Source organism: Acinetobacter sp. HA, assembly GCF_000264725.1.
GTDB lineage: Bacteria > Pseudomonadota > Gammaproteobacteria > Pseudomonadales > Moraxellaceae > Acinetobacter > Acinetobacter schindleri.
The window spans coordinates 1-57,671 of record NZ_AJXD01000003.1; the positions used below are offsets into that span (position 1 = coordinate 1).

The following is a 57,671-nucleotide window of genomic DNA, read 5'->3' on the forward strand; positions in this document are numbered from 1 at the left end:
AAAACTGGCAACTGGTGAATATATTGGCTGTTTCGGCCTGACTGAACCGGATCACGGTTCAGATCCGGGCAGCATGATTACTCGTGCCAAGAAAGTTGATGGCGGTTACCGCTTAACTGGCGCAAAAATGTGGATTACCAATAGTCCAATTGCCGATGTATTTGTTGTTTGGGCGAAAGAAGTCTCTGCTGAAGGTAATGTCGGTGATATTCGTGGCTTTATCCTGGAAAAAGGCTGGGAAGGTTTATCTGCACCAGCGATTCACGGCAAAGTGGGTTTGCGTGCTTCGATCACCGGCGAAATCGTGATGGATAATGTATTTGTTCCAGAAGAAAATGCGTTTCCGGAAATTCGTGGCTTACGTGGACCATTTACCTGTCTGAACAGTGCACGTTATGGCATTGCCTGGGGTGCGATGGGCGCAGCTGAATTCTGCTGGCATACTGCGCATCAATACACCATGGACCGTAAACAGTTTGGTCGCCCATTGGCAGCCAACCAGCTAATTCAGAAAAAACTGGCGGATATGCAAACTGAAATCGCGCTTGGCTTACAGGTCGCTTTACGTTTTGGCCGTATGAAAGATGAAGGGATTGCTTCGGTAGAAGGAACTTCACTGATCAAACGAAATAACTGTGGTAAAGCCCTGGATATTGCTCGTGTTGCGCGTGACATGATGGGCGGTAACGGCATCTCTGATGAATTTGGTGTGGCACGTCATCTGGTCAACCTGGAAGTGGTGAATACCTATGAAGGTACCCATGATGTACACGCACTGATTCTCGGTCGTGCCCAAACAGGTATCGCAGCTTTTTCTAATTAATTTATTTTCTAAATTCGGGATGCTCAGGATTGAGCATCCTTAGGGCTTTTGTCCCTAAAAACCGGTCAATAACTTAAATAAAGGATTCATCGTGAAGCTTTCTTGTCATTCTCAGTATTAATAAGCAGAAGTTCATAAGATGTAAGCAGAAAAAGAATAAAGAACGCTGCTGTAAACCTGAAGACAGAGGAATGTCGATGACTCATTTGGGAAAATGAGGTAATACATGAACAACGAAAATCAAAATAGTCTCCATCAGGACGCCGTTGCCTTGGGGATAAAGCTACCGAATAATGTCGGCACAGCTCATCGCATTCATGCCCATACCTGGAAACTGGCATTTATCTTCGCATTCGTCTCTCTGGTGATTGACGGTGTAGACATCATGCTGCTGTCATTTAGCTTGACCAGTCTCAAAGCAGAATTTGGCCTGACTTCGTTTCAGGCCGGAATGCTGGGGAGTGCCTCTTTGGCCGGAATGGCACTTGGCGGGATTACCGGTGGATGGGCCTGCGACAAGTTTGGACGGGTAAAAACCATCGCTTGGTCAGTCGTGTTTTTCTCAATTATGACCTGTATCTTGGGTTTCACTCAAAGCTATGAGCAATTCATGGTACTTCGCTTTATTGGTGCATTCGGCCTGGGTTCACTGTACATGGCCTGTAATACCTTGATGGCAGAATATGTACCGACCAAATACCGCACTACAGTATTGGGTACCTTACAGACGGGTCAAACTGTCGGTTATATCGTGGCGACTTTGATGGCAGGTGCGATTATTCCAGACTATGGCTGGCGCATGCTGTTCTACGTGACAATCATTCCCGCCGCTTTTGCATTGCTATTTATGCGTTTTGTGCCAGAGCCAGCATCCTGGCAGGAAGCGAAAATCGAGCAGGCGAAACGTAAAGCGCTGAAACTGGAAAATCCAGAAACAACAGTTACTGCTCAACAACCATCAGAAAGCATTTATAAGCGTATTTTTGGCCATCAGTCGCATCGCCGTATGTTCCTGTTATGGATGACAACTGCCGCATTTCTGCAGTTCGGTTATTACGGTGTCAATAACTGGATGCCGACCTATTTGGAAACCGAACTCAATATGAATTTCAAAGCCTTGACTGGCTATATGGTCGGTGCTTATACCGCCATGATTCTGGGCAAGATTATTGCCGGTTATGCAGCGGATAAATTTGGACGTCGTATTACCTTTGTATTTGGTACGGTCAGTACAGCGGCTTTCCTGCCAATCATCATTTTCTATAACACTCCAACCAATATTGCCTACTTATTGATTACTTTCGGTTTCCTTTACGGAATTCCATACGGTGTCAATGCAACTTATATGGCTGAAACCTTCTCAACTGATGTACGCGGTACGGCAATTGGTGGAGCCTATAACATGGGCCGTCTAGGTGCTGCGATTGCACCGGCAACTATCGGTTTTATTGCCGCAGGTGGTTCGTTCACCATGGCATTTATCGTGATGGGAACTGCTTACTTTATTGCCGGGGTGATTCCAGGACTGTTTATTCGTGAACGTCAATATGATCCACAACAGTCCAGCCTGGTGAAGCCGGCTGAAGCAGAACATGGCGATTCAGTTGGATCGGTGACTGCGAAGAAACCAACTCGTCCAGCGACTGCAAGTCAGTAATCATCAACATTATAAAGGTTGGGTTTCCTAGCCAATGAAAAAAGGATTGAGCATGAGTGCATTAAAAGGAATACGCGTACTGGATTTAAGCCGAGTGCTGGCAGGACCATGGTGTGGACAAATTCTGGCAGATCTGGGTGCTGAAGTGATTAAGATCGAGCGTCCAGGTGTGGGGGATGATACCCGCATGTGGGGACCGCCGTGGATGAAAACGCCATCTGGTGAAAATACCCGTGAGGCAGGCTATTTTCAGTGTGCCAATCGTAATAAATATTCGGTCACTGTCGATATTGCCTCTGAACCAGGACAGGAACTCATCCGGGATATTGCCAAAACTGCGGATGTGGTGATTGAAAACTATAAAGTGGGTGCATTAGCACGCTATGGGCTGGATTATGAACGCTTAAAGGCCATTAATCCGAAGCTGGTGTATTGTTCGATTACTGGCTTTGGTCAGAACGGGCCTCGTGCCGAAGAGCCGGGTTATGACTTTATTATTCAAGGTATGTCAGGTCTGATGAGCATTACCGGTGAAGCAGATGATGTCCCGGGTGGTGGAGCACAGAAGGTCGGTGTAGCGGTTGTGGATATTCAAACCGGGCTGTATGCGACCATTGCCATTCAGGCTGCGCTGTTGGCTCGTCATCATACAGGTAAAGGTCAATATATCGATATGTCTTTGCTGGATGTACAGGTAGCCGCTTTGGCCAATCAGGGGATGAACTATCTTACTTCAGGCACGGCACCAAAACGAATGGGAAATCATCATCCCAATATTGTGCCTTATCAAACCTTTAAAGCCAAAGATAAGGAATTTATTATCGCCTGTGGCAATGATAAGCAATTCCGGGATTTATGCATGGCAATTGAGTTATCTGAACTTTTGCAGGATGAAAAATTCCAGCGCAATCAGGATCGGGTGAAACATCGTGATGAACTGATTCCCTTATTGTCAGAATATTTTCTTGCAAAGAATGCCAAAGAGTGGGTTGATGCCATTCACGCGGTCAAAGTCCCCGTCGGTGTGATTAACTCGATTGAAGATGCTTTGAATGAGCCCCAAGTTGCTGCACGGGAAATGCTGGTGGATTTACCGCATCCTTTAAACGCCCAGTTTAAAATGATTGGTTCACCGATCAAGCTATCGGATACACCTGTACAATATCGTCATGCACCGCCAAAACTGGGACAACATACCCAGCAGATTCTGTCCCAGTTCCGTAGTCCCGAAGAAATTGCCGCGCTCAATGCGCAGGGTATTATTGATCATGTTGTATCTGCGGCTTCCTAAACTGTTAATTTTTTTTTACTTAAACCGAAGCCAGTCTTCGGTTTTTTTAATCACTTAAGAAAATAGAAAGCCACATAACTGAATGGTCATCAGCAGCATCACGCGTTAAGATAACGGCATTGTGTTGTTGGAAGGCATTATGAAAATTGTCGCAGATGAAAATCTGGCATTTACCGATTATTTCTTTGCAGAATTTGCCGAGATTCAGCATTGTGCAGGGCGTACACTGACTGCGGCAGATGTGCAGGATGCAGATGCCTTACTGGTGCGTTCAGTGACCAAAGTCAATTCACAGCTACTAGAAGGCAGCCCGGTCAGGTTTGTTGGTAGTGCCACGATTGGTACGGATCATCTGGATATTGCTGCACTTGAACAGCAGGGAATTGCCTGGAGCAATGCTGCCGGTTGTAATGCCCAAGCCGTAGCTGAGTACGTGATTACTGCCTTATTAAAACTTCGTCCAGCACTCCTGGATGCTGGCCCCAATTTTACCTTGGGAATTATTGGGCTAGGCAACGTGGGTACGCGACTGGCTTATATGGCAGATCTGCTAGGCTGGCGTGTGATCGGTTGTGATCCTTTTGTACAACGAGACCATATTGAACAGGTTGATCTACAAAGCTTATTGGCGCAATCCGATGCGATCAGTATTCATGTTCCTTTGACCAAACAGGGTGAGCATCCGACTTATCATATGATCAATGCAGATGCCTTTGCCCAAATGAAGCCTGAAACTATCCTGATCAATTCAGCACGTGGACCAGTCGTTGAAGAAGCAGCATTAATCGCTGATATCCAGGCAACTCGGCGTCAGGTGGTACTGGACGTATTTGAACATGAACCGTTGATTTCAGCTGAAGTGCTGGATCTGGCCAGCTTGGTAACGCCACATATTGCCGGTTATAGTCTGGAAGGTAAGGCGCGTGGTACTCAAATGATCTATGAGGCTTTCTGTCGTCATTTTGGCTATGAAATTAATAAGCAGTTTGAAAGCCAGTTACCAGAATGTGTGCCATATTTCGCAGAGAAGGATTTAAAAGCAGCTCTCAAGCAGCACCTGAGTGAAATCTATGATATCCAACGTGACGATGCCAATCTGCGTGCTTGCTTAAAAGACGCTAAAGTCGATCAACAGGCTTTTGACCATTTACGTAAGACCTATCCGTTACGTCGTGAATGGGCGGCACATGGAGGGTCGAAAGCATGACGATTGCTTATCAACCGAGCTGTGATGTAAATGCGATGCGCGCACGTGCTCATTTATATGCACAGCTGCGTCAGTTCTTTGCGGAACGTGATGTGCTGGAAGTAGAAACCCCGATTTTGTCTCAAGCGGGTGTGACCGATGTGCATCTGGCATCTGTGCAAGCACAACGTCATGTACTGGGTAAGCTCAATACCCATTATCTGCAAACTTCTCCTGAATTTGCGATGAAACGCCTGCTGGCAAGTGGTAGTGGCCCGATTTACCAGATCTGCAAAGTGTTTCGTGATGATGAGCATGGGCGTAAACATAACAGCGAATTCACCATGCTGGAATGGTATCGTCCGGGCTTTAGCCTGAAAGACCTGATGTTTGAAGTTTCAGATCTGTTGAATGTAGTATTAAAAGCCCGTTTTGGCGAAGTTCGTCCAACAGTACTGAGCTATAAGCATGCCTTTATGGATCGACTGGATCTGAATCCCTTAAAGGCAACTTTAAAAGAGTTAAAAGACTGCTGCCGTCGCGTTGGTTTAAATCTGGATCTGGGGCAGGATCGTCTGGCTTATATTGACCTGTTGTTCTCGCATATGGTGGAACCGAGCTTGGGATTTGACACAGCGGTATTTCTGACCGATTTCCCGCCTGAACTTGCTTCATTAGCAAAAACCAAACTCGATGAAGATGGTGAACTGGTTGCAGCACGTTTCGAACTTTATATAGAAGGTCTGGAACTGGCGAATGCCTATGATGAGCTGATTGATGCGGAAGTGTTACGCTCACGCTTTGAAGCAGATAATGCAGAGCGTAGCTCACTCGGTTTACATGTCATGCCGATTGATGAGTATCTGTTGGCTGCTTTACCGAATATGCCGGAATGTTCCGGGATCGCACTTGGGGTGGATCGTCTGTTGATGATCGCCACCAATCAGATGAAGCTTGAAAAGGTAATTACTTTCCCGGCAGATATTTCCTGATCCTCTTCCTGATCTAATCAGCCTGTTATCTGAGCAGGCTGATTAAGCCAGATATTTCCGAAAAATCGATACTGTAAGCATCAAAAACCAGATTCTTATAAAAAGCATGTGCAGTTAAACGTTCCTCACGATTGCCGCTATTTACTTGTATCAATTTTAAAAGACGTTGTTTAGCTAACTCTTCAATCGCTGCAATGAGCCTTTTCCCACACCTTGCCCGCGATGAGCCTGATCAACTACAAAAGACTGAATTCGCAAATATCCCCCATCAAATTTCCAAGTGTCTTTCTGAATTAAACCTGTATAGCCTATGACCTGTTATTCATGTTCAACGACCAGCGTCAAATCATTCGAATCCTGATGAATGCGTTGCCAGCGCTGCTGAATATTTTCTACTGTGGTGGAATAGCCAAGTTGTGTAGTAAGTGCATGGATTGCATGCAAGTCCTGTTCAAGTTGCAAAGGACGAATCAGAGAATTCATAAGTTTTTATCAGACAGAAGCGAAAGAGAGATAACCCGATTCTAGGTGGAAGATGAGGTCAATGAATTCTAATAATTTTGAATATGAATATAAGTGCGCAGAATAAAAGTATTTTAGATATCAATATATACAAAGAAGAAAGCTCCCGAAGGAGCTTTGTTAAATTAAGGCAGTATGGCGTTCTTTCAGCTCGGCTAAGGCATGGATACGACGTTCAATCAGCATCTCGCCAATATCAGGACCTTGAATATCTGCGGGTAAATCCTGAGCCTTGATACCACGAACCACTTGCATGGCTTCCCGCACATATTGCGCTTGTGGATAGGCACGGTCTTCCAGACCTAAACGGCCACGAGAATCACATTCACAGGCTTGCACAAAAGCTTCTACACGTTCCGGGCGACGTAATACATCCAGACGCTGCAATAACCGCCATAAAGTACCTGGTTTCAGATTAAGTGCCTGATGGCATTTTAAATGTTCTTTACAGACTGCAATTGCCAGTTGTTTGGTATAAGTTGGTACTTTGAAACGCTCGCATAATTCAGTTACGGGCTGTACACCACGCTCTTCGTGCATGATATGACGTGGCAATTCCTCGGTAGGCGTTAAGGCTTTACCTAAGTCATGCACCAGAACAGCAAAACGTACATCCAAATCATAGTTCTGGCGACAAGCCTGTTGTAGCGACATCATGGTGTGAATGCCGCAGTCAATTTCCGGATGATATTCCGGACGTTGCGGGACGCCGAACAGGGCATCAATTTCTGGGAACAGTACTTTTAATGCACCACAGCTGCGTAATACTTCAAAATAAATATCCGCATGTGATTCCATCAGGGCACGGGATGTTTCTTTCCAGACCCGTTCAGGCGTTAGCGTATTTAATTCACCTGATTCAGTAAGTTGACGCATTAAATCGAGTGTTTCCGTGGCAACATGGAAGCCCATTGCATGATAACGCGCAGCAAAGCGCGCGACACGTAATACACGGAGAGGATCTTCAATAAAAGCATCAGAAACATGACGTAAAACGCGGTCAGCAAGATCCTGTTGACCATTATAGGGATCATGCACATGACCGGCTTCATCCATGGCCATGGCATTGATGGTCAGGTCGCGACGGATCAAGTCCTGTTCAAGCGTTACGCTGGTATCGGTATGGAATTCAAAACCATGATAACCAGTGCCGGATTTACGTTCGGTACGTGCTAATGCATATTCTTCTTTTGTTTCAGGATGCAAAAATACAGGAAAATCCTTCCCAACCGGTTGATAGCCCAGATTGAGCATTTGATTGGGGCTTGCACCCACTACTACATAATCTTTTTCGTGATAGGGGTGTCCGAGCAAATGATCTCGAACTGCGCCGCCTACTAAATAAACTTGCATGAAAAAACCTCTATTCTTAGAAGCATCATGCTACAGAATAGAGGTTTTCTCAAGTCAAGAAACTCGGCGTTCGCCGCGTTTGCTTACAGGGCGTCTTGTTCCGCTTGCTGGATTTCTGCAACAGTCAAAGCAGTCATATTCACGACGCGGCGTGTAGTCGCTGTCGGCGTTAAAATATGAACTGGTTTCGCTGCACCCAGCAGAATCGGGCCAATGGTCACATTGTTACCAGAAGTTGCTTTTAACAGGTTAAACGAAATGTTCGCTGCATCCAAGTTTGGCATGATCAACAGGTTCGCAGCACCTTTGAAGCGTGAGTTCGGATAAGCAAACTGGCGGATATTTTCATCCAGTGCCGCATCGCCATGCATTTCACCTTCAACTTCCAGTTCAGGCGCAATCTCAGACAGAATGTCGTAGACCTTACGCATTTTCTGTGCACTGGCATCGTTCTGGTCAGAACCGAAGCTAGAGTGAGACAATAGCGCAATACGTGGTGTCATACCGAAACGACGTACTTCTTCAGCAGCAAGAATGGTCATCTCAGCAAGCTGTTCAGCAGTTGGATTACGGTTGATATAGGTATCTGCAATAAACAGGTTACGCTCTTCAAGCATCAAGGCATTCAAAGTAAAGAAGGTATTGTGACCGTCTTTTTTACCAATGATATTGCTGACGAAGTCCAAGTGGATATCGTAGCTTGAGTACGTACCACATAACATACCGTCTGCAAGGCCGTGTTTGACAAGCATAGATGCGATAAGTGTTGAGCGACGACGAGCTTCACGTTGTGCGTATTCTGGTGTTACCCCTTTACGCTGCATAATGCTGTAGTAGTCATCGGCAAATTTCTCGTAGTCTGGGTTCTTTTCTTGGTCAACGATGGTGATGTTCACCCCGTTTTCTAAGCGTAAGCCCAATTTTTTGATATTTGCTTCAATTACTGCTGTACGGCCCACCAAGATTGGCTTCGCCATGCCTTCATCCACTGCAATTTGTACAGCACGAAGTACACGAAGATCTTCACCTTCCGCATATGCAATACGCTTAGGATCTGATTTTGCTTGAGCAAAAATCGGTTTCATCATAAATGCTGAGTTATAAACAAACTCAGACAAACGTTGATGATACACAGAGAAGTCTTGAATTGGACGTGTTGCTACGCCAGAATCCATCGCTGCTCTAGCAACTGCTGGCGCAATCTCTAAAATCAAACGTTGATCCAGTGGGCGAGGAATTAAGTAATCACGACCAAATGATGCTGATTTTTCACCATAAGATGCAGCATCTGCTTCGACATGTGCCATACGCGCAATCGCGTGTACACAGGCAATCTTCATTTCTTCGTTAATGGTGGTTGCACCAACGTCGAGTGCGCCACGGAAGATGTATGGGAAGCAAAGAGCGTTATTCACCTGGTTCGGATAGTCTGAACGGCCAGTTGCCATGATCACGTCTGAACGTGCTTCATGGGCATGTTCTGGCAAAATTTCCGGATCCGGGTTAGCCAAGGCAAAGATGATTGGATCTTTGGCCATTTTCTTGACCATGTCTTGAGTCAGAATGCCTGCAGCAGACAGACCCAAGAACATATCTGCGCCGTCCATCACGTCAGCAAGCTGAGTACCTTCGATGTCTTGTACATACGCTTTTTTCGATTCATCTAAGCCTTCACGTTTTGTAGTCAATAAACCACGTGAGTCAGCAACGATGATATTCTCTTTCTTCGCGCCTAGTGCACAAAGAAGGTTCAAGCAAGACAATGCAGCAGCGCCTGCACCAGATGCTACGATCTTGATTTCTTCAATTTTTTTACCATTGATAATTAAAGCATTGAGTAATGCTGAACCTACAATGATTGATGTACCGTGTTGGTCATCGTGGAACACCGGAATGTTCATGCGTTCACGAAGTTTCTGTTCAATATAGAAACATTCTGGTGCTTTAATATCTTCGAGGTTAATACCACCAAAAGTCGGTTCTAATGCTGCAACGATGTCGACAATTTTGTCTGGATCATTTTCTGCGATTTCGATATCGAATACGTCGACGCCAGCAAATTTCTTGAACAGGACGCCTTTACCTTCCATAACCGGTTTAGATGCTAAAGGACCAATGTTACCCAGGCCAAGAACCGCTGTACCATTACTTACTACCGCAACAAGGTTACCACGTGCTGTATACAGTGCTGCTTTAGATGGGTCTTTTTCAATTTCCAAACACGGCGCTGCAACACCTGGAGAGTAAGCTAGTGCTAAATCATGTTGGTTAACGAGTTGTTTGCTTGGAGTGACGCTGATTTTGCCGGGGGTAGGAAATTCGTGGTAGTACAGTGCCTGTTGTTTTAAAGATTGTTCGTCCATTAGTCTCTCGATCTATCAATAATTACCCAATTGCAGGTAACATAACCGCGGAATACAGGAGAATATATCACTAGTTGTGCGCTTAGCCCAGCCAAACGCACCCGTTTTTTGAAGAAATAATTGGTCTTAGGTCTGGATTTATACCTGATAGGTATAAGTCTCAGGTGTCATATTTTGTTCAAGAAATTCGGTCGCTTGCTGTTCAGGAAGCGGCTTGGAAAACAGATAGCCCTGTGCAATATCACAACCGAGTTGACGCAGGAAATCTAGCTGCTGCTCTGTCTCAATACCTTCAGCTACTACTTTCATTCCCATGGCTTTGCCCATTGCAACCATTGCACTGACAATAGCATCCTGTTTGGATTCACCAATTTTGGATACAAAACTGCGGTCAATCTTTAAAATATCGATTGGGAACTCTGCCAGATAAGACAGGGACGAATAGCCCGTACCAAAGTCATCCAGGGAAATGTTGATATCACGTTCCTTGATCTGATTCAGCACATTCATTACAGTTTCAGAATTTTCTACCAATGAAGATTCGGTAATTTCCAGTTCCAGATTCGAACCAGAAATACAGTTCAGTTTGATCGCTTCATCCAGATCATCCAGTAACTGGCCGCGGCGGAGTTGCTGCGCCACAATATTCACTGAAATACAGATATTATGGAAACCCTGGTCATTCCATTTACGGATCTGCTTTGCCGTTTGCTGTATCACCAGTTGACCGATTTCCGAAATCATACTGGTCTGTTCTGCCAATGGAATAAACATCCCCGGTGGAATAATGCCTTTCTCCGGATGATTCCAGCGGATTAAGGCTTCAAAACCGTAGATCTTCTGGTCATTAAGATTGATCTTCGGCTGATAATAGACGATCAGTTCACCATTCTGGATGGCTTTACGCAGATCGCGTTCAATGAAAATTCCTTGTTCCAGCAGGGCAGTATTTTCACTTGAATAAAAGTGAATGGTATTCCCACCGAGATTCTTAGCTTCACTCAGTGCCTGTTCGGCACAGTTATTGAGATAATCCAGTTGACGGCCATGATCAGGATAAAAAGCTACCCCCATTGAAAGCGTAATTTCATAGTCCTGACCAAAGATATTGAATGGCTGACTAAAGGCTTTCGCAATATGCTCACAATGTTCCTGCACGGAAGGGCGAATATGCGAGATTTCATACAAAATGGCAAAGTCATCGCCATTCAAATGCGCAACAAACATGGCTTCAGCATTGGTTAAGCGTAAGCGCTGTGCCACCTGACGTAATAACTCATCACCACCGTTGTTGCTCAGATATTCATTCAGCGGACGGAAACGGTCGATATTGATTCGAATCACCGCCATCTGCTTGATGGAATCTTTTTGTGTCACCAGGTACTGGTGCAGCTGATAGTTATAATAGAAACGATTTGGTAAGTCGGTCAGGGTGTCATAATTTTCCAGATAAGACAGACGCTGTTCCTGAAGCTTACGTTCAGTCAGGTCTGACACAATCCCGATATAGTGGGTGATACGGCCTTCATCATCCATAATGGCATTGATATGCAGCCATAGTGGCATCTCTTTGCCGGACAAGAATTTTTCATTAAGTTCGCCATCAAAAGAACCAATCTTCATGACCTGCTTGATGATATTGGCATGTACACTGCGCTGCTGAGATTTGGTATTTACCGTAATATCAAACAGGTGCTTGCCCAGAATTTGCTGACGTTCAAAACCAGAAAGTTGCTCGAAAAAAGGATTCACTTCGATATAGCTCAGCTCTTGATTAAGTATAAAGATACCTTCAGCCGCTTGCTCTAATACGCTGGCTGCAAGTTTTAATCCTTCCTGAGAATTACGTTCCTGCTGAATATCACGGCGAATACCGACCATGCGTACGGGTTTATTGGTTTTTGGATCACGGCTGATGACACGCCCGATATCATGAACCCAGCCCCATACCCCTTGGGTATTCTGGATGCGGTAGGTGGCTTCATAGCGCTCTACCTGACCGCGTAAGTGTTGTTTCATCATATCTTTGAAATGACGAAGATCATCCGGATGGATCAGATGATGTAGTTGTGCCTGATGCTGACCAGAACTGCGCTGGATTTTTTCTTGTGTATGTGTCGTCAGGGTAATGGTTCGATCTTTAATGTTCCAGTCCCACGGGCGGATGCCCGCAATTTCATGCGCAAGTTCCAGATTCTGATGCTGGTCCTGTAAGGCAAGATTAATCTGCTCGATATCATAAGTACGTTCCCGCACTTTTTGTTCCAGCAGCTGATTATTGAGCTGTAACTGAAGTTCGATATCTTTGGATTTATTCACTTCAGTTTGTAACTGTTTACACAGTTCATCAGTCCAGGTAACTTGCTGTTCAGCATTTGTTACTAACAGATTATTCTCTGCATATAGACGTGAAGTACGTTGATGAATACGGTAAGTACTATTGGCACACAGCAAAATTACAATGACAGAAAAGTTCAATGCCAGACTGAAAAACGGATTAAGTGAAGAGGATTCCGTAATCTGCAGAAAGAAGAATGGGACCAGGGACGGCAAGAATATCAGGCAGAAATAACTCAGTTTTTGCGTGAGATAGGTGAGACCAAAAGCTTGAGTCACCATAATCAGCAAGCCAGTCAGGGTCAATGCTTCAATCAGTTCAAAAGATGGATTTACACGCGGCAAATGAACATACAGGGTAAAAATCCCGGTTGAAATACAGATACCTACCAGTAGACACTGGATTTGTAGCCAGCGGTGAGCAGTTTCCAGCTTAAACTCATTCGGTTTAAAGTAGACGGTACTAATCAGCCAGCACATGCAGACCACCATCTCGGTAAGAATAAACCAGAGATTCAGGTAGTTGTCTGCCGGATGATAATGTAACTGGTAGATACAGAAGATATAAAGACATACCAGCAGGATACTAATTAAAAAGTATCGACTGTGACGAATCGTATTCACGATTTGTGCACTGTTTAGCTGCTGCTGAATATAATCATCCTGATTATGAATCATGATTAAGATGCCTTTAATCTACGTAAGGGTGGTACTGCATTGTTTTTATTAAGCCCCTTAAATAAGTAACTTTTATCATTTAATAGGTCATTCATTTTTATCTTATTAAGACTAAAGTGCCAATATATAAAAATCAATCAAAAGCCCCACAAATTTTTACAAATACGATAAAGTAAAATTGATCATTGAGAAAAATTAAAATTTGTAGTTCAAAATAGATAAAGCTACGACAGGCGCAGTTTCGGTACGCAGAACACGTTCACCAATACACCAGTTCACAAATCCATGAGTATTGGCAGCAGAGATTTCAGCTTCACTGAGTCCGCCCTCTGGACCAATGAGTAACGCCAAGTCTGGTGTTGCATTGTAAAGAACATCCACTTCATCTTTGTTTGGAGCCAACACGAGCTTGGTTTGAGGAAGTTCACTTTGCAACCAGTTTTCTAGTGACATCGGAGGGAGAATTTTTGGAACAATATTCAAACCACATTGTTCGCAGGCTGCCGTAGCAATAGCTTGCCAGTGATCGAGCTTTTTTTGGTCACGATCGTACTTGAGGCGCATTTCGCAGCGCTCAGAGGTTAAAAGCTGAATTTCTGAGACACCAAGTTCAACCGCTTTTTGAATGGCATAATCCATACGGTCGCCCTTACTCATGACCTGCCCAAGTAAAGCTGTGAATTTTGGCATGCGGTTGCTTGGGTTAAAGCTATTGACCTGTACAGTAGCTGACTTTTTGGCAACTTCTACAAGTTCAACTTCATATTCACCACCTTGTCCATTGAACAGGGTAGCTTTTTCACCGACTTGAGCACGTAATACCTTCACCCAATGATGAAAAACGGTTTCAGTTAACTCAACCGTGGAATCAACATTTAAGTCTGCTTCAATAAAAAAACGTGGCATTTAAGGATTACTCTCAAGTGGAACAAAACAAGACGGTATTTTTTTACGCCCCCTCTGTATTGCTCCCAAAGGGATAAATTAAGGAGGGAAAATACCGCCTCAAAACTTATGCAAGACCTAAGTCTTTTACAAGTTGACGTGTAGGGTCAGTGGTGTTCATGGTGTAGAAGTGCAGGCTTGGTGCACCGCCAGCAATCAGGCGTTCGCAAAGTTTAACGATCACTTCATGACCAAATGCTTTGATGGATGCAGTATCGTCACCATAAGTTGCCAATTGCTTGCGAATCCAGCGTGGAATCTCTGCACCTGTACCATCGGCAAAGCGGATTAAATTGCTGGCATTGGTAATTGGCATAATGCCCGGTGCGACAGGAATATTCACACCTTCTTTTTGGATACGTTCTACAAAGTAGAAGTACGCATCTGGATTAAAGAAGAACTGTGTAAGTGCAGCATTGGCACCAGCATGAGCTTTTTCACAGAAACGTTTGATATCAGCGTCAAAGTTGTCTGCTTGTGGATGCATTTCAGGGTAGGCTGCCACTTCAATATGGAAATGATCACCTGAATGTTCACGGATAAAACGAACCAAATCTTGCGCGTATGGTAGTTCACCTAAACCGACTTGACCTGATGGTAAATCACCACGCAGTGCCACAATACGGTTGATACCCTGAGATTTATATAAATCCAGTAATTCTGCAATACGTTCCTTGCTATCACCAATACATGAAAGGTGAGGGGCAACCGGTGTACCTTTGCCATTGAAGTCATTAATGGTCGATAAGGTACGTTCACGAGTTGAACCACCCGCACCATAGGTCACCGAGAAAAATTCTGGATTTAAAAGCTGAAGCTCTTGGTGTACGGTCTTGAGTTTTTCTGCACCGGCATCAGTTTTGGTTGGGAAGAACTCGAATGAAATCGGAATCTGTTTCGACATGGTTAAATCCTATTTTTATAAATACTTTTTATTCACCCTCTCCCTGACCTCTCCCAAAGGGAGAGGAGTATTCATTACTGAATAACGCAGAGTCTTGGCTCAAATTACTTAAATTTCACAAGTAAAACTCGTAATGTAAATGATTTGAGAGTTCACCCTCTCCCTATGGGAGAGGGATGGGGTGAGGGCTAATTAATATTTATAAGCATCCGATTTAAATGGACCTTCAACAGCTACACCAAGGTAATCCGCTTGTTCTTGCGTTAACTGCGTTAACACACCACCAAAGCCTGCAACCATGGCTGCCGCAACTTCTTCATCTAATTTCTTAGGAAGAAGTTCAACGCGAATCGCTGCTTGTTTTTGCTCTTCAGGTAGATCAGCAAATTTCTCAGCGAATAAATGCATTTGACCCAATACTTGGTTAGCAAAAGAACCGTCCATTACACGTGATGGGTGACCTGTTGCATTACCAAGGTTCACCAGACGACCTTCAGAAAGAAGGATCAGGTAATCATTTTCGTTTTCTGAACGATATACTTGGTGTACTTGAGGTTTCACTTCAACCCACTTGTAACCACGTAAGTAGTTGGTATCGATTTCAGTGTCAAAGTGACCGATGTTACATACCACAGCACCTGCTTTTAATGTATCAAGCATTGCAGCATCACATACGTGGTAGTTACCCGTCGTTGTTACGATCAAGTCAGTGTTTAAAAGAAGGTCAGCATTTACGTCTTCTTTCTTGCCTGTTTGCACGCCATTTTTGTATGGAGATACAACTTCGTAACCGTCCATACATGCTTGCATTGCACAGATTGGATCAATTTCAGAAACACGTACGATCATGCCTTCTTGACGAAGTGATTGAGCAGAACCTTTACCTACGTCACCGTAACCAATGACCAGTGCACGACGGCCAGATAATAGCATATCTGTTGCACGTTTAATGGCATCGTTCAGTGAGTGACGGCAACCGTATTTGTTGTCATTCTTAGATTTAGTTACTGAATCATTTACATTGATTGCAGGCACTTTAAGTGAACCGTCTTTCCACATTTCAAGCAGACGTTGAACACCAGTTGTTGTTTCTTCAGTAATACCGTGGATTTTCGCTAATACTTCTGGGTATTTTTCATGAACAAGTGCAGTTAAGTCACCGCCATCGTCCAGAATCATATTGGCATCCCAAGGTGTGCCGTTTACATTGATTTGTTGTTCAAGACACCACATGTATTCTTCTTCAGTTTCGCCTTTCCAGGCAAATACTGGAACACCAGACGCAGCAATGGCAGCAGCAGCGTGGTCTTGAGTTGAGAAGATGTTACAAGATGTCCAACGAACTTCAGCACCCAGTTCTACCAAAGTTTCGATAAGAACAGCTGTTTGGATTGTCATGTGGATACAACCCAAAATTTTAGCGCCAGCAAGTGGTTTAGCAACAGAGTAACGCTTACGCAGACCCATTAGGGCTGGCATTTCAGCTTCTGCAAGTTTGATTTCTTTACGGCCGTAGTCAGCCAGTGAAATATCGGCAACTTTATAATCTGTAAATGAAGCATTAACCGCGTTCATCACGATCTCCTTATAAAAAACAATAATTGATCATTCAGTTCGCGGATGCCGTTGTTGGTCTGTCTGGAAAAAGAGGGACCGATCGTCGAGCCTGGCGCTTTTACATTTCGTACCTGTAAAACGTCGCAGCATCCCTCGACTAGCCGGGTATTGTACTTGGAAATTAATTTGGTTCCAATCTGAAATTGTTTAATATCTGACTAATAAGAAAATTTGCAAAATATTTTGAAAAATAAATATTCTTTTAAAAGTTTAAATCAATTTAATTCTTATAAAAAAGCCCATCATCTGATGGGCTTCTTCTTTATTCTATTTCCTGCTCAGCTTCGTCTGCTTTTTGTGTCCAGTAATCTGCCTGTATGTCATCCGCTACAACACCAAGACCATTGGCATAAATAAAGGCAAGGTCACGCATGGCCTGGACTTCACCCCATTCAGCTGCCTGTTTCACTAGTGCAATGGATTTTTCGATATCTTTTTCAACCACATCACCACGACGATAAAAACTGGCAAGTTCTAAAGTTGCTGCTGGGTGTTTTTCGAAATTGGCTTTGCTGAGCCAGTAATAAGCTAACTCAAAGTGAGCTTTAGAATCTTCCGGGTCTTCCTCCGCAATTTCTTTGGCATAAACCGTATAACCTTCACCGAGCCAGTACATGGCTTCAACCAGACCGCCGTTCGCTGCTTTTAGTGCCCATTCTTCAGCCAGGATAATGTCATCTTCATGCTCGCTGTGCATATATAGTTCGGCAAGTTCAAATTGTGCTTCGGCATTGCCTGCCAATGCGCGGTTTGCCAGAGTGGCAGGGGGAGAAACACGCTCGGTCATGTCAAAATCTCAAAAATCTTTGCATGTAGATTAAAAGGTTCAAAATAAAAAAGCCAATCCGAAGACTGGCTTTTTTATAAAAGGAATTAAATTGAGCTTAAAATACGTAAATTAGTCCAGAAATGAATGCAATGAGCACAAAGCCAATACTGATTATTTTAATTTTTGATTCAAAGTAAGTCAGGCTCAGGCCAACTGCTAATGCTGCAAAAGTCAGACTACCTAGCCAATAGCTGACCATATTGCTGATCGTACCGCTAAACAGGCAAAAAATTAGCGCAATGATCAGCAGTCCCCAGCCAGCAAGCGTGGCTAGTCGGGTTTTGCCAACATCCAGTTCTTTGCCAAATATCTGTTTTTGATGTTTAGACATTGAAGCCGCCAGGGCAATAAAGCCCAGTACAGATACAGACCAGATGAATAAGAAGAACATCATACTTCAGTCTCCACAGCTGTAGTCTTGGCTTTTTTAGCAGGCAGATCTTGGTAATTTTTCACTTTCTTAAAGGCCAGCCAGAACACAACAGCTAGTAGCCACATAGCCAGATCAAAGCTCGCAATGACCCATTGACCATTCGCTATAGTATTCCAAATTGGCTGTCCACCAGTCAGGACATTTATGACCGGAAGCAGGGCAAATAAAGCAGTTGCCAGTGCCAGCAGCTCTAACCAGGCCTGACGATGCATCCGGATCATGGCATAGAAGAAAGTCAGCACCCATACTATAAAAAAGGTACGGATTTCCCAATTGGCACGCATTTCCAGTTCCACCGGAATAAAACGATTGGCATAGAAGTAAGCAGCACAGGCAATAGGCAGACCGATAATTGCTGCGATATTGGTCACTTCCACCGTACGATAACCAAAAGATTTATAGCCCTGTTTCTGCTGTTGCGGTGCGCGTTTTACACACCATAGAATCAGACCAGTAGCGATCATCAATGTGCCGACAATACCGGACAGGAACAGTAACCAGCGTAGGACGAGATCCACACCGCGTGCTTCATGCAGTGAAGTCAGCACGTTATAGATGCCATTCGAGACTGAAGGTGTTTTTAGTTCGGTTTGATCCGGTTTGAGCGCACCGGTTACGCCGTTGAATTCCAGACTTGGGTACACGCTACGATAGGCAACACTAACACCATTCAGAGCACGTAATTCGATTTCAGCTTTGCTGGTATTTGGCCGAATAATGGTGATGGTACCAACCGGATTGTTATTCCATTCTTTTTCCGCAGCTGCCAAAACCGGTGCCAGATCGGTTAAAGGCGCTGGACGGGCAGAGGGGTTTTCGTCACGAGATCGACGTGTTTCACCACGACCTGCCATTTCACCTCGTTCGCCACGTTCTTCACCAGCCCCATGAGGACGACGTTCTTCAGCTTCAGTACGGCCTTCACCACGACCAGTCATTTCGCCGCCACGTTCGCTACGACCTGCACGAGATTCAGCTTCCTGACTATTATCCTGAACTAAAGTTTTACGCTGATCTTGGAGGAAAGCACCACGATTTTCATAAATCTGGTTTACTCCCCAAGGCATGATGGTAAATAACAGCAGCAATAAGCCACTGCATGTAATCATAATATGGAAAGGAAGTGCAAATACCGCGGTTGCATTGTGTGCATCTAGCCATGAACGTTGCCCTTTACCTAGGCGGAAGGTAAAGAAATCCTTAAAGATTTTCTTATGGGTAATAATCCCGCTGATAATCCCAACCATCATCAGTAAAGTCGCAATCCCGACAATCCAGCGTGCCCACATACGTGGCATGCCATATAAATCAAAATGAAAACGGTACAGGAAACCACCACCACGGGTTTCGCGTGCTTCTAGTACTTCACCGGTTGCACTGTCCAAAGTAATTCGTGTGCCGCCGCGGCGTGCACGAGGATCTTCACCAGCGCCACGGATATTGAGCGTGGTATAGTTCTGACGAGCATGCGGCAGCTGAATGGCCCAGCTACCCGCATCAGGATGATTTTTCTGTAAATAGGCGAGTGCCACTCGGGTCTGTTCAATCTGGGTGGCTTGCGGAACAGACTGGTGCAACTCTGGTTTCATCCAGATAGTAATTTCATTCTGGAAAAAACTTAATGTACCTGTCAGAAAAATCGCATAAAGCAGCCAGCCCAAGATTAAACTGGCCCAAGTATGCAACCATGACATTGACTGGCGTGGACCTTCCTGTTTTGCATCTGGTCTCATCTTATTTCCCTAAAAACTGGTAAGCGATATAGAACAACCCAGCTGGAACCAAAATGCCCAGCGTCGCTTTTAGGGTTTTATTGACCATAAATACCCAGATGAAAGCCCCTGTCTGTAAAAGAAAAGCGATCATAGTGGCGGATATGGCAGCACTACTTTGATAATCACTGAAGTACTGAGCAATGACCATGGCTGCAAAAGTGGCTAAAGCATATCCGCCTAAAGCAGCAAGTATGAAACGGTAGAAAATCATAAAGCGATAAGCCGTGAGTTTGGGCTGCACTTTCTTTTTAGATCGGATGACTGGATTGGGGACAGCTAATTTTTCAGTAGCTGTAAGATCCATATGAGGACTGCTGGTCATTGAAAATACTGTCTATTTATTTGTGGGAATTTTATTGATGCGAATGATAACAATTATTGTTTATATTTTAAATAACTATTTTTAAAGATCTTTTAAATAATTAAAATGAAGTGTAAGTTTAAGCAGTGTAAATAGGGGAATAAAAGATTTTGAAGCACAGCATGGGAACCCAATACTGAAAATAAAACAGCGGCTCGAAGGCCGCTGTTTTATTAAAAATACTTAAGTCTTAGCTTTCTTGCTGGATACCCGCAACCTGCCAGTCCTGGTTAGAACCTGCAGGTTTTACAAAGTGCCAAACTTCAGCAAATGGCTGTGGCAGACTGTTCAGGTCTTCACTTACTGTACCGGTAAAGCGTACGCTCACTACGTATTGACCATTTTCATTTGATGAATCTACAACCATGGCATTCAGGTTAGAGAACTCAGCAACATCCTGATCCTGATTCGCCATAATGTCGTTATACATAGACTGATACAGGTCAGGGGTCAGATAACGCTGAATTTCTGAAATGTTGCTCGCCGTATTCATAGACTGAATATGGTTAAAACGCTGACGCGCAACACGCAAGAAGGCAGCAGGTTCAGTACCATCAGGCAGCTGACTACCGCTTTGAGTATAAGCAGTACCAAACGGCGCGTTATTTACCGGAGCAGAACCAAATGGGGCATTATTGCCAGGTGTTTGACCACCGACATTCTGACCAAAGATATTGGTACTATCACCACCGCGAGGTGCAGCAGGTGCTTGACCAAATGGTGCTGACGAACCAGCACCACTGTTTGGAGCGAATGGATTGCTAGAAGTTACTTTTTTTTTGCGCCCATTTTACGGAAAATGAAGAAGGCAACAGCTGCAGCAAGTAAGATCCAGATCCAGCCTGGGATACCACCTTGTTCTTCTTCTTGAACAGCTTCAACTTGTGCTTGAGATGCCGCGTTGTCATCTGCCAAAGCATTCGCTGCGACGGCACCAATTGCAGCACCCGCTACACCCGCAGCAACCATACCACCCACACCAGGGCCAGATTTTTGCTGAGTTGCTGCACCTGCAGTCGGAGCCTGTTGTACAGGAGCTGCCTGACGGGGTTGCTGATAAGTCTGAGTCGGCGCAGCAGAACGTTGCATACCATGGCTTTTACCACCACCGGCACGTTTTGCTTCAGCAGCTAGAGGCGCAACCAGTAGTGCTGCAGTCAAGAAACCCGCGATCAAACCGCGCTGTCGAACTTCCATTCAGTTTTCCTATGTAAAAAATATATTTGAACACTCTATTTATATAGGCTTTACATGGAATTTCAATCAAAAAACTGTATTTTTTTACCGAAATTCCAAACTGAGTGCTACAAATTGAATCCTACAGTTCATCACTTAAAGTCATGGCTTCACTGAGGGCTTCATGCAGACGGGCAACCGCAATAAAGCGTACGCCCGGAATTTCTTTCTGCGGGGCATTGGCACGCGGCAGGATAATATATTTAAAACCATGCTTGATGGCTTCTTTGAGACGTTCCTGACCATTGGGTACCGGACGGATTTCTCCTGATAGACCAACTTCACCAAACACAGCCAGTTGCTGCGGCAGAGCTTTACCACGGATACTCGATGCACAGGCAAGTAGAACTGCCAGATCAGAACCCGTTTCGGTAATCTTTAAACCACCGACGATATTGACATAGACATCCTGACCAGAGGTTTGTACGCCGCCATGACGATGCATTACGGCTAACAGCATATTCAGACGGTTTTGTTCCAGACCTAACGCTACACGACGCGGTTGACCATGCGCATCATCGACCAGTGCCTGAACTTCAACCAGCAATGGACGTGTACCTTCGCGGCTGATCATCACAATTGAACCGGGTATGGCTTCATCATAACGACTCAGAAAAATGGCAGACGGGTTAGAGACTTCACGCAAGCCCTTATCGGTCATGCCGAATACCCCCAGCTCATTCACCGCACCAAATCGGTTTTTTACTGCACGGATCATACGGTAACGCGAATCCGACTGACCTTCAAAATATAGAACACAGTCCACCATATGTTCCAGCACACGCGGACCTGCGAGTGCACCTTCTTTGGTGACGTGACCGACAATAAACAGGGCAGTTCCGCTATTTTTGGCAAAACGGGTCAGGAGCGCTGCTGATTCACGAATCTGTGATACGCCACCCGGTGCAGACTGCAAGGTTTCAGTATAAAGCGTTTGAATCGAGTCAAGGATTGCAACCGCTGGTCGTTCCTGTGCCAGTACTTCACAAATGCGTTCCACACAGGTTTCTGCCATGACTTTAAGATGTTCAGTTGGCAAGTCCAGACGCTGAGCGCGTAATGCCACCTGAGATAAAGATTCTTCACCTGTCACATAGAGTGCTGAACTGTTACCCGCGGCCATATGTGTGGCAGTTTGTAGCAGAATAGTCGATTTACCAATCCCTGGATCACCACCAATCAACACAACGGAACCTGTCACCAGACCACCACCCAGAACCCGGTCGAATTCTCCAATTCCGGTCGGCATGCGACTTTCATGTGAAACGGAAACTTTATTAAGCGTGGTAATCGCAGCGGCCTGACCAGCATAGCCGCCAATTTTAGGCTGGGCACGATGAGTCACCGCAGGTGCAATGTTGACTTCCAGCAAGCTGTTCCACTCACCACATTCAGCGCACTGACCAGACCATTTAGGATGGTCTGCACCACATTGCTCACAACGATAGACACTTTTTGCTTTAGCCATAGTTTCCGAAAAACAAGATTGGGAATAGGGCTACAGCATAGCGGTGAATGCCACTGAAAACCAAGATCTTCGCCTGAAAAATTCGCTGTTTTACGTCAGCGTGTGACGTATCTGCATCTGCTACTCTACATGAGCATCAAATACACCCTATAATGACCTTAATCATCACGGGAACAGGAAGCCGGACATGCTACAACATATTGATGCAATCGCACGTGAAAAAGACCGTGATGTATTATTTGTACATTTTGAAAATTATGAACATGAAAATGCAGATGCTGACTCCTATCACCTGCGCCAGAATCTGATGGAGTGGCTGGAGCAACGCCAAATTGCTTTTGCACCATGTATGGGGATTGAACAACCCGGTGTGATTGAAAGCTATTCAGGTGATCTTTATATCGATGTGCCATTTGATGAAGCCAACCCAATCTATCAAATGCTGAGTGACCATCTGGAAGATAGCGAAGGGGAAATGAAAATTCCTGGCGTACTATTTTTTGTCTTATCTTTGGAAACTGCGCTTGAGATTGAAGCAGATCGTGAGGAATTTCTGAATCTTAATCAAAATCATGATGACGATGAATTTTCAGGTCGTCTGAACTGATTTCGTTTAGAACACTGGGACCGTAAAAAAAGCCACTTTTACAGTGGCTTTTTTCTTTAGGGCTTTGGATTATATTAATAAAGCTCACCAGACTTGCGTCGGGCAATAAAGTCTTTCGATTCTTTGGCAATCACACCTGAAAGCAGTAACAAGCCGATCAAGTTTGGAATCGCCATCAGACCGTTGAAAGTATCGGCAAACAGCCAGACCAGATCTAGTGTAGCTATACAGCCAATGAATACGGTCGCAATGTAAATAATGCGGTAAGGCAGAACAAACTTTTCACCGAGCAGGTAAGTCGCACATTTTTCGCCGTAGTAGCTCCAGCCCAGAATAGTGGAGTAGGCAAAGAAGATAATGCCGAAAGTCACGACCCAACCACCAACGCCCGGTAACAGTTTGTCGAATACACCGATGGTCAGTACCGCACCAGTTTGACCACCAAAATCATTGCCCGCCATGATAAAGCCCATCACCAGCACAATACCGGTAATCGAACAGACAATAATGGTATCAATAAAAGTACCTGTCATCGATACCAGACCCTGACGAGCCGGGTGATCCGTTTTTGCTGCAGCGGCGGCAATCGGTGCTGAACCCATACCGGCTTCATTCGAGAATACACCACGTGCCACACCGTAGCGAATCGCTGCACCAATAGCGCCACCAACTGCTGCTTCACCGGTGAATGCATAGGTAAAGATCATTTTCAGGGCAGGACCAACCAGCTCCAGATTGTTAAAAATAATGATCAGACCGCCCGCGACATAACCAATCGCCATGATCGGTACAATAAAGGAAGAAGCTCTGGCAATGGATTTAATCCCGCCCAGAATCACCAGTGCAGAAAAGGCTGTGATGATCACGCCTGTAATCCAGGTTTCCAGACCAAAACCATTTTCAACGGCCAGTGCTACAGTATTAGACTGTACCGAGCTGCCGATCCCGAAAGAGGCAACAGCACCAAAAAATGCGAAAATTAAGGCTAGCCATTTCCATTTCAGGCCGCGTTCGATGTAATACATCGGACCGCCAGACATTTCACCTTTCTCATTTTTTACCCGGTATTTTACCGCCAGAACGCCTTCGCCATATTTGGTCGCCATACCGAACAGGGCAGTCATCCACATCCAGAAAACTGCACCTGGGCCACCCAAGACACAGGCAGTTGCCACGCCTGCAATATTACCGGTACCAATGGTGGCAGAAAGGGCGGTCATGAGTGAGCTAAACTGGGAAATATCGCCTTCGTGGGAAGGGTGTTTGCCAAAAACCTGTTTAAAGGCCAGTGGCAACATACGGAATTGCCAGAAAAGTAATCGGAAAGTAAGGAATACACCAGTACCGACAATCAGTACCAGCATATATGGACCCCAGACCCAACCACTGAGGGTTTCCATGATGCTTTGTAAATTTTGCATAAAGTTCTTCTTATTCGTCCTGAGTATCAGTTTAAAGTTCACTTAATTTTAATCAAGCAAATGACATGCCAGACGTGCTCATCCTCAGCACTATTCACGACATTTTTATAGGTTTATTTTTTACACAGTTTCGGAACTTTTACAACAAATATGCAGGAAATTTATCCGGAGCTTCTACGACTAAAGAGAACCTATTCGTTATATAAGAAAAATAAATTAACTTTTAAGATTAAGTGGAAAATACAAATGATGCGAATTTTCTTTTTGTATTCCCCCTTTTTTGCGTTAATTTGTCGCGATTAGACATCGAAGTTGAAAAATAATGTCAGGTCATCATACTGGTTCGCCGTCCGAAAACGGCGAGCTGCAGCGTAGTTTATCCAATCGACACCTGCAGCTGATTGCGATTGGAGGTGCTATTGGTACCGGCCTGTTTATGGGCTCAGGTAAAACCATTAGTCTGGCAGGGCCTTCGATTCTGGTGATCTATATGATCATCGGTTTCATGGTATTTCTCGTGATGCGTGCATTGGGCGAGTTATTACTGTCAAATTTACAATATAAGTCATTTATCGACTTCTCTACGGATCTGATCGGACCATGGGCGGGCTATTTTGTCGGCTGGACCTACTGGTTATGCTGGATTACGATCGGAATTGCCGACCTGTCTGCGATTATTTATTATTTACAGTTTTTTAATAATGGTCTCCCATTTACCCCGGGCGAAGGGGTATTAATCAGTATCGCCTCTATTGTCTTTATCATGGGGCTGAATCTGGCCACCGTGAAGCTCTTTGGTGAAATGGAATTCTGGTTCGCCCTGATCAAAATTATTGCGATTGTAGTACTGATTGCGGTTGGTCTGTGGATGATTTTCACCGGCTTTACCAATGATGCCGGTACGGTTGCATCCTTTGCGCACATTTGGGATCATGGTGGTTTGTTCCCGACGGGTGCTATGGGTTTCTTGGCTGGTTTCCAGATTGCAATTTTCGCCTTTGTGGGTGTTGAGCTTGTAGGCACCACGGCTGCGGAAACCAAAGACCCGGAGCGTAACCTGCCAAAAGCGGTGAACTCGATTCCGATCCGTATCATTATTTTCTATGTACTTGCTCTAGTCATTGTAATGTCTGTGACGCCATGGGATCAGATTAATCCAAGTGTTTCTCCGTTCGTGAATCTGTTTAGCCAAGCCGGTATTGCAGCTGCTGCGATCATCATGAATCTGGTGGTGCTGTCATCCGTAATGTCTTCGATGAACAGCGGTGTGTTTTCGACCAGCCGTATGCTATTCGGTCTGTCGCGTGAAGAACAGGCACCGAAAGCTTTCGGTCGTTTGAACCCTCGTGCTGTACCTGCCAATGCCCTGTATTTCTCTGCAGTCTGCTTATTATTAGGCGCGGCATTACAGTATTTTGTACCGAATACTGTTGAAGCCTTTACATTGGCGACAACATTATCAACCATCCTGTTTATCTGTGTATGGCTGATGATTATCTGGAGTTACATGATTTATTACCGTACCCGTCCAGAGCTACATGCCAAATCAGTATTCAAGCTACCAGGTGGCTTGGTGACTTGCTGGATCGTGATTATTTTCTTTGTCGGCATGATTGGTGTGCTGGCATTAGAAGATGATACTCGCCGTGCCTTGATGGTCAGTCCGATTTGGTTTGTTCTACTGATTTTGGGCTATTTAGGCTTCTATAAACAGAAACATAAATAATCCATATCAATAAAAACGTCAGCGATCTGCTGGCGTTTTTTTTTGTCTAAAGATACTCTCTAGCGTTTAACGCTTTGGTCATGGCGAATGATCGCGTTATACTTCATCGAAACTATTCAATTAGGTGGTCAGATGCGCCAAGTCATTTGCTACATCAGTATCTTAGCAGCAGGTCTTGCTCTTGCAGGTTGTGGTCAGTCAGGTGCCTTGCACTTGCCAAATGATCCGGATTACGACAAGCGTGCCAAGTATCTGCTCTATAAAAATACCGAAGCTGAGTCTAAAACTTCCGATGAAGAACGAGATGCCCCTGTGCAACAACAGTTTGCTGCGCCCGAAACATCAGATTCAACCATTACACCTTAACGCTTTCAACGAAAGGATACCTTCATGAGTTTCACCCGTATTAATGGGGTATTGCATGCCGAGCAATGTTCACTGCAACAGCTGGCAGAGCAATTTGGCACACCACTCTATGTTTATTCAAAAGCGACTTTTGAAAAGCATTATCTGGACATGGATCGTGCATTTGACTTTATTGATCACCAAATCTGTTTTGCCGTGAAGTCAAACTCCAATCTTGCGGTATTGAATGTATTGGCAAAACAAGGGGCAGGTTTTGACATCGTCACGGGCGGAGAGCTGGCACGTGTACTGAAAGCGGGTGGTGAACCTTCTAAAATCGTATTTTCGGGTCTAGGTAAATCAGAAGCAGACATCAAGAAAGCGCTAGAAGTTGGTATTGCCTGCTTTAACGTAGAATCTTATGCCGAGCTGGATCGTATTCAGAAAGTTGCGGCAGAACTGGGTTTAAAAGCACCGATCTCACTGCGTGTGAATCCAGATGTAGATGCGAAAACTCATCCCTACATTTCAACGGGTCTGAAAGAAAATAAATTCGGCATTCCATCGGATAGCGTATTTGAAACTTATCAGTATGCAGCATCTTTAGCCAACTTGGATGTCGTTGGAATTGACTGCCATATCGGTTCACAGCTGACTGAAACCCAGCCTTTTGTAGATGCGCTGGATCGTGTCATCGTGATGGTCGACCAGTTAAAAGAGATGGGGATCCACCTTAAACACATCGATATCGGTGGTGGTTTAGGGGTGACTTATAAAGATGAGACACCGCCATCTGTTCAAGAATATGCCAATGCGTTGCGTCCGGCTTTAGAAAAGCTGGGCCTGAAAGTCTATATGGAACCGGGCCGTAGTATTTCTGCCAATGCAGGTGTGCTACTGACCAAAGTGGATCTGCTGAAGCCGACCAGCCACCGCAATTTCGCGATCATTGATGCAGCGATGAATGACCTGATTCGTCCAGCTTTGTATGAAGCATGGATGGACATTCAGTCTGTGACACCGCGTAATGATGTCGAGACGAAAGAATGGGATGTGGTGGGTGCAATCTGTGAAACTGGCGATTTCCTCGGTAAAGAGCGTGAGCTTGCGATCAAGGAAAATGATGTGCTGGCAGTACTTGGTGCTGGTGCTTATGGTTTTGTGATGAGCTCGAATTACAATAGCCGTGGCCGTGCTGCTGAAGTGATGGTTGATGGTGATCAAGGACATTTGATTCGCGAACGCGAAACGATTGAATCATTGTGGGAACGTGAGCGTTTATTGCGTTAAGGAGACAGAATAATGTTACTTGAATTTACCAAGATGCATGGTCTGGGCAATGACTTTATGGTGGTTGACCTGATCAGCCAGCGTGCTTATCTGGATACCCTGACTATTCAGCGTCTGGCAAATCGCAATTTTGGCATTGGATTTGATCAGTTACTGATTGTAGAACCACCTGATGTAGCGAGTGCTGATTTTAAATACCGTATTTTCAATGCCGATGGTTCTGAAGTAGAACAATGCGGCAATGGCGTGCGCTGTTTTGCCCGTTTTGTGCATGAGCGTCAGCTGACGACGAAAACTAAAATCAAAGTACAGACCAAATCTGGCATTGTGGAACCTGAATTGGGCGCCAATGGTTGGGTGCGCGTCAATATGGGCTATCCAAAATTCTTGCCTCAAGAAATTCCATTCCTGGCCGATGAACCGGATAATCTGTATGACATCGATCTGGCAGAGGGTGAAAAACTGACGATTGATGTAGTGAACATGGGTAATCCTCATGCGGTAACGGTCGTACCGGATGTGATTAATGCAGATGTAGCCCGTATTGGTCCACAAGTAGAATCGCATGCGCGTTTCCCGGCACGCGTCAATGCAGGCTTTATGCAGATCATTGATGAAAAGCATGCGCGTTTACGCGTATATGAGCGTGGTGTAGGTGAAACACTGGCATGCGGTACGGGTGCTTGCGCAGCCGCAGTATCTGGTATGCGCCGTGGTCTACTTGCCAACAATGTCGAAATTGAACTGGCGGGCGGCAAGTTGCAGATTGAATGGGTCGAGGGGGATGTAGTCTGGATGACTGGTCCAACCGCAACTGTTTATGAAGGTCGCTTAGACTTACGTTATTTCCAAGCTTAATTTAAAAAGCCCTGAAGAGTCAGGGCTTTTTTATATAGGCCGAATAAATTATTTTTGTATTATTTGATAGACTGATGTTTGTCAGGTTCAAACAGCCAAGGAGGATAGAATGCAGCTTGATCCACAGCAATTGTTATCCATATGGCTCAAAGAACGTGAAATCCAGAACCAGTCCAAACATACTTTGCAGGCCTATGAGCGTGATGTTTCCGACTTTCTGAATTTTTGTCAGCGTCATGCTTTAGCACTCGGAGATATTGAATCAACAGATTTACGCCAGTTTATGGCGGAAAAAGTTGAACAACAGGGCCTAAGTTCCAGCAGTCTGCAGCGGCTACTTTCAGCAATTCGCCAGTTTATGAAATGGGCTGAACAGGCACAGCATGTCAGTTTTAATCCGGCAGATGATTTTCAGCTGAAAAGACAATCCAGACCTTTGCCCGGTATGGTTGATATTGAAACCATTCATCAGATTCTGGATCAGCCTGAACCTGAAGGTGAGGTGCAGCAGCAGATGTGGAAACGCGATAAGACAATTCTGGAACTGCTTTATTCCAGTGGGCTACGTCTGGCTGAAATACAAGGCCTCAGAATTAAAGATATTGACTTCAACCGTCAGCTGCTTCGCATTACGGGTAAGGGGAATAAAACCCGTATTGTGCCATTTGGTTCCAAAGCCAAAGACAGTGTCATGGCGTGGTTACAGATTTATCCTCTATGGCATGGTGATTTTGTGCCAGAAGCACATGTCTTTATCACTCAGAAGGGTAATCCGCTAGGGGCAAGGCAGATTGAAAATCGGGTCAAGCTTCAGGCGCAGCGTGCAGACGTCAATGTGGATCTGCATCCGCATTTGTTAAGACATTGTTTTGCGAGTCACATGTTATCCAATAGCCGGGACTTACGAGCCGTGCAGGAAATGCTGGGACATAGTAATCTGACTACAACCCAAATTTATACGCATGTCGATTTTGATCATCTGGCGCAGATTTATGATCAGGCGCATCCACGGGCACAACATAAACCTGAAAATCTTAAATAATCATTATTAAAAATATAAGTTGGCATAAAAATTTCATAAAGAATATTTATGCTGAGAGAAATAGAATGACCATGCAGATTATTTCACTATGGTCTTATTCGCGAAAAGCTAAAATTCAGGTATAACAAAAGAACAGAATTTAAGCTGAAAAACAGGGTATGGCTGAAAAGAATTCAGCCTGACAGGACTGGAAGTATATGGGCACAGAAATTATTGTAGATATACAACAAAAATATGATCGGTTAAGCGAAGCACAAAAAGAAATTTTTGCAGGTTATGGTCTGCGCCAGATCAAACATTTTGTGGAAATCAGTCTGCCAAATATTGAAGCATCGTTACCTGAAGGTGCTCATGTGCAGGGAATTAATACAGATGGTAAGGTTCAAGCCTATAATCCTGATAGCCATGAATACTATATCTGGATTTCAGACTTGCAATGGCAAGCGACTACTCGTGCGACCCAGGCAGTGGACTTAAAAGAAGATGCCATCGAAATCTGGAAGATCTTTGATTTAAAATCTTATGAACTGATTGACCTCAGTCATGTGCACCGTGACTTTCTGGACAGTCGTGTTTAAAACTGATCTTCAGTAAAAAAGGACGATATCAATCGTCCTTTTTATTTGGCCAATATTAAAGATCATCTAAAGGTAGTTGAAAACTCTGCTTGATAATCTGACTCGGTAAATCGGTTTTGACACTGGTAATCCCATTCTTTTTAGTTAAATGCGTAGACTGGAATTTACGATAACTTTCCAGATCGGGCACCACTACTTTGAGCATCGCATCACATTCACCCAAAATGATATAGCACTCCATCACTTGGGGCAGTTCCTTCATGGCTTCAATAAAGGTGTCAATCGTTTCAGCATCCTGACCCACTAGCCAGATACGAGAAAATAAAATCAGCTGGAAACCAATCTTCTGCTGGTCCACGATCGTGGTATAGCTCTGGATTACCCCCGCATCTTCAAGCAGTTTTACCCGACGCAAACACGAAGAAGGCGAAAGGCCAATTTCACGTGCCAGATCGTTATTCTGAATCCGGCCATTGGCTTGTAAGTGTTGAATGATATTTTTGTCAATACGATCGAGTTTTACTCGAATAGACTTGGAAGATATCTTCATAAAATAGAATAATATTCTAAAAATAATGCATATTATAAAATAAATTGAAAGCCTATTTTGTAAAAAATCGCAGATACTAATTTCACTTTCCGACATGTACAGAGGAACAAGGAAATGTCTGTATTTGCACTTTTTGCACTGACTGTGCTTCCCCTTATTTTTACACCGGGACCAGATATGCTATTTATCCTGTCTCAAGTGATGGGTAAAGATGCAAAAGCAGGCATGATGGCGACTATTGGGGTATGTTGCGGTTATCTGGTGCATTCGATTCTGGTGGCGTTAGGAATTGCAGCAATTATTGTGTCTTTTCCAGTGCTGTTTGAAACCATTCGCTGGTTAGGAATTGCTTATCTGTTATTTCTGGCATTTAGTCTGGTGAAATCGGTATTCAGCAAAAATACGTTGATCATTGAAAAGAAATCATCCAGCAATCCGGTACAAAAAGGCTTCATTACTGCGTTACTGAATCCGAAAGGCATGCTGATTTACTTTGCAATCCTGCCGCAGTTTATAGATAAAAGTGGGAATACGGTGAGCCAGGGTTTGATTCTGTCTTTTATCTTTATTGCCATGATCTTTGTGGTGTATTGTGCTTTAAGCCTTTTATTTGCTCGACTTACCCGTTCGGCTCAGATTGATGAACGTAAGCAAAAGTGGATTGATGGGACTTCAGGTGGTTTATTGGCACTCGCTGCTTCATGGCTAATCATTAATTAATGAGCTATAAAATTCACCAATGTTCATCAAATAAGTCATACATTCGTTTTAAAAATTTAAAAGCACGTGATCACAGCGTGCTTTTTTAATATATTTCCTTATAAAAATTATTTTCTGCTATTTCATTGATCTATTTATAAGTAAGAGGGAATTTTGACCAAATCTGGAAGAATGAATCGAACCCATCACCATATGTCAGAAATGACAGATTTAGATAGGAGTAATTTGTATTCTTTATAATAATAGTGACAAGAAATGAAATTAAATTTTATAAAATAGATCAAATCTTTTGATGTGCATAATCAAATAAAAAGATACTAAAAATCAATAGTTAAATTTTAAATAAAATGATGAGAATTTTTTCTGTATAAATGTCAAATCTTGAAATGTGAACGCGACGTTCAAGGAAAATTACGCATTTTTACACCCTATTGGTGAATTGTGACTTGACCGAAATGCCGAACGCATTGCAAGATAGGGCACCTAAAAAAATTTAAGTGAAGAGTTATTATAACTTTTCTAAATATTTACATTTGCTAAAACAGCCGAGGATTACATGAAGGCTCTTGTTGCTGTAAAACGTGTGGTTGATGCCAACGTTAAGGTTCGCGTTAAGCCGGACAACAGTGGTGTTGACTTAACAAACGTTAAAATGTCAATTAACCCATTCTGTGAAATCGCAGTGGAAGAAGCGGTTCGTTTAAAAGAAAAAGGAACTGTTTCAGAAATCGTTGTTGTTTCTATTGGTCCTAAAGAAGCTCAAGAACAAATCCGTTCTTCTATGGCTCTTGGTGCTGACCGCGGTATCCTGGTTGAAGCTGATGACAGCCAATTAGGTGCGTTAGAAGTAGCGAAGATTCTTAAAGGTGTTGTTGAAGCTGAACAACCACAATTGATCCTTCTTGGTAAGCAAGCAATTGATGACGACTCTAACCAGGTTGGTCAGATGCTTGGTGCACTTCTAGGTGCAGGCCAGGGTACTTTTGCTTCTGAAGTGAAAGTTGAAGGCGACAAAGTACAAGTGACTCGTGAAATCGACGGTGGTTTACAAACTGTTGAATTGAACTTGCCAGCAATCATTACCACTGACTTACGTTTGAACGAGCCACGTTATGCTGCTCTTCCAAACATCATGAAAGCGCGTAAAAAACCGCTGGATACCAAGTCACCTGCAGATTTCGGTGTAACCACTACAACTAAACTGAAAACAGTAAAAGTTGAATCTCCTGCAGAGCGTAAAGCTGGTGTACAAGTGAAGTCTGTAGACGAGCTTGTAGAAAAATTGAAAAACGAAGCGAAAGTGATCTAATACAGAAGGATAAAAATCATGAGTATTTTAGTTATCGCTGAGCACGACAACAAAGCATTAAACGCTGCTACTTTAAACGTTGTTGCTGCGGCGCAAAAAATCGGTGGTGATATCACTGTATTGGTTGCTGGTTCTGGCGCTCAAGCAGTTGCTGACCAAGCGGCTAAAGTTGCTGGCGTAAGCAAAGTATTGCTTGCAGATGATGCTGCTTATGCAAACCAGTTGGCTGAAAACGTAGCGAAACTGGTTGCTGAATTGGGCAAAGGCTATAGTCATATTCTTGCTGCTTCTACCACGACTGGTAAAAACATCCTGCCACGTGCAGCTGCATTACTAGACGTAAGCATGATCACAGACATCATTGCTGTTGATTCTGCAAACACATTCAAACGTCCGATCTATGCAGGTAACGCGATTGCAACTGTAGAATCTTCTGAATCAGTTGTTGTTGCAACTGTTCGTGGTACTGCATTCGATCCAGTTGCTGCTGAAGGTGGTTCTGCTGCTGTTGAAGCTGCTACAGCGACTGGTGATGCTGGTATTTCTAAGTTCATTAACGAAGAAATCGTTAAATCTGAACGTCCAGAATTAACAGCTGCTCGTATCGTTGTTTCTGGTGGTCGTGGTGTTGGTTCTGGTGAGAACTATCACAAAATCCTTGATCCACTTGCAGACAAACTGGGTGCAGCTCAAGGTGCATCTCGTGCAGCTGTTGACGCAGGCTTCGTTCCTAACGATATGCAGGTTGGTCAAACTGGTAAGATCGTTGCGCCTGACCTGTACATCGCTGTAGGTATCTCTGGTGCGATCCAGCATTTGGCAGGTATGAAAGAGTCTAAAGTGATCGTTGCGATCAACAAGGACGAAGAAGCACCAATCAATGCAGTCGCTGACTATTGGTTAGTAGGTGACTTGAACACTGTTATTCCAGAATTAGTATCTAAAATCTAATTCCTGAATACAGTTTAAAAAAACGCTTTTGTGCAAGCAGTTTAAGCAATGCTTAACTGCGATGTGCAGGAGCGTTTTTTTATGTGCTAAAGCTGTTCTTTAATATTATAAAAAATCAAAATCACTCGATATTTATTTTGTTATTTTAAGTCCTTGTATTTTGCAAATAATAATGAAAATTTAAGCATTTCTTAAGATGAGTGTGCATCTGAATATTCAGATTTATGATACTATTTGCCATCCATTTTTAAGCTTAACTTACACAAAACATTTTTTGTTAAGTTGGGAGTTGTAATCTTGCTGATTGATACGCGTGTATCTTGGTCTGTTCTGATCCTTGCTGTTCTGTGTCTAATTTTTCCATTTTTAGCTGATCTGCAGTTTCCACTTTTAGGTGGTGCTGTTGTACGTGGCGTGGAAAATATTCAAGCGTTACTTTTATTGATATTTGCTGTATTTAGCTATTTTTACATGCAACCGATGCATCTTCCTGATGGTAAAAAGTATTTTTGGATCTGGGCTGTGCTGTGGTGGTTACTTTTGTTTGGACGTAGCACCAGCTGGGGACGTGACTATTTCCCGGAAGTGCCAAAAATCTATTTCCGTGGTATTTCGGTTCTTGTGATTGCACCCGTGGTGTTTATGCTGTTTTTAGCACCTTTGCGTCAAGAAATTGCTTATAAGTTTAAGCATGTATCACTTCCAATTTGGGCACTAATATTAGCCTTCATTGGCTTGCTGATGTCAGATGGCATTGGACATAATCGGTTTTTTATTCATTTTATTTTTACAGATTTTATCTATAAAGATTTGATGGAAGAACTATACGAATTTCCGCTTATTATCGGCTTATTCCTGGTCGCTTATCCATTAATGAAGCAAGATTGTGCTGTGACATAATCAACTAGTCAGGTCATAGCTGAAGATGATTTGTCCGATATAGATTCTAAACTTCATATTTAAGTGACTTGCTTTTTTAAAGAAAAAAATGAACCTCTGCAAGCAGAGGTTTTTTAATATCAAAATATTGTGAAGTGATTAAAATTTCTACTAAAAATCCTTTGGATAGTTGGGGCTGAAACGGCTTAATTTAGCCTGATTTATGCTATACTGTCCGACTGAATTTTAAATATTGGTTCAGCGTTTTTTGAACCAATTTATAGCTGGATTTACGACATATAAATACAGGTCAAACAGGGCCTGTAGAATAAGGAGTATGCATGAGCGTATCGGAAATTAGACCGATTGCCATTGAGGATGAACTTAAAAGCTCATATCTCGATTATGCGATGAGCGTGATTGTGTCACGTGCATTGCCAGATGTACGAGATGGTTTAAAACCGGTTCATCGTCGTGTGCTTTTCGCAATGCACGAATTAGGCAATGACTATAACAAAGCATATAAAAAATCTGCACGTGTAGTCGGTGACGTAATCGGTAAATATCACCCGCATGGTGATTCTGCCGTTTATGAAACGATTGTCCGTATGGCACAAGACTTTAGCTTGCGTTACCAGTTGGTTGATGGCCAGGGTAACTTCGGTTCTGTCGATGGTGATAGTGCAGCGGCAATGCGTTATACCGAAGTACGTATGCGTAAGCTGACCCATGAGCTCCTTGCTGATCTTGAAAAAGATACAGTGGAATGGGAAGACAACTACGACGGTTCTGAGCGCATTCCACAAGTCATGCCGACGCGTATTCCTAACCTGTTGATTAATGGTGTTGCTGGTATTGCCGTAGGTATGGCGACCAATATGGCACCGCATAACATGACTGAAGTCATCAATGCGTGTTTAGCCTATGCCAATGATCCGAATATCAGCATTGAAGGGCTGATGGAACATATTTCGGGTCCAGATTTTCCTACTGGCGGTATTATTTACGGTAAATCGGGTATTGTAGATGCCTACCGTACCGGTAAAGGCCGTTTGCATATCCGTGGTAAATACCACATCGAAGAAGATGCCAAAACTGGCCGTAGCACGATTGTATTCACTGAAATTCCTTATCAGGTCAACAAAGCGAAAACCATTGAGCGTATTGCTGAGCTGGTGAAAGAGAAAAAACTCGAAGGGATTTCTGAACTTCGTGACGAATCTGATAAAGAAGGGATGCGTATTGCGATTGACCTGAAGCGTGGTGAAAACGCTGAAGTGATCGTGAATAACCTGTTCCAGAATACCCAGTTAGAAAACTCATTCAGCATCAACATGGTTTGTCTGGACAATGGACAACCGAAGCTGATGAACCTGAAAGACATCATTGCGGCATTTATCCGTCACCGTCAGGAAGTCGTGACACGTCGTACCATGTTTGAGTTACGCAAAGCACGTGAACGTGGTCATATCCTGGAAGGTTTGACAGTTGCGCTTGCAAATATCGATCAGATTATTGAAACCATCAAAACTTCTGCAAACCCGGCTGAGGCGCGTGAGCGTTTACAAGCGGGCGAGTGGGCAGCAGGCGGTGTAGCAGCATTACTTGAAAAAGCAGGCGCGGTTTCTGTACGTCCTGACGAAATTGAAGGTGAAGATCCTAGCCGTCCATTCGGTATTGATGGCGATATCTATCGTTTATCACCGACCCAAGTGAATGCGATCATGGAACTGCGTTTGCATCGACTGACTGGTCTTGAACAAGATAAGCTGCAAGCTGAATATTCTGAAATTCTTGCGCAAATTGCTGAATATACTGCCATCTTGAATGACTTTAATTTATTGATGAATGTCATTCGTGAAGAGCTTGCACTGATTCTTCAGCAGTATGGTGATGCACGTAAGACCGATATCGTTGAATCACGTATCGACTTTTCTCGTGAAGATTTGATTCCTGAAGAGCAAATGGTGCTGACAGTTTCAAAAACTGGTTATGCAAAAACTCAACCATTGTCTGACTACGCGGCTCAGCGTCGTGGCGGCCGTGGTAAGTCTGCAACCAGCATGAAAGAAGACGATTATATCCAGCATATGGTGGTTACTTCGAACCATGCAACCGTGCTTTGCTTCACCAATGTCGGTAAGGTTTACCGTTTGAAAGTCTACGAAGTACCACAAGCCTCTCGTGGTGCCAAAGGTCGTCCAATGGTGAACTTGCTGCCCCTAGATGACAACGAAACCATTACTGCTATCTTGCCAGTGATTGATGCACCGAAGAAATTCAAAGAACGTTTGGCAGACTTTAAAGCATTTGTAAAAGCCAATGCTGCCCAGCTGCAAAGCAACGAAGTGATCAACAGTCACTTTGCTGCACTAGAAGCTGCACTTGCTGAATCTGAAGAGGGTGCAGATGACATTTCTGATGCACTGCGTGTTCAGTTGAAAGAATTGGGCTTAGCGCTTTCAACCACTGATCTTGATGACGACATCATCAATGACTTTGCTCAGCAAGCTGAAGCCGTTCGCAAGAATTTCTATGTGTTTATGGCAACCGAGTACGGTACGATTAAGCGTGTAGAACTGGAACAGTTCTCGAATGTTCGTTCAAACGGTTTGCGTGCGATTGAACTGAATGGCGATGACACCTTAATTGGTGTTGCGATTACTGACGGTGAACAGCAAATCATGTTGTTCTCGAACGAAGGTAAAGCCATTCGCTTTGCAGAAACAGACGTACGCTCAATGGGTCGTTCAGCCAAAGGTGTACGCGGTATGCGTGTGACCATCGGTGCTTCGCAAGTTGAAGATACAGAAGATGCAGAGGTTGAATCTGATGATGAAGATGCAACTGAAGCGAATTTCATTAGCCGTATCGTATCTCTGGTTGTCGTACCTGAAACGGGTGAAGTACTGTGTGCCTCTGCAAATGGCTATGGTAAACGTACGCCTGTAGATGACTTCCCAACCAAAAAACGTGGCGGTAAGGGCGTGATTGCGATCAAGACCTCTGAACGTAACGGTGAGCTAGTGGGTGCAGTGGCAATTGATGCATCTAAAGAGTTGATGCTGATTTCTGATGGCGGTACTTTGGTTCGTACCCGTGCATCTGAAGTGGCACAAACTGGCCGTAATGCACAAGGTGTTCGTCTGATCCGTCTGGCTGAAGATGAAAAACTGGTTGGTGTAGAAGCGATTGAAGCCGTTGAAGATGAAGAATTGGATGTATTGGAAGAAACAGAAGTTTCTGAAGATCATCTGGCTGAAACTCCTGAGGCTGTAGATGCAGCGCAAAATGGCGAAAATACAGCAGAAGACTAAGCCTTCAATTCTTATAAAAAGGGCGCTTCGGCGTCCTTTTTTACAGACTTTACTGGAAATGACCATGATGAAAACTAAATTGATGTCACTTGCTGGGCTAGCTCTTCTTGCCGGCTGTAGCACTACTGAGCAGGTAGCAGATCCAAGTACAGCCCAAGCCCAGGCAGCAGAAATTGCCTATAACGACTTGCGTGATGGTAAATATGAAGAATTTTTAAGTTATCTGGATCCGAAATTACAGCAGTATTTTCAGGAAAATCAGAAAACCATGAAGAAGTTTTCGCATTCCATTCCTGAAGGTGAGTATAAATCTAAGACTTTGATGGTTAAAACTTTTGTTGAAAAATCAGGTCAACCAAGTGAATACAAGGTCAGCTATGAAATCGCTTATCCAAACAATCTGGTGCAATACGATGTCAGCTTTGACAAGCCCAACGGCAGCAGCAAAATCCAGAACTTTTATATCCGCGTATATGGGGAATAAGCTTTTAGCTTAACAGGGTTCAAGCTTATTTAATGCGTGAGCATAGGCGATAATAGCCTAAGCTAAAGCAAAAAATTCCAACAACCAGCAGATAGGCGAGTTTCCCTAAAATCATGCTGGTCGGTACGCCCATCTGATTCAGTTGAATAAACATCTGTACGATCTGTGTGGAAGGCAAGGCCTGTCCAAACATTTGCATCCAGACGGGCATCGCGGCATGCGGCCAGGCGACTCCGGACAGCATAAATAAGGGAATTGAGGTAAAGACAATAACATGTCCGGCACGCTCTGGCATATCCAGAAAACTGGCGAACAGGGTCGTGATGCCGATCATGCAGAATACAAAAACCGGAACAGCCAGCAGCATGCCCCAGAAATTCCCGCCACGTGGATAGTCAAACAACCAGAAGGTGAAACCAAACAGGTAGTAGCACCCCAGACAGCCAATGGTCAAAATTGCCAGACTGATTCCACATAAGGTCGTCAAATTGATCACCTGTTTATTTTCACGATACAGCGCAATCAACATGCTGAGCCCCAGAAAAATCGTCTGATGAATAATCAGTGGGGCAACCGCTGGAAATACATAGCTTCCATAGCCAGAAAGTGGATTAAATAGTGGAATCTGGTGAATCGATAGGGCAGGAGAGAAATGCGAAATTTCGCTAAAGCGTTCTGCATATTCACTTAAGGTATTTTCGACAGAACCAACCAGGCCTAAACCGATCTGTTTGGTAATCAGGAAATTCGCTGCACTTAAATACAGCCCAATCCCGCCATTTTCACCGTGTCGAATGGATTGTGAAAGGTTGTCTGGTAATAACAAAATCCCGTCAGCCTTTTGAGCCTCCACCCACTGTTTGGCCTCCGCAAAATTTCCGGTAACTGCCTTGATCTGTACATTCGGGCTTTGGCTAACATGACTGATAATAGTATTGGTTAAGTCGCTTTGCTCTTCATCGACAATAATAATGGGTAAGGCTTCTGCGTGTTCAGCCTTATATGCCATTGGATAGAAAAAGCTGTAAAACAGTACAGATAGGATTAACGTAGTAAAAATACTGGTATTGCTAACAATATCTTTAAAAGTTTTACAGAAAGCGGCCCAGAGTGCTTTCATGTGGACACTCCTTTCACTATTTTCTTTAAAAATACATAGGCCAATACAGCATAAAGCACCACATAGGCAGTCAGTATGAACATTGGTTGAGCTGAGAGATATAAGGGACTACCAATCACCCACTGTTCAGTCTGTAATTTGGCATAAGGTGTATAGGGAATAATATTGGCCCAGAGCTGGGTAAACAGTGGTGCATTATTGAGAGGCAATGTGACACCGGCGAAGCTGAGCGATGAACCGCCATAGACTGCCAGCAAACCAAAAGATTTGCTTAGATCCTGCGTTGCCAGTACGACCGCGCTACTGATAAAGGCATAGGCACTATAGAATAGGACTTGTGCCAATAAAATCAGCCATAATGAGCCAGCAATAAACCAGCCCCGAAACTCCACCATCCACAGCATCCAGACCCAGGTCCAGAAACAGAAAATTGCGATATAGCCCAGATTTTTAGACAGTAATGCTGACCAGAGATTTTGTCCATTAATCCAATGATTAAAAGTATGACGCTTGATTTCCTGTCCTACAGCAAACGCCACACAGCAGCACAATAACAAATGTAAAATTGCCGGAACCATATAAGGTTCCAGATAAAATTCATAATTTAATTGCGGGTTATACAGCGGGGAAATTTTAATATTAGGTGTCGGTGCATCCAGATAAGGTAGGGTATTACCCAGATACTGCCTGCCAGTAAATTCTGCCATTGCCTGAAGCGTGCTCAATAACATAGCCGAAGAAATGGTATTGCCAATACTAAAATAGCTCTGATTAAAGGCAATACTAATTTCAGCATCCTGGGCTGTGACTAATCGTTGTTCTGCGCCCGCAGGAATATGGATATAACCCCAGATTTTATTCTGATTCAGCAGTTTTTCTACTTCAATGGTCTGATCAGAAACGATATATATCTGTAGGGTATGATTTAGCGATAAATGATTATAAATCTCGGTACTCAGGCGGCTTTGATCCTGATCAATAATCGCAATCGCTAAATGATCGGGCTTGCCTTGAGCAAACATGCTGCCGAGTAAAATCAAAATGCAGGCAGGAGCAAGTACAACCAAGGCCAGATCCCATTTTTCCCTGAGTAAATAGCACAGTTCGCGCCGGATACCTGCCCACATTATTTTGAAGACTCTTGCAGCTTAAACAGCACACTCATGCCAACTTTCAGTTCAGGAATTGTAGTCGCTGGTACAAGGTGGACTTTGAAGCTGCGAACATCATAGCCACCAGTCTGACGTGTGGTTTTAATGGTGGCAAATTCACCTTCAGCACTAATACTTTTTACTTTAAATATTGCGTTTTTATTGAGTGCCGGGATAAAACCCTCGAGCTGCTTTTGTTCACCTAGGGAAGCATATTGGTCTTCACGAATATTCACACTGACCCAGCGTTCTGCCGAAATCAGACTGACCACAGGTACTGCGGTTGCAACCAGCTCAGAGAGATTGCCATAGGTTTTAGATACTGTACCATCAATGGGCGCCAGTAGTTCGGTCTCTGCTTCCAGGGCACTGGCTTCAGCGACTGCTGCACGGGCTATATCGACCTGAGCATCTGCAGAACTTTTCTGTTCTGGTGTACTGCCGCGTTTAGCCCGGGCATATTGTTGATACGCAGCTTCTGTCATTTGCGACGCAGATTGTGAAGCTGCAAACAGTTCATCTCGGCGCTGGCGGGAAATAACGCCTTCCTTAAATAGATTGGCTCCACGTTGATAGGAAGTCTTAGCGAGTTGCTCCTGTGCTTTTAGTGACTGCCAGTTGGCATACAGAGAAGCGATATTTTCTTCCTGAGAACCACGTTCTGCGGTGGACTGAAGTGCTAATGCAGACTGTAAAGTAGCTAATGCCTGCTGTTTTTTCGCTTCTATTTCAGGGCTATGCAACTTAACTAATACCTGACCTTTCTTGACGTCATCACCTTCCTGCACATAAATTTTTTCAATCCGGCTTGGAACCTTGGTCGCGACCTGTACGGTTTCAGCCTCAACCCGACCTTGCAGTTCGATGTCTTTAGGCTGATAAGTTTTCCACAAGCCAAAGCCAATTAAAACCAGGATGACTGGAATCAGACCTAACAGCAGGTATTTCTTGGTAGATTTGTCCTGTTTAGTTTCAGCAAGACTTTGTTTTGGTGAATCGATATGATTCATTTCTGAAGCCGGTTCATCAACAGGAAATTCTGGCTTTTGCTCATCAGTCATGTTTGGCTCCATTAACGAATATAGTGGGTATTGGCATGTTGCATATAGTCAGGAAATTCAGTAATTGAGCCATGGCTTTGCAATAAAGTGGCAAGTGACATGATGTATTTATAGGCATTCAGGGCCATTTCAGCTTTCAGGCCACTCAACATATTTTGCGCATCAATTACCTGCGTCGCGGTGCCAACATCTTCCTTAAAAGACAGTTCCTGAATACGCAGATTTTCTTGTGCTGCTTTCAGGTTTCGTTGTAATAACAGATCACTTTGCTGGGCGCTGACCGCCTCACTAAATGATTTATAAATCAGGCTCTCAATTTCCTGCTGGGTACGTGCCGTCATCAATTCTGCTGCATGGCGCTTCAGTTCGGCAGCCTGAATATTCTTGTTTTTATCAATGCCGGAAAATAAGTTATAACGTGCTGCAACGCCGACAATCCAGTTCTGGTTTTCATCCAGGCTATATTCACCAAAGGCAAATACATTGGGTCTTTTTGTTGCCTGCTGGGCTTTAACATTGGCTTTGGCCAGCTCAGTATCCATTTTCATTTTTTTAATAAGCGGAGAGTTCTGGCTAAAACTGCTGAGCAGAATATTTACATTTTGAGGTTCAGCACGATTTACAAATAAAGGTGTGCTCAGTTCGGTAATATGGCTGTCCTGTAGAAAGTTATTCAGCTGGAATAAGGCAGCATTTAGATTCGCCTGAGTATTTTGTTGTGTTCGATCAGCATTGTTGCGCGCCACTTCAAACTGCATACGCTGACCCTTACTGATGAATCCCTGCTGTTCCATTTTCAGCGCGTTACGGTAATGTTGCTGCATGGCATTTGAATTAAAACGTGCGGCTTCCAATAACTGTTTTTGCAGTTGCACATTAAAATAAGCCTGAATCAGTTCAAAGCGTTGTGTATCCTGCTGTTGCTGGTTGCTCAATTCACTGCGTCCCGCCTGAATGCTGGCTATTTCTTTGGCACTACTGGTAAGTCCGCCGGTATAAAGTGGCATCATCACTGAAATAGTAGGGCGAATAACTTCATCTCTAAGTACGACATTGGATGAATCTGGAATTAAACCAACACCATCCTGAATAGGTTGCTTCAGGCTTTCTTTAAGCGGGTCGGCAATAGCCTGGTCTAAATTAAACTCATCAATTTTATTATTTAAGCCATTGGTAAGTGACTGCTCAAGGTTATTTTTAACAGCACCTAAAGGAATGTCTAATTCATTACGAAAGGCATAGGCACGGACATTCAGATCAATCCGTGGCAGACCAATGCCTTTAACCGCTTCTGCTTCAAGTTTTGCAGCCTGTTCCAGATTCTGGAAAGCCTGACTGGTATAGGAACGTTGCAGCAGTTGTCGTTCTGCATCCTGAAAGCTGATAGTTTGTGCATAGGCAAAGCTGCCATACATCATGGATGCAAGTACAGACAGACCCCAGTAAACACATCGTTTATTTTTCTTCATATTCATAAAGTAGAGATGCAAAAGCACATTAAATCAGTTTTATGGGCATTATAAATCAAGTGCTTGCAGGGCAGGAGAAAAGGAAAGTTATAGTATTGTTTCTATGATAAAAGAAAAAGATGCATTTGCATCCCTTCAATCCTCTTTCTTACCTTTTCTTTTTAAATAACGTTTTCTAGCTACTTTTTCTCTATATTCTTTAAGAAGTCTTGGATTTGAGGCTATTAATTTATCCATATTCTTTTTATTACCTCTGTATTCAGGATGTTGTTCCCTAAGCTGTTTTGCTTTTACTCTTTTTTCTCCAGTACTCTTAACCGAATAAATAAATGAAGCTAAAGGGAATTTAGTTAAAGCTTCATCCTTATATATAGGAGTGGCGATATTGGTAAATAAGTAGTTATGACTGTAGCTAATTATGCTATCTAGAATCTGAGAAGGAAGTAGTACTACAGGACCATAACATTTGTTTATTCCCCATGGAGCATGAGGTAATTCAAATTTAGATTTTTTCCACTCTCGTGTATTGTCGCAGAAATAATAAAAATATTGACTAGTTTCTTCTAAAGGAATCCCTAATTTTAAACACTGATCTTTAGTGTATTCAGCAAAGTGTTTTAGGCAAATATTTGTAGTAATGTCTGAAATAGTATCTGCACCAATTCCTTCAGTTACTAAGATTAAATCTTCCAAATCTTCTAAATTTCCAGTTTTAGCGGCTTCAGAAGCTTTTAAGCACGATATAATTCTTTCAACTTTAATATCTTTAGAACCTCTACCATTAACGCTATTTTTTGAAACACCAATTCCAGTAAATTTAGGTTCTGAAAAATGGGAACAGAGTCGAAATGCTTTATCATTATCTTCATTTTTTAATGCAAGCATTAGTTCTTCCATGAAAATTTTTTGTGTTTGTAATGCTCTTTTTGAGTAATCATCATTAGCCCAAGTTAGATAATAGCTATCAATAAATTGTGGGCTATCTTTTTCAAGGTCAGGGTTAAAAAACTCCACTTTTACTGAGAGAGGAGAAATTTTAAAAAAATCCAAAAATGTACTCATATTACAGTCCTAGTTAATTGATTTGTATAAAATATCACCAAATCAAGAGATTGTTTATTAAGTAATCAATTTTCGCGACGCAGATTGTCGTTTAAATATTAATCAATAGCTTGGGTTGTTTAATTTATCCCTCGAATCTACATTGATTTTTTGACTCTATCTTCATTCATGGATTGAAATAATTTTGTGCAAGCTAAGTCCAGATATGGTTAAATGCCATCATTTTATTGTGTTTCACTCTGAAAGGAAAAATCATGCGCGCGTACAACTTCTGTGCTGGTCCTGCTGCATTACCTACTGCCGTTCTTGAAAAAGCTCAAGCTGAAATGCTCGACTGGCAGGGCAAGGGTCTTTCGATCATGGAAATGAGTCACCGTAGTGCAGACTACGTCGCAGTTGCTGAAAAAGCAGAAGCAGATCTACGCAAACTCATGAACATTCCTGAGAATTATAAAGTATTGTTCTTACAGGGTGGTGCATCGCTACAGTTCTCTGCAATTCCGTTGAACTTGCTCGGTAAAAACAACAAGGCTGACTATATCCATACTGGTATCTGGTCTGAAAAAGCACTAAAAGAAGCAAAACGTTATGGTGACATCAATGTCATTGAAGCAGGTACTAAAACTGCTGACGGTAAATTAGCGATTACTGAGCAAAGTACCTGGAACCTGTCAGATGCTGCTGCTTATGTGCACTATGCAGATAACGAAACGATTGGTGGCCTGCAATTTGCCCATATTCCTGAAACTGACAAGCCATTGGTGTGTGATTTCTCTTCAAGTATTCTATCTGCGCCAATCGATGTAACTAAATTTGGTCTGATCTATGCCGGTGCACAAAAGAATATTGGTCCTGCTGGTCTGACGCTGGTCATTATCCGTGAAGATCTATTGGATCAAGCGAAACCGGAAATTCCAAGCATCCTGAAATATGCAGATCAAGCGAAAAACGGCTCTATGGTGAACACTCCATCAACTTATGCCTGGTACCTGTCAGGTCTGGTATTTGAATGGTTGTTAGAGCAGGGCGGTGTAGACGCAATTTATAAAGCTAACCTCGCAAAAGCTGAACTGCTGTATGGTTATATCGACTCTAGCGATTTCTATGCAAACCCGATTGCCAAAGAAAACCGTTCAATGATGAACGTGCCATTTACTTTGGCGAAACCTGAACTGGAAAAACAGTTCCTGAAAGAAGCTGAAGAAAATCATCTGTTGAACCTTGCAGGTCACCGTTCAGTAGGTGGTATGCGTGCAAGTATCTACAATGCGGTTCCGCTTGAAGGTGTTCAGGCACTGGTAAAATTCATGGATGAGTTTGCAAAACGCAACGCTTAAATCCAGCAAGCAAAAAACCCAGCTCAGGCTGGGTTTTTTTATCTTCCGATTCTGAAAATTAAAACACGAAAAGATGAAGTAGAAAGGCGCAGATCAGCATGCCCAAGGCAAAAAACAAGCATGACATCATGTCAATGTCATAGCTCGAGCGAAGATGATGCTCGACTTGATGTAAATTTTCTTCCTGTACGATTTTCATAGATATTATTGTCCGATCTATTTATCGTTAATTACTATTTGTTATGAGCCTTTTTATCATAAAAAATTGGTTAAATAAAGTACATTCTTAATTTAACTACATAAAGTTATTATTTTTTCGTCCATTAAATAAATCTACCTATTAATCCTGCAAAAGCAAGAAGCACTGTTTACAAGGTATTGCTAATATCATAAATAATATTCGTTATTTTAAAAAATGAATTTATTTGAATTTAAAATTGTGGATAAGTGATTAATTTATGAATTCATAAAGTGTATTTAGAAGAGTAAGCTGTGGATAAAATAATCAGCTCAATAAAATCGTTAATGAAAATCTTTATTTAAAAAAACAGGAGATATTCAACGGATGTGAATATCTCCTGTTTTTGAATTTAAACTATAAAATTTTTAGGCTTTGCTATAAATGTTGGCCTGAATCCATAGATTGCCACGGATATATTGCCCGATACTAAAGTCTTTATGTGCTGGATTGCGTGTAGCAACACGGAGCAGGGTGGCAGGACGACCTTCATCATGAATCAGGGTGACATCATAAAGTGTGTATTCCTGATCCATAAATTGCATTGAAGTCTTACCGACAATATTACCCTGGAACCAGGCTTCATCTTCCTGACCAATGGTTTCACCATAGAGGTAAGCCACCATTTTAGAGAAATCTACAGTCACCGGAGCTTTATCATCTTCAGATTTAGGTTCCCACGCATCAATCTGTTCCTGCAGATTTTCAGGTGCAACGCCATTATTGGCAGCCAAAATATCATTCAGCGCACGATGATGCTTGATTGAAGCCGGGTCGTCGACAATCAGATGTTCATGTTCCGCTACAGGCTCGAGTTCATAAGCCCAGGCATTCAGATTCACCAAATAGTTTTGATCTTTATCATATTGTGTATGATTGACGCTATACAGACTGTCAAACGCATACACAATATTGTTCAGACCCAGATTCAGGCGTAATACCGCTTGAGTATTGGACTTGCAGCTGATAATTCGTTCAATTTGTGCCTTCACTTTATAAGGACTGTCGAAGCATGGAAAGGCAGTTTTGACTGCTTTGGGTTTATTGCTTTCCACCTCAATGATCTGGCTTAACTGCACAGTGGCCTTGCTCGGACCCTGAATCAGCCAGGTGTTTTCATCCATATCACATTCTTGTTTGCAGAGACCCATCGGCATGACCGGGGCATCAAGTGCCTGAGTTAACCACTTCGGTACATCGGTACCTGGATTGTCTGTAAGGAGATTCCAGTGTTCAACATGACTACCGAAGTTTTGATCATCGATAGTGATGATCTCAGGACTGTTTGAATTTTTCATATGCACAATTGATCTGGGATTGCTTATTTATAGTTAATCGAGGGTCATTCTGATTTTTCAAGTCAATCAGATGAATTTTAAAATTAAATTGCCATCAGATTCTTGTCAATTCTTATTCGCAGTCCAGAGATCAGCATAGTTGTAATTGTCCAAAGGGTGTACCAAACATGATCATATCAAAAGGGTATAAAGAAAACCGGAACGATGAGCACTGCATTTGCTAGAATAGATGATATTCATTTCTATCCCGGACCCATGCGTGTTGCCATTCAAACTTTGGGTAGATGCCGATGCATTACCCCGTATTCTTAAAGATGTCATTATTCGCGCTTCAGACCGTTATCAGCTTGAAGTGACCTTTGTAGCAAACCAGCCTGTAGGGATCACTCCTTCAATTCGTATTAAATCGATTCAGGCACTCAGTGGTGCCGATGCGGCAGATCAGGAAATTGTAGATCGCATGAATGAACATGACATCGTGATTACCCAGGATATTCCGCTGGCGGCACAAGTCATTGAAAAAGGTGGTATTGCCATTCATCCACGAGGTGAAATCTATACCACGGCCAATGTCAAAGCGCGTCTGCATTTGCGTGATTTTATGGATACGCTGCGTGGCGCAGGGGTACAAACTGGCGGACCGCCACCAATTTCTGAGCGTGATAAACGCGAGTTTTCCAGTTCACTCGATCAAACCATTCAAAAGCAAAAGCGTAAAACAGCTGCAAAATAACGAGAAAATTTTCAAATGCCCAAACAAAGTAACCTGATGGTAACCTATGCCTTACTGGTTTTCATCTGGTCCACCACACCACTGGCAATTGTCTGGAGTGTGGAAGATCTACATCCAATGTGGGCATTGGCAATCCGGTTCTTTCTGGCTCTGCCTTTGGCTTTGGGACTACTTTGGCTGTTTAAAACCCGGTTACCATTTGATCGTGTTTCCTTGCACAGCTATCTGGCAGGGGCCTGCAGTTTTATCGGCTCGCAGACCTTTACCTATTGGTCTACAGACTATCTTAGCTCCGGTATCATTGCCCTGATGTTTGGTCTTTCACCTGTGATTTCCGGCCTGATTGGGCGCTTCATGTTTGGGATGCATCTTTCTCTCAATCAATGGCTAGGGATGACAATTGCCTTAACAGGACTTTCCATCATTTGTCTGGGGGATGCGGATCAGCATATTCAACCTGTAGGGATTGTGATTGCGCTGTTTGGTGTGCTGGTTTATTGCATGTCTATGTATTGGGTGAAAAAGATTAATGCGCCAATTGACCCGATGGCACAGGCAGCAGGCTCAATTGGCTTGTCGGTAATCTTCTCTATCGGTATGCTGCCTTTTATCTGGCAATACGCACCTACTGCCATGCCACATGCCAAGAGTCTATTTGGATTAGGGTATGCCGTGATAATGGCTTCGCTGATTGCTATGTTCTGTTATTTTAAACTGGTGCAGCAGATCAAACCGACTACCTTGTCGCTTACCAATGTATTGACACCGATGTTGGCACTAATGATAGGCGCTTTACTGAATAATGAAAAATTGCCCCTCATTGCTTTGGTCGGGGTCGTAATTTTATTGTCTGGTCTTGTTGTATATTTCCTGAAAGAAATTCGGGCGAGTATTCAGGCCCGTCATAAAAATCAATAATTTAGTCAGATTATGGAATTTCGTAAGCTTTCACACATTCGCTAATTTTTGCCCGGTCCTGTGGATGTAGAGTAATGAAATAAGCCCCAGTGCGGAATTGACCATTATCTTCGGCACGGCTATAAACCACTTGCGCTGTCGCTGCAATATGGAAGAAGTTCTCCGGATGGCTTAAGGTCAGGTGAATATAGGTGCCTTCCTTGATGAGATGTTTACTGAAAAAGCTTAAGCCAGACTCGGAAAAGTTCACGTCTTCAGGTACAGGTAACATGCTCTGTACAATTGAATCGTATAAAGACCCGGTGATCAGGTTTAATTTTTGGTTAAATAAGGATAAGATTCGAGCAATTTGTTGATCTTTTTCAGCTAATTGTTCTAATTCGTAGTTGAGTGCATGATCAAATTGATCTAACTCAGCAAGTAGTAGAAAATAGCGGGGCAATACGAAATTAGCATCGTAAGGATCATTTAAGGCTACATCATCGGAAATAATCTGATAATTAATTCGTAAGGCAGCATCGATGCGTGACATGACACGTCTTTCAGTAACTCCATGCTGATGCTGTAAATTTTCCATAATTTATTACCTCGGACTAGATGGTTATGTTCAAACCAATCTCGCTGTACATAGGGTTGAAATATACTCGCGCACGGCGCAGTAACCACTTTATTTCTTTTATCGCTTTAGTCTCTATGATCGGCCTCACGCTTGGTGTGGCAGTCCTCATTACAGTACTGTCTGTAATGAATGGTTTTGATCGAGAATTAAAAAATCGTGTCTTAGGAATGATACCTCAAGCCACTGTTTCTTCAACACAAATTTTAACAAATTGGCCTGAACTTGCAAAAAAATTGAACAACATGAACATGTTCAAGGTGTTGCTCCATTTACCCAGTTACAGGGAATGTTGACTGCGCAAGGGCAGGTTGCCGGGATCATGGTCACAGGAATCGAACCAGATTATGAAAAGAATGTTTCTATCATTCAAAATCATATGGTTGAAGGCAGTATCGATCAGCTGAAAAAAGGCGAGTTCGGAATTGTGCTGGGCAAGCAGATGGCAGACTCAATGGGGGTCGGTTTAAACGACAGTATTACCTTGGTATTGCCGGAAGCCACGCCGTCACCTGCTGGTGTAGTGCCACGCTTTAAGCGCTTTAATGTGGTCGGGATATTCAGTATTGGTGCAGAAGTGGATTCAATGATGGGCTATATCGCCCTGAATGATGCGGCAACTTTGCTGCGTCTGCCAGATGGTGCACAGGGGATCCGCATGAAGCTGGATGATATCTTCCTGGCACCACAAGTTTCACGTGATATTGTCATGAATTTGCCAGCAAACTTCTATGCTTCTGACTGGACTTATACTCACGGTAACCTGTTTAGTGCCATTCAGATGGAAAAGGCAATGGTGAGCTTGCTGCTGTTCCTGATTGTGTTGGTCGCAGCGTTTAATATTGTCTCCTCTCTAGTAATGGTGGTAACCGACAAAAAATCGGATATTGCCATTTTACGTACCTTAGGTGCTTCACCTGTGACTATTACCAAAATCTTCATGGTGCAGGGCACTGTCATTGGTGTAATTGGTACCTGTGGCGGCGCAATTCTGGGTATTATTGCTGCAACCAGTATTAGTAGTCTGGTGGGCTGGCTGAACAATACCTTAGGTCTGCATATGTTTGATGCCTACTTCATTAACTACTTGCCGTCTTATCTACGCTGGCAGGATGTAGTGCTGATTGTCGTATTGTCATTGGTCTTAAGTTTTGTAGCAACAATCTATCCTGCGCTACGTGCAGCGAAGATTCAGCCTGCGGAGGCATTACGTTATGAGTAATATCATTCTAGATGCCCAGAATATTCAAAAATCTTTTACCGATGGTAAATCTACAGTTGAAGTGATCCGTGGTCTGTCTTTGCAGGTGCAGGCGGGTGAATTTGTTTCAATTGTTGGTTCAAGTGGTTCAGGCAAAAGTACTTTGCTGCATGTGCTCGGTGGTTTAGATCGTCCAACTTCGGGTCACGTGATGGTGAACGGCCAGCGTTTTGATACGCTGTCTGAAGCTGAGCGCGGTTATGTGCGTAATGAGCACTTGGGCTTTGTGTATCAGTTCCACCACCTTCTGCCTGAGTTTACCGCGCTTGAAAATGTGGCGATGCCACTGATGCTACGTAAGGCCAGCAAATTCAAGGAAGTAAAAAACAAGCTGAGTATTTGCTGGAACGTGTGGGCTTAAGTCATCGTTTAACCCATAAACCGGGCGAGTTGTCTGGTGGTGAACGCCAGCGTGTGGCCTTGGCGCGTGCCTTAGTGGGGAAACCAAAATTGATGATGGCCGATGAACCGACCGGGAATCTGGATCGTAAAACTGCGGTAAAAATATTTGAGCTACTGACCGAATTACGTCAGGAGTTCAATATGGCCATGTTGATCGTAACCCATGATGAGCAATTGGCTCAGTCAGCAGACCGTATTCTGCATATGCAGGATGGGTTATGGGTGAATGACTGATATTGTCTTAAAAATATTGGAATAATCCTCTTTGATTGAAGCTCACTCCGGTGGGCTTTATTATTGCGTCATAAAATAACAATAAAAAGAAAAATCATGCTGCAATGGCTAGGTGTAGGCTGGATTCTTGGCTTGACAACAATGGGGTGGAGTAAAGCTGAATACCAGTTATCAGCAGGATCAGTCTGCCTGATTATGCTGGTATGGCTGCTTATCTACCGGGTCATCCATTTAAGGCTGCATCATGTTTATCTACGTTTTATTTCTATTTTATTTTCCTTAAGTCTGAGCTTTTTATTAGGGCAGGGCTTTGCCAATCATGCTCTTGATCAGCGATTGCAATTTATCGAGAAAGAAGTTGGGCAGCGAGAAGTTATCGTTTATATCTCCCGGCTCAACAAAATAAATACCGCCAGTATTCAGCAACCCTTACAGGTATTACAGCCGAATGGGACGCTAGTGCAGTGGCTGGGTTCTGTTAAGCAGGAAAGACCAGTGCAGGCTGCGTCTAATATGTCAAATCAGCTACAGCTGGGGCAGTATTACCGACTGATTGGTGAGATACGACCGGCACATGCCTATGCCACGCCTGGTGCATTCGATGTGGAGAAATGGTATCTCGAACAAAACCTGATGGCAGGATTTCGTATTCAACAGATTCAGCCTTTCACCCAGCAGGAAGTTTATGCACTCGGTTTTAGCCAGCATTTACGCCAACAGCAAAGTTTAAGATCCTCGCTACTTCTTTGGATTGAACAAAAACGATTAGAGTTAAGAGTATTTATTTACCAACAGCCAATACGAAACAAAGGGTTGATGTTGGCTCTGCTAACGGGAGATGAGAGTTTACTGGATCCAGCAATTGAACAGCAGTTTCGCCGTTTTGGTATGAGTCACCTGCTGGCAATTTCGGGGCCGCATGTAGTGATTTTTGCACTGATATTCTGTGCGAGTTTACAGTTTTTGACAGCCAGGATTTTTCCAGCTCTTTATCTGAAATGGCCCAGACAATATTACCTGAGTATACCTTTTTTACTTTGTGTCTTGCTGTACTGCGCCTTTGTGGGTTTTGAAATTCCGGCCTTACGTACCTTGTTGATCTGTGTGATGATCACGGCCAGTATCTGGTTAAGGCAGTATGTGCAACCTTTAAAGTTACTGATCTTAAGTGCAGCAATATTACTGTTACTGGATCCTTTTAGTATTTTGTCCGCAGCCTTCTGGTTGTCTTATGGTGCCTGTTTTGTCTTGCTGCGAATTTATCAGACCATACAGCGACAACCACGAGATGTAATCCAAAGTCCAGGACAACGTATATATTTGCAGTAAAAGTTTTAGTTGAATCTCAGTGGAAAATTTTTGTCGCCTTATTTCCCTTAATGATTATTTTCTTTAAACAGCTGGCCTGGATCGCACCATTGAGTAATTTGTTCGCGATTCCATGGATTGGTCTACTTATTGTGCCACTGGATATTATTGCCGCTCTATTTTTCTTCATTGCGGAACCATTCGCGGCACTGATCTTTCAAATGAACGATCTGATGATCAGTATGTTACTTGGTTTTTTAAATCTACTGGATCATCTGTTTTCACCTGAACTGATCCCGGTCGCAATGACACCATGGCTACTGATATTGAGTGTAGTTATTCTTGTAATTCTTTTTATACCGCGTGGAGCGGTACCCAAGTCATGGGCAGCGTGTGGACTGGTCCCCATCATGGCAATACCGCTTTATCATTCGCCATTTCAATTGCATGTGCTGGATGTGGGGCAGGGTCAAAGCATCTTTATCCGTCAAGGCCAACATAACATGATGGTGGATACTGGTGGTAATTATGATGAAAGTCGTTTTAGTATCGGTGAGCAGATTATTCTTCCATTTCTATCCGTGCAGGGAATATCTAAGCTTGATCAGCTGGTATTGACCCATTTGGATCAGGATCATAGTGGAGCTTATATGCATATCCGTGATCAACTTAAGGTTTCAGAGCTTATCGCCAGTGAACAGCCTGAACTGAATGAAAGTACTCAATTTAAATTATGTCAGCAGGGACAGTCCTGGAACTGGAATGAACAGGTTTATTTTCAGGTGTTATCACCGCGGTCAGACTCACTTAATCAGTTTAAACCTGATAAAAATGAAAATTCCTGTGTTATCCATATACAAGTTAAAGATGCCTGGCCTTATCAGCATTTTTTACTGATGGGCGATACAGGCTGGCAAACTGAGTTTCATTTGCTAAGAGATTATCCGGATTTAAAAGTCGATGTGTTGATCTTGGGGCATCATGGTAGCCAGCACAGTTCAGCCTATCAGTTTTTACAGCATTACCGCCCCAAAATCGCGATTGCTTCTGCTGGGCGATTTAATCGTTATGGCCATCCCAGTCGATTGACTCAAGCACGATTACAAGCTTTAAATATTCCACTGTTAAGTACGCCAGAGCACGGTAGCGTCGAGTTTTTTATTAAAGAACAACAGATACACCTTGCATCTTATCGATCTAAATATAGATGGTTGCAGAGAGAAAATCTTAAGATTCAATAGCTGTATTCGTATTTAAAGTCTGTAAAGTTTCTGCTGCAAGTTTTGCCTGTTCGTCCTGATAAGCCTGGCGCAGATCATTAATTTTAGCCAGTGCTTCATCCTGTGGAATGCGATAAATGGTGCCGCCCAGAGACTCATGCGCTTTAAAGCGTTTATAGCTCCAATGGTAGTGCTCCGGGTAACGATGAATCAATTCTTCCATTTTCTTGAAAATAATCTCGGTACCCTGATTCGGGGTAGAGTTATAGATTTGCTCATCGAGTGGCTCGAAGAATACATCAAAGCCTCCTTCAGTATTACGCATTGCAAAAAGGAACAGGCATTTTGCCTTGGTCTTTTGAATCAGTTTGGCGCTGAGGTTGCTTGAGCTGAGTGGTACACCAAAAAAAGGAATATATTCACCGCCTGCAGTTGGGGTATGGTCTGGAAGAATCACTGTCGTGCCGCCTTGTTTCAAGGCTTTAAAAATCTGACGAACGCCTGTTTCATCGGTGGGTAATAAGGTAGCCTGCTCACGACTCCGTGCCTCACGAACAAAGTTATCCACAGCAGGATCTTTGACCGGCTTATACATGATGCTCATTTGAGTAAATTGAGCGAGATAAGCATTCATGATTTCCCAGGTACCAAAATGCGGCACAATCAGTACCAGTCCTTTATTTGCTGCAAGTGCTTCCTTAAGTAAATGTTGTCCTTCTACATGATGGATACGTTGAAGATTTTTTTCATTGCTCGAGCCCCAAATACTAAAGAACTCAAAATAAGACATCAATTCATTCCGGATTGAGGCACGCGTAATCTCTTCACGTTGCTGCTCTGAAAGCTCCGGAAGTGCAATTTTCAGATTAAAGCGAATAGTTTCTGAGGTCTTGGAAGTCTTCAATAGATTTACAATGCCCGCAAGACTGCTTGCCATCAATCTCGTAATTGGGAGCGGAAGTCGGCTGACGAATTTAAGCAAACCATAGGTTGAATTCTTTGAGCTTTGTGCAGTCATTGAATTGATATTAAGAGCAATGGGAAGGAATAATTGAAATTTATTATAGGATAAAACTGCTGGTTTAGACAGAAATACTCAAATCGATGTATATAATGGGCACAATATAATTATGTGTTGGATTGTTTATGTCCGATTGGCCACCAAAACCTGAAAATCAAATACAAAATACGCCACAACCTCAGCAACCGACAGGACCTGAGTGGAAACTGCTTGAAAAAGCGGTACTTGCCTCTATAGAAGAGCAGCGCCGCGCACGTCGTTGGGGGATCTTCTTTAAATTCCTGACGTTTGCCTATTTGCTGTTTATTATCCTTGCCATGGGCAAAAGCTGCAGTACAGCATCGACTGATGCCACTAAAACATCAGATGAGCATCTGGCGGTGGTTGATATTATTGGCACGATTGCATCAGACAAGCAAAGTGTGAATAGTAACAACACCATCAAGTCGCTGAAGAAAGCTTATGCAAGTAAGCAGGCGAAAGCAGTGGTTCTGAATATCAATTCTCCAGGGGGGTCACCAGTGCAATCTGATGAAATCTGGCAGGAAATTCAGTACCTGAAAAAGCAGTATCCGCAGAAAAAGCTGTATGCTGTAATTGGTGATACTGGCGCTTCGGGTGCTTATTATATTGCTTCTGCTGCAGATGAAATTATTGTCAATCCATCGAGTCTGGTCGGTTCAATTGGCGTAATCATGCCGAACTATGGCGTGAGTAACCTGATGCAGAAACTGGGCGTGGAAGACCGTACCATGACTTCGGGTGAAAATAAGGCACTACTTTCGATGACCCAGCCGGTTGATGCTGCACAGAAAGCCCATGTTCAAGGGGTGTTGGATAATGTGCATGCTCACTTTATCAATGCAGTGAAACAAGGTCGTGGAGCAAAGCTTAAATCAACTGATCCTGCAATTTTCTCAGGCCTGTTCTGGACGGGTGAACAGGCAGTACAATTAGGTATTGCTGACCGTACCGGTAGCTTACAAACCCTGAAGCGTGAACTGAAAACTGATAAAGCCTTGAACTACACCGTTGAATACAGCCCATTTGAGTCTATCTTAGGCCGTATGGGGGCTTCCCTAGGTGAAGGTATTGCCAGCTCGGTCGCTCAGAAACTCAGTACTGAAAGTCAGACCAAACTGCAATGAAGCCAATTATTCATTTTGCGCACGCCAATGGCGTGCCTTCTCGTGTCTATCAGAAACTGTTTGATGGACTAAAAGATGAGTATGACATTATCTATGTGCCGTTGCTGGGTCCAGATAAACGTTATCCGATTGATAATCATTGGAATAGCCTGACCCAGCAAGTAATCGACAGTATCGTACGCCAAGCACAAGGTCGCCAGGTGATTGGTCTGGGGCATTCGCTAGGTGGAGCCTTAACCATGATGGCTGCTCGTCAACGGCCCGAACTGTTCGAGCAGGTGATCATGCTGGACCCACCTTTGATTATGGGACCGTCTTCATTGATGCTGCATATGGCAAAAGTATTCAAGCTAAAGGCTGTGGATACGATGTCACCTGCTGCTTTATCTTTACGCCGTCGTGATCATTGGGAATCCCGTGAGCAGGCAGCAGAATTACTACGTTCAAAGGGCTTTTATAAAGATTTTGATCAGGAGTGTTTTCAAGCCTATATTGATCATGCCTTGAAAGATGACCCAGTGCGGGGTGGGGTTGAGCTGACCATTCCCAAAATGGACGAAGTGAATATCTTTCGTACCAATCCATCCTTATGGTGGTTACCGCAAGCAAAGGTCAAACTGCCGATGCATCTTGTTGTAGGTAATGAAAGCCTGTTTCATAAAAGACAGTTTCCAAGACTGGTTCAGAAGAAGTTTGGTATTCCCTTTACGGTAACGCCAGGTGGACACATGTTTCCTTTAGAAAGACCGTATGAAGTCGTTGGTCTGATCAAGCAGCTCATCGCAGAGCAGTCTTTAAAGTAAAAAAAGTGAAACATAAAAAAACGCATCCGGGGATGCGTTTTTTTATGCAGTGTATTCTTTAGAATTTGCAGAATTGAACCGGTTCCTGCATCAACTCACCGCGATACATTACGCCAGCAGCAGTATGCTGAATCGTACCAGTACAGATCCATTCCACCACTTGCGGGTAAATCAGATGTTCCAGTACATGCACGCGCTGAGCTAAAGAGTGTGTCGTATCTTGATGAGATACTTTTAAAACCCCTTGAGCCAAGGCCTGACCAGCATCCAGTTCAGCGGTTACATAATGTACGGTACAGCCGTGCAGGGTATCCCCAGTATTCAGCACCCTTTGATGCGTGTGCATACCTTTGTAATTCGGCAAGAGAGAAGGATGGATGTTCACCATTTTACCTTCCCAGGCTTTAACAAATTTTTCACTTAA

Annotated in this window: 47 protein-coding genes and 4 pseudogenes (1 of these 51 running past the window's edge); 26 read left to right on the forward strand and 25 right to left on the reverse strand. The window is 43.4% G+C overall.

Features of this window, described 5'->3' with window-relative positions:
• From HADU_RS00590 to epmA, 5 genes are all read left to right on the forward strand, one after another.
• Positions 1-823 (forward strand): acyl-CoA dehydrogenase family protein (locus HADU_RS00590; protein WP_008302338.1); only part of this gene is annotated, 823 nt, incomplete at its 5' end.
• Between the two features lie 226 nt (positions 824-1,049).
• Positions 1,050-2,480: an MFS transporter gene (locus tag HADU_RS00595; protein ID WP_008302341.1), complete on the forward strand. Its 1,431-nt coding sequence runs from the start codon at positions 1,050-1,052 to the stop codon at positions 2,478-2,480.
• A 52-nt stretch (positions 2,481-2,532) separates the two neighbouring features.
• Positions 2,533-3,771, forward strand: coding sequence for a CaiB/BaiF CoA transferase family protein (locus tag HADU_RS00600; protein ID WP_008302342.1), 1,239 nt, complete (start codon positions 2,533-2,535; stop codon positions 3,769-3,771).
• A gap of 139 nt (positions 3,772-3,910) precedes the next feature.
• Positions 3,911-4,978 (forward strand): 4-phosphoerythronate dehydrogenase, encoded by a 1,068-nt coding sequence (locus HADU_RS00605; RefSeq protein WP_008302344.1) that lies wholly within the window; start codon positions 3,911-3,913, stop codon positions 4,976-4,978.
• A complete protein-coding gene (gene epmA, locus HADU_RS00610) occupies positions 4,975-5,949 on the forward strand; it encodes an EF-P lysine aminoacylase EpmA (protein ID WP_008302346.1) in 975 nt (324 codons plus the stop codon). The genes HADU_RS00605 and epmA overlap by 4 nt, the downstream gene beginning before the upstream one ends.
• A gap of 174 nt (positions 5,950-6,123) precedes the next feature.
• Here epmA and HADU_RS16055 read toward each other — a convergent pair whose 3' ends face one another.
• From HADU_RS16055 to radA, 14 genes and pseudogenes are all read right to left on the reverse strand, one after another.
• Positions 6,124-6,207, reverse strand: a complete 84-nt coding sequence (locus tag HADU_RS16055; RefSeq protein WP_262478311.1) for a hypothetical protein — start codon at positions 6,205-6,207, stop codon at positions 6,124-6,126.
• A gap of 60 nt (positions 6,208-6,267) precedes the next feature.
• Positions 6,268-6,432: a hypothetical protein gene (locus HADU_RS15755; RefSeq protein ID WP_227499321.1), complete on the reverse strand. Its 165-nt coding sequence runs from the start codon at positions 6,430-6,432 to the stop codon at positions 6,268-6,270.
• A gap of 159 nt (positions 6,433-6,591) precedes the next feature.
• Positions 6,592-7,824: a multifunctional CCA addition/repair protein gene (locus HADU_RS00620; RefSeq protein ID WP_008302349.1), complete on the reverse strand. Its 1,233-nt coding sequence runs from the start codon at positions 7,822-7,824 to the stop codon at positions 6,592-6,594.
• An 83-nt stretch (positions 7,825-7,907) separates the two neighbouring features.
• Positions 7,908-10,187 (reverse strand): NADP-dependent malic enzyme, encoded by a 2,280-nt coding sequence (locus HADU_RS00625; RefSeq protein ID WP_008302352.1) that lies wholly within the window; start codon positions 10,185-10,187, stop codon positions 7,908-7,910.
• A 138-nt stretch (positions 10,188-10,325) separates the two neighbouring features.
• A complete protein-coding gene (locus HADU_RS00630) occupies positions 10,326-13,202 on the reverse strand; it encodes a putative bifunctional diguanylate cyclase/phosphodiesterase (RefSeq protein ID WP_008302354.1) in 2,877 nt (958 codons plus the stop codon).
• 195 nt (positions 13,203-13,397) lie between these two features.
• On the reverse strand, positions 13,398-14,108 hold the full coding sequence (locus HADU_RS00635; RefSeq protein ID WP_008302356.1) for a 16S rRNA (uracil(1498)-N(3))-methyltransferase: 711 nt from the start codon (positions 14,106-14,108) through the stop codon (positions 13,398-13,400).
• Positions 14,109-14,214: 106 nt separating this feature from the next.
• The gene (gene metF / locus HADU_RS00640) at positions 14,215-15,051 is read right to left on the reverse strand and encodes a methylenetetrahydrofolate reductase [NAD(P)H] (RefSeq protein WP_008302358.1); all 837 of its coding nucleotides are present in this window, start codon (positions 15,049-15,051) and stop codon (positions 14,215-14,217) included.
• A gap of 192 nt (positions 15,052-15,243) precedes the next feature.
• Complete coding sequence (gene ahcY / locus HADU_RS00645; protein ID WP_008302359.1) at positions 15,244-16,626, reverse strand: adenosylhomocysteinase; 1,383 nt, start codon at positions 16,624-16,626, stop codon at positions 15,244-15,246.
• Positions 16,627-16,930: 304 nt separating this feature from the next.
• The gene (locus HADU_RS00650) at positions 16,931-17,455 is read right to left on the reverse strand and encodes a tetratricopeptide repeat protein (RefSeq protein WP_008302361.1); all 525 of its coding nucleotides are present in this window, start codon (positions 17,453-17,455) and stop codon (positions 16,931-16,933) included.
• A 97-nt stretch (positions 17,456-17,552) separates the two neighbouring features.
• Complete coding sequence (locus HADU_RS00655; protein WP_008302364.1) at positions 17,553-17,891, reverse strand: DUF3325 domain-containing protein; 339 nt, start codon at positions 17,889-17,891, stop codon at positions 17,553-17,555.
• Positions 17,888-19,663, reverse strand: a complete 1,776-nt coding sequence (locus HADU_RS00660; RefSeq protein ID WP_008302366.1) for a PepSY-associated TM helix domain-containing protein — start codon at positions 19,661-19,663, stop codon at positions 17,888-17,890. The genes HADU_RS00655 and HADU_RS00660 overlap by 4 nt, the downstream gene beginning before the upstream one ends.
• Before the next feature lies 1 nt (position 19,664).
• Positions 19,665-20,009, reverse strand: a complete 345-nt coding sequence (locus HADU_RS00665; protein WP_008302367.1) for a hypothetical protein — start codon at positions 20,007-20,009, stop codon at positions 19,665-19,667.
• A 247-nt stretch (positions 20,010-20,256) separates the two neighbouring features.
• Positions 20,257-21,263 (reverse strand): annotated as a pseudogene (locus HADU_RS00670) (Tim44 domain-containing protein).
• A 121-nt stretch (positions 21,264-21,384) separates the two neighbouring features.
• Positions 21,385-22,770 (reverse strand): DNA repair protein RadA, encoded by a 1,386-nt coding sequence (gene radA / locus HADU_RS00675; protein ID WP_004815011.1) that lies wholly within the window; start codon positions 22,768-22,770, stop codon positions 21,385-21,387.
• Between the two features lie 187 nt (positions 22,771-22,957).
• Between radA and HADU_RS00680 the strand changes: the two genes are divergently transcribed.
• Entirely contained in the window at positions 22,958-23,377 is a 420-nt protein-coding gene (locus HADU_RS00680; RefSeq protein WP_008302371.1) for a hypothetical protein, read from the forward strand.
• Between the two features lie 74 nt (positions 23,378-23,451).
• On the opposite strand, the gene HADU_RS00685 is transcribed toward HADU_RS00680, so the two are convergent.
• Positions 23,452-24,798 carry an alanine/glycine:cation symporter family protein gene (locus HADU_RS00685; RefSeq protein WP_004815015.1) on the reverse strand — a complete coding sequence of 449 codons (1,347 nt, stop codon included), beginning with the start codon at positions 24,796-24,798 and terminating at the stop codon, positions 23,452-23,454.
• Positions 24,799-25,120: 322 nt separating this feature from the next.
• Between HADU_RS00685 and HADU_RS00690 the strand changes: the two genes are divergently transcribed.
• The 6 genes from HADU_RS00690 to HADU_RS00715 all read left to right on the forward strand — a co-directional run bounded on the left by HADU_RS00690 (position 25,121) and on the right by HADU_RS00715 (position 30,637).
• Positions 25,121-26,524, forward strand: coding sequence for an amino acid permease (locus HADU_RS00690; protein WP_004815018.1), 1,404 nt, complete (start codon positions 25,121-25,123; stop codon positions 26,522-26,524).
• Positions 26,525-26,656: 132 nt separating this feature from the next.
• On the forward strand, positions 26,657-26,890 hold the full coding sequence (lptM, locus tag HADU_RS00695) for an LPS translocon maturation chaperone LptM (protein ID WP_026056785.1): 234 nt from the start codon (positions 26,657-26,659) through the stop codon (positions 26,888-26,890).
• 24 nt (positions 26,891-26,914) lie between these two features.
• Positions 26,915-28,159: a diaminopimelate decarboxylase gene (lysA, locus tag HADU_RS00700; RefSeq protein ID WP_008302373.1), complete on the forward strand. Its 1,245-nt coding sequence runs from the start codon at positions 26,915-26,917 to the stop codon at positions 28,157-28,159.
• A gap of 12 nt (positions 28,160-28,171) precedes the next feature.
• Entirely contained in the window at positions 28,172-29,017 is an 846-nt protein-coding gene (gene dapF / locus HADU_RS00705; RefSeq protein WP_008302374.1) for a diaminopimelate epimerase, read from the forward strand.
• Positions 29,018-29,126: 109 nt separating this feature from the next.
• Complete coding sequence (locus HADU_RS00710; protein WP_008302375.1) at positions 29,127-30,059, forward strand: tyrosine recombinase XerC; 933 nt, start codon at positions 29,127-29,129, stop codon at positions 30,057-30,059.
• Between the two features lie 197 nt (positions 30,060-30,256).
• Positions 30,257-30,637 carry a hypothetical protein gene (locus tag HADU_RS00715; RefSeq protein WP_008302376.1) on the forward strand — a complete coding sequence of 127 codons (381 nt, stop codon included), beginning with the start codon at positions 30,257-30,259 and terminating at the stop codon, positions 30,635-30,637.
• A gap of 55 nt (positions 30,638-30,692) precedes the next feature.
• Here HADU_RS00715 and HADU_RS00720 read toward each other — a convergent pair whose 3' ends face one another.
• Positions 30,693-31,187 (reverse strand): Lrp/AsnC family transcriptional regulator, encoded by a 495-nt coding sequence (locus tag HADU_RS00720; RefSeq protein ID WP_004815034.1) that lies wholly within the window; start codon positions 31,185-31,187, stop codon positions 30,693-30,695.
• A 114-nt stretch (positions 31,188-31,301) separates the two neighbouring features.
• On the opposite strand from HADU_RS00720, the gene HADU_RS00725 reads away from it, so the two are divergent.
• The 6 genes from HADU_RS00725 (at position 31,302) to HADU_RS00750 (ending at position 38,847) form a co-directional block, all read left to right on the forward strand.
• Positions 31,302-31,907, forward strand: coding sequence for a LysE family translocator (locus HADU_RS00725; protein ID WP_008302378.1), 606 nt, complete (start codon positions 31,302-31,304; stop codon positions 31,905-31,907).
• Between the two features lie 556 nt (positions 31,908-32,463).
• Positions 32,464-33,216 carry an electron transfer flavoprotein subunit beta/FixA family protein gene (locus HADU_RS00730; RefSeq protein ID WP_004815037.1) on the forward strand — a complete coding sequence of 251 codons (753 nt, stop codon included), beginning with the start codon at positions 32,464-32,466 and terminating at the stop codon, positions 33,214-33,216.
• Between the two features lie 18 nt (positions 33,217-33,234).
• A complete protein-coding gene (locus tag HADU_RS00735) occupies positions 33,235-34,167 on the forward strand; it encodes an electron transfer flavoprotein subunit alpha/FixB family protein (RefSeq protein ID WP_004815039.1) in 933 nt (310 codons plus the stop codon).
• A gap of 297 nt (positions 34,168-34,464) precedes the next feature.
• Entirely contained in the window at positions 34,465-35,067 is a 603-nt protein-coding gene (locus HADU_RS00740) for a hypothetical protein (protein ID WP_008302381.1), read from the forward strand.
• A gap of 320 nt (positions 35,068-35,387) precedes the next feature.
• Entirely contained in the window at positions 35,388-38,363 is a 2,976-nt protein-coding gene (gene gyrA / locus HADU_RS00745; RefSeq protein WP_008302382.1) for a DNA gyrase subunit A, read from the forward strand.
• 67 nt (positions 38,364-38,430) lie between these two features.
• The gene (locus HADU_RS00750) at positions 38,431-38,847 is read left to right on the forward strand and encodes a DUF4878 domain-containing protein (RefSeq protein ID WP_008302383.1); all 417 of its coding nucleotides are present in this window, start codon (positions 38,431-38,433) and stop codon (positions 38,845-38,847) included.
• Between the two features lie 25 nt (positions 38,848-38,872).
• On the opposite strand, the gene HADU_RS00755 is transcribed toward HADU_RS00750, so the two are convergent.
• The 5 genes from HADU_RS00755 to HADU_RS00775 form a co-directional block, all read right to left on the reverse strand.
• Entirely contained in the window at positions 38,873-39,967 is a 1,095-nt protein-coding gene (locus HADU_RS00755) for an ABC transporter permease (RefSeq protein ID WP_008302385.1), read from the reverse strand.
• A complete protein-coding gene (locus HADU_RS00760) occupies positions 39,964-41,094 on the reverse strand; it encodes an ABC transporter permease (RefSeq protein ID WP_008302387.1) in 1,131 nt (376 codons plus the stop codon). Before HADU_RS00760 ends, HADU_RS00755 begins: the two co-directional genes overlap by 4 nt.
• On the reverse strand, positions 41,094-42,128 hold the full coding sequence (locus tag HADU_RS00765; protein WP_413540694.1) for an HlyD family secretion protein: 1,035 nt from the start codon (positions 42,126-42,128) through the stop codon (positions 41,094-41,096). Before HADU_RS00765 ends, HADU_RS00760 begins: the two co-directional genes overlap by 1 nt.
• A gap of 62 nt (positions 42,129-42,190) precedes the next feature.
• Entirely contained in the window at positions 42,191-43,654 is a 1,464-nt protein-coding gene (locus HADU_RS00770; RefSeq protein WP_034591968.1) for a TolC family protein, read from the reverse strand.
• A 129-nt stretch (positions 43,655-43,783) separates the two neighbouring features.
• Positions 43,784-44,710, reverse strand: a complete 927-nt coding sequence (locus tag HADU_RS00775; protein WP_008302392.1) for a hypothetical protein — start codon at positions 44,708-44,710, stop codon at positions 43,784-43,786.
• Between the two features lie 254 nt (positions 44,711-44,964).
• Here HADU_RS00775 and serC point away from each other — a divergent pair, with 254 nt between their 5' ends.
• Positions 44,965-46,047: a 3-phosphoserine/phosphohydroxythreonine transaminase gene (gene serC / locus HADU_RS00780; protein WP_008302395.1), complete on the forward strand. Its 1,083-nt coding sequence runs from the start codon at positions 44,965-44,967 to the stop codon at positions 46,045-46,047.
• Positions 46,048-46,653: 606 nt separating this feature from the next.
• Here serC and HADU_RS00785 read toward each other — a convergent pair.
• A complete protein-coding gene (locus tag HADU_RS00785) occupies positions 46,654-47,583 on the reverse strand; it encodes a hypothetical protein (protein WP_004815058.1) in 930 nt (309 codons plus the stop codon).
• A 229-nt stretch (positions 47,584-47,812) separates the two neighbouring features.
• Here HADU_RS00785 and HADU_RS00790 point away from each other — a divergent pair, with 229 nt between their 5' ends.
• Positions 47,813-48,316, forward strand: coding sequence for a YaiI/YqxD family protein (locus HADU_RS00790; protein ID WP_171056623.1), 504 nt, complete (start codon positions 47,813-47,815; stop codon positions 48,314-48,316).
• Between the two features lie 15 nt (positions 48,317-48,331).
• Entirely contained in the window at positions 48,332-49,234 is a 903-nt protein-coding gene (locus tag HADU_RS00795; RefSeq protein WP_008302400.1) for a DMT family transporter, read from the forward strand.
• 10 nt (positions 49,235-49,244) lie between these two features.
• On the opposite strand, the gene HADU_RS00800 is transcribed toward HADU_RS00795, so the two are convergent.
• On the reverse strand, positions 49,245-49,811 hold the full coding sequence (locus HADU_RS00800; protein ID WP_004815068.1) for a PilZ domain-containing protein: 567 nt from the start codon (positions 49,809-49,811) through the stop codon (positions 49,245-49,247).
• Positions 49,812-49,837: 26 nt separating this feature from the next.
• Here HADU_RS00800 and HADU_RS00805 point away from each other — a divergent pair.
• The 3 pseudogenes from HADU_RS00805 to HADU_RS00815 all read left to right on the forward strand — a co-directional run bounded on the left by HADU_RS00805 (position 49,838) and on the right by HADU_RS00815 (position 54,296).
• Positions 49,838-51,072 (forward strand): annotated as a pseudogene (locus HADU_RS00805) (lipoprotein-releasing ABC transporter permease subunit).
• Positions 51,065-51,747, forward strand: a pseudogene (gene lolD / locus HADU_RS00810) (lipoprotein-releasing ABC transporter ATP-binding protein LolD). Before HADU_RS00805 ends, lolD begins: the two co-directional pseudogenes overlap by 8 nt.
• A gap of 195 nt (positions 51,748-51,942) precedes the next feature.
• A pseudogene (locus HADU_RS00815) lies at positions 51,943-54,296 on the forward strand (DNA internalization-related competence protein ComEC/Rec2).
• Here the strand turns inward: HADU_RS00815 and HADU_RS00820 are convergent.
• Positions 54,283-55,293: a lysophospholipid acyltransferase family protein gene (locus tag HADU_RS00820; protein ID WP_034591971.1), complete on the reverse strand. Its 1,011-nt coding sequence runs from the start codon at positions 55,291-55,293 to the stop codon at positions 54,283-54,285. The pseudogene HADU_RS00815 and the gene HADU_RS00820 overlap by 14 nt on opposite strands.
• A gap of 128 nt (positions 55,294-55,421) precedes the next feature.
• On the opposite strand from HADU_RS00820, the gene sppA reads away from it, so the two are divergent.
• Complete coding sequence (sppA, locus tag HADU_RS00825) at positions 55,422-56,444, forward strand: signal peptide peptidase SppA (RefSeq protein WP_008302409.1); 1,023 nt, start codon at positions 55,422-55,424, stop codon at positions 56,442-56,444.
• The gene (locus tag HADU_RS00830) at positions 56,441-57,247 is read left to right on the forward strand and encodes an alpha/beta fold hydrolase (RefSeq protein WP_008302411.1); all 807 of its coding nucleotides are present in this window, start codon (positions 56,441-56,443) and stop codon (positions 57,245-57,247) included. The genes sppA and HADU_RS00830 overlap by 4 nt, the downstream gene beginning before the upstream one ends.
• 58 nt (positions 57,248-57,305) lie before the next feature.
• Here the strand turns inward: HADU_RS00830 and purN are convergent, their stop codons facing one another.
• A protein-coding gene (gene purN / locus HADU_RS00835; protein WP_008302413.1) for a phosphoribosylglycinamide formyltransferase crosses the window boundary here: on the reverse strand, positions 57,306-57,671 show its 3' portion. 264 nt of this gene lie beyond the right edge of the window; only the last 366 of its 630 coding nucleotides appear in the window; the start codon falls outside the window, past its right edge — the gene reads right to left on this strand; its stop codon occupies positions 57,306-57,308.

Bases quoted from the DNA above. Each gene is read 5' to 3' on its own strand.
- gyrA (WP_008302382.1), top strand. From the start codon at position 35,388: ATGAGCGTATCGGAAATTAGACCGATTGCCATTGAGGATGAACTTAAA.
- lptM (WP_026056785.1), top strand. From the start codon at position 26,657: ATGCGCCAAGTCATTTGCTACATCAGTATCTTAGCAGCAGGTCTTGCT.
- serC (WP_008302395.1), top strand. From the start codon at position 44,965: ATGCGCGCGTACAACTTCTGTGCTGGTCCTGCTGCATTACCTACTGCC.
- HADU_RS00755 (WP_008302385.1), bottom strand. From the start codon at position 39,967: ATGAAAGCACTCTGGGCCGCTTTCTGTAAAACTTTTAAAGATATTGTT.
- dapF (WP_008302374.1), top strand. From the start codon at position 28,172: ATGTTACTTGAATTTACCAAGATGCATGGTCTGGGCAATGACTTTATG.
- HADU_RS00685 (WP_004815015.1), bottom strand. From the start codon at position 24,798: ATGCAAAATTTACAAAGCATCATGGAAACCCTCAGTGGTTGGGTCTGG.
- HADU_RS00720 (WP_004815034.1), bottom strand. From the start codon at position 31,187: ATGAAGATATCTTCCAAGTCTATTCGAGTAAAACTCGATCGTATTGAC.
- HADU_RS00795 (WP_008302400.1), top strand. From the start codon at position 48,332: ATGCCCAAACAAAGTAACCTGATGGTAACCTATGCCTTACTGGTTTTC.
- HADU_RS00725 (WP_008302378.1), top strand. From the start codon at position 31,302: ATGTCTGTATTTGCACTTTTTGCACTGACTGTGCTTCCCCTTATTTTT.
- HADU_RS00750 (WP_008302383.1), top strand. From the start codon at position 38,431: ATGAAAACTAAATTGATGTCACTTGCTGGGCTAGCTCTTCTTGCCGGC.
- radA (WP_004815011.1), bottom strand. From the start codon at position 22,770: ATGGCTAAAGCAAAAAGTGTCTATCGTTGTGAGCAATGTGGTGCAGAC.
- HADU_RS00630 (WP_008302354.1), bottom strand. From the start codon at position 13,202: ATGATTCATAATCAGGATGATTATATTCAGCAGCAGCTAAACAGTGCA.
- HADU_RS00730 (WP_004815037.1), top strand. From the start codon at position 32,464: ATGAAGGCTCTTGTTGCTGTAAAACGTGTGGTTGATGCCAACGTTAAG.
- HADU_RS15755 (WP_227499321.1), bottom strand. From the start codon at position 6,432: ATGAATTCTCTGATTCGTCCTTTGCAACTTGAACAGGACTTGCATGCA.
- HADU_RS00655 (WP_008302364.1), bottom strand. From the start codon at position 17,891: ATGATGTTCTTCTTATTCATCTGGTCTGTATCTGTACTGGGCTTTATT.
- HADU_RS00830 (WP_008302411.1), top strand. From the start codon at position 56,441: ATGAAGCCAATTATTCATTTTGCGCACGCCAATGGCGTGCCTTCTCGT.
- HADU_RS00710 (WP_008302375.1), top strand. From the start codon at position 29,127: ATGCAGCTTGATCCACAGCAATTGTTATCCATATGGCTCAAAGAACGT.
- metF (WP_008302358.1), bottom strand. From the start codon at position 15,051: ATGTCGAAACAGATTCCGATTTCATTCGAGTTCTTCCCAACCAAAACT.
- HADU_RS00775 (WP_008302392.1), bottom strand. From the start codon at position 44,710: ATGAGTACATTTTTGGATTTTTTTAAAATTTCTCCTCTCTCAGTAAAA.
- ahcY (WP_008302359.1), bottom strand. From the start codon at position 16,626: ATGAACGCGGTTAATGCTTCATTTACAGATTATAAAGTTGCCGATATT.
- HADU_RS00595 (WP_008302341.1), top strand. From the start codon at position 1,050: ATGAACAACGAAAATCAAAATAGTCTCCATCAGGACGCCGTTGCCTTG.
- HADU_RS00790 (WP_171056623.1), top strand. From the start codon at position 47,813: ATGATATTCATTTCTATCCCGGACCCATGCGTGTTGCCATTCAAACTT.
- HADU_RS00635 (WP_008302356.1), bottom strand. From the start codon at position 14,108: ATGCCACGTTTTTTTATTGAAGCAGACTTAAATGTTGATTCCACGGTT.
- HADU_RS00760 (WP_008302387.1), bottom strand. From the start codon at position 41,094: ATGTGGGCAGGTATCCGGCGCGAACTGTGCTATTTACTCAGGGAAAAA.
- HADU_RS00765 (WP_413540694.1), bottom strand. From the start codon at position 42,128: ATGAATCATATCGATTCACCAAAACAAAGTCTTGCTGAAACTAAACAG.
- HADU_RS00680 (WP_008302371.1), top strand. From the start codon at position 22,958: ATGCTACAACATATTGATGCAATCGCACGTGAAAAAGACCGTGATGTA.
- HADU_RS00785 (WP_004815058.1), bottom strand. From the start codon at position 47,583: ATGAAAAATTCAAACAGTCCTGAGATCATCACTATCGATGATCAAAAC.
- HADU_RS00735 (WP_004815039.1), top strand. From the start codon at position 33,235: ATGAGTATTTTAGTTATCGCTGAGCACGACAACAAAGCATTAAACGCT.
- HADU_RS00715 (WP_008302376.1), top strand. From the start codon at position 30,257: ATGGGCACAGAAATTATTGTAGATATACAACAAAAATATGATCGGTTA.
- HADU_RS00620 (WP_008302349.1), bottom strand. From the start codon at position 7,824: ATGCAAGTTTATTTAGTAGGCGGCGCAGTTCGAGATCATTTGCTCGGA.
- HADU_RS00665 (WP_008302367.1), bottom strand. From the start codon at position 20,009: ATGGATCTTACAGCTACTGAAAAATTAGCTGTCCCCAATCCAGTCATC.
- epmA (WP_008302346.1), top strand. From the start codon at position 4,975: ATGACGATTGCTTATCAACCGAGCTGTGATGTAAATGCGATGCGCGCA.
- HADU_RS00800 (WP_004815068.1), bottom strand. From the start codon at position 49,811: ATGGAAAATTTACAGCATCAGCATGGAGTTACTGAAAGACGTGTCATG.
- lysA (WP_008302373.1), top strand. From the start codon at position 26,915: ATGAGTTTCACCCGTATTAATGGGGTATTGCATGCCGAGCAATGTTCA.
- HADU_RS00650 (WP_008302361.1), bottom strand. From the start codon at position 17,455: ATGACCGAGCGTGTTTCTCCCCCTGCCACTCTGGCAAACCGCGCATTG.
- HADU_RS00770 (WP_034591968.1), bottom strand. From the start codon at position 43,654: ATGAATATGAAGAAAAATAAACGATGTGTTTACTGGGGTCTGTCTGTA.
- HADU_RS00625 (WP_008302352.1), bottom strand. From the start codon at position 10,187: ATGGACGAACAATCTTTAAAACAACAGGCACTGTACTACCACGAATTT.
- HADU_RS00605 (WP_008302344.1), top strand. From the start codon at position 3,911: ATGAAAATTGTCGCAGATGAAAATCTGGCATTTACCGATTATTTCTTT.
- HADU_RS00820 (WP_034591971.1), bottom strand. From the start codon at position 55,293: ATGACTGCACAAAGCTCAAAGAATTCAACCTATGGTTTGCTTAAATTC.
- HADU_RS00660 (WP_008302366.1), bottom strand. From the start codon at position 19,663: ATGAGACCAGATGCAAAACAGGAAGGTCCACGCCAGTCAATGTCATGG.
- HADU_RS00600 (WP_008302342.1), top strand. From the start codon at position 2,533: ATGAGTGCATTAAAAGGAATACGCGTACTGGATTTAAGCCGAGTGCTG.
- sppA (WP_008302409.1), top strand. From the start codon at position 55,422: ATGTCCGATTGGCCACCAAAACCTGAAAATCAAATACAAAATACGCCA.
- HADU_RS00690 (WP_004815018.1), top strand. From the start codon at position 25,121: ATGTCAGGTCATCATACTGGTTCGCCGTCCGAAAACGGCGAGCTGCAG.